Here is a 41,687-nt window from a genome sequence, read left to right on the forward strand (position 1 = left end):
GCGGTCCCCGCCCGGACGTCCTGGCCTGCGTCCCGGAGGGCGCCCGCAGGCTCGGCGCCACCCCGCACGCCAACGGCGGACTGCTGCTGCGCGAACTCCCCCTGCCCGCCCTGGAGACGTACGCGGTCCCCGTCGACAAGCCCGGCCTGACCCTGCACGAACCCACCCGGGTCCTGGGCGAGGTGCTCCGGGACGTCATGGGGGCCACCGCCGGGCGGCGCGACTTCCGCCTGGTCGGCCCCGACGAGACCGCCTCCAACCGTCTCGACGCCGTCTACGCCGCCAGCGGCAAGGCCTGGCAGGCACAGACCCTCCAGGTCGACGAACACCTCGACCGGCACGGCCGGGTGATGGAGATCCTGTCCGAACACACCTGTCAGGGCTGGCTGGAGGGCTATCTGCTGACCGGTCGGCACGGCCTGTTCTCCTGCTACGAGGCGTTCGCACACATCGTCGACTCGATGGTGAACCAGCACATCAAGTGGTTGCGCGTCACCCGCCAGTTGCCCTGGCGCGCGCCGATCGCCTCCCTCAACTACCTGCTCACCTCGCATGTGTGGCGCCAGGACCACAACGGCTTCTCCCACCAGGACCCCGGTTTCGTCGACCACATCCTCAACAAGAGCCCGGAGGCGGTGCGGGTCTACTTCCCGCCGGACGCCAACACCCTGCTGTCGGTGGCGGACCACGCGCTGCGCAGCCGCGACTACGTCAACGTGATCGTGGCCGGCAAACAGCCCTGCTTCGACTGGCTGTCGATGGAGCAGGCCCGCGACCACTGCGCCCGCGGCGCCGGCATCTGGGGCTGGGCAGGCACCGAGGACGGGTCCCGCGAACCCGACGTGGTGCTCGGCTGCGCCGGCGACGTCCCCACCCAGGAGGTGCTGGCGGCCGCGCAACTGCTGCGCCACCACCTGCCGGAACTGGCGGTGCGCCTGGTGAACGTCGTCGACATCGCCCGGCTGCTGCCGAGCGAGGAACACCCCCACGGCATGGCCGACTTCGAGTACGACGGCCTGTTCACCGCCGACCGGCCCGTGGTGTTCGCCTACCACGGCTACCCGTGGCTGATCCACCGGCTCGCCTACCGCCGCAGCGGCCACCGGCATCTGCACGTACGCGGATACAAGGAGATCGGCACCACGACCACACCGTTCGACATGGTCGTCCGCAACGACCTCGACCGCTACCGCCTGGTCATGGACGTCATCGACCGCGTCCCGGGACTCGCGGTGCGGGGGGCACCGGTACGCCAGCGGATGGTGGACGCGCGCCGGCGCCACCACGACTGGATCCGTGAACACGGCACCGACCTTCCGGAGGTCGCCGACTGGACGTGGGACGGCTGAGACGCCCGGGCCGGGAGCGGTGGCCGTCGCTCCCGGCCCGTCATCGCGGCAGGGCAGGGCGCACGAGCGGGTGCGGACGGCGCAGGGGCAGGAGCAGGGGGCGGTAATCCCGTGCGCCCTGGTACGGCCTCTCGCCGGACGCCTACAGTGTCGCCCCACGGCTCTGCTACGGGGATGCGGCAGAGCCCAGCCCCACCACGTGGTCACCGGCCGTCCCGCCGCGGCGCCGACCGGGCCGGGCTCCGTCCCGCACACCGGCACGCGGCGGCCCTTCGGAGCGGAGGGTGGCCAGGACCCCCCGCGCGACAGGCACCACCCCCGTGAATCCGCTCGTGCCGCGCAGGCGGGTGTCCCGCGGTACGAGCGCGCGTCGAGAGTCCCTGGAGGCCGCTGTGTCCCGACCGTGCATCGCCCTGATCGCCGACCCCACGTCCACCGAAGGCTGCCGGGAGTACCTGGCACAGGCCGTGGAACTGCTCACCGGCGCCCCGCCGGTCCGGATCGACGCCCGACACTTCGGGACCGGTGGAACGGGCCGCGGCACCCTCGACGGCGGCCGCTTACGGCTGCACGTCCCCGAGGAGGCCATGGACGTCCTGCCCGACGTGGTCGTGCTCTACGAGATCCAGCCCCACCGCCGCCACGAACTCGCCGCGTTCCAGGACCTGCTGGAGGCCCATGACGTGGTGACCCTCGGCACCGGCCCGGCCGCCTGGCGGACGGCGACGGAGAAGAACCTCACCGTGGCACGCTTCGCCCGTGACGGGGTCGCCCAGATGGAGACCGTCGTCCTGTCCCGGCCCGGCCGCTCCGAGGCGGCGGCCGCGTTCGACCGGCTCGGCGGCGATGTCTGGGCCCGGCCGGTCGTCGGCACGGGCGGTAACGACACCTTCCACATCACCACCGACTCCCAACTGGAGAGCGCCGCCGACTTCTACGCCCGGCGCGGCTCCGACTGGCTGCTGTCCCGTGACGCGGGGAACATCACCGCCGACGGCATGCGGCACCAGTTCCGCGTGTTCGTCCTCGACGGCCGGATCGTGCACGCCCGCGAGCACCTCCAGCCCGAGCCCGACACGCCCTGCAACACCTGCCGGGGCGCCACCCCCGTCCACCTGACTCCGCAGGAGCTTCCGCCACGCCTCGCGGAACTGGCCGTCGCCGCCACCGAGTCGGTCGGGCTGCCCTTCGCGGGCGTCGACCTGGCGGTGGAGAACGGCGGAGTCGTCTTCGAGGTGAACGTCCAGCCCGCGTTCGTGGACGGTGAGCTGGAGACCGTGGCCGTGCCGTACGTCCAGGCCCATCTCGACGCCCTGGCCGTGGCCCGCGGGGAACGCCAGGTCCTGCCGCACCCGGCGCGAGGAGTCCTGGACCGGGGGAGTCAGCTCTCCGCCTGACCGCGCCGGGGCCCCTGCCTCACAGCTTCAGCGTGAACCAGGTCGTCTTGCCCTGGTCGGTGGGCCGGACGCCCCAGTTGTCCGCGAGCGTGCGGACGAGGATCAGGCCCCGGCCGGACTCCTCGTCCTCGGCGGCCAGCCGGGGCTGGGGGAGTTGCGGGCTGCGGTCGCTGACCTCGACGGTGAGGTCGGTCGCGGTGCGGTGCAGATGCACCCCGAGGGGACCCTCCGCGTGCTGGACGGCGTTGGTGAGGGTCTCCGACAGCAGCAGCAGGGCATCGTCGGCGTTCGTCGCACAGTTCCACGAGGTGAGCGCCTTGTGCAGGAACGCACGGCCCTCGGGCACCGAGGCCGCCTCGGCCGGGAGGTCGGTGGCGAGGGCCGCGAGCGGCGCGGCCGGCAACTGCGCGAACAGCAGGGTGACGTCGTCGTTGTGGCTCTCGGCGTCCGGCAGCAGACTCGCGAGCACATGGTCCGCGGCGGCCTCCAGGCACGGCGTCCCGTCGAAGAACTTGTCGAGCACGACGGTCAGTTCGCCCACCCGGACCTCGATGTCGCTGCCGGGCGTCTCGATCAGGCCGTCCGTGTAGAGCACCAGGGTGGCCCCGGGCGGTATCTCGCTGCTGGACTGTTCGTAGAGGATGCCGCCCACCCCGAGCGGCGCGTTGACCGGCGAGGGGAGTTCGCGGATCCCGTCCCCCGCTCCGGCGACCAGGACCGGCAGATGGCCGGCCGAGCAGACGGTGACGGTGCCCGCGTCCGGGGCGATGACGAGGTAGCAGCAGGTGACCAGTTGGTCGGGCACGTCCAGGTCGGCCACACAGGTGTCCAGGGCCTGCATGAGCTGACGGGGCTGCATACCGGTCTTGGCCAGCGCATGCGCCGCCGAGCGCAACTGGCCCATGACCGCGGCCGCTTCCAGACCGCGGCCCATCACGTCGCCGATCAGCACGCCGACCCGGTCGGCGCCCAGCGGGATGAGGTCGAACCAGTCACCGCCTACGCCGGCGCCCTGGGTGGCCGGCCGGTAGCGGCTCGCCGTGGCCAGCCCGGGGAGAGCGGGCGGGGTGCCCATGAGGCTGCGCTGCAAGGTGAGGGCGATGTGCCGCTGCTGCTCGTACAGGGCGGTCAGCTCGGCCTCGGCGCGCTTGCGGTCGCTGATGTCGCGCACGATGGCGCAGGCGCCGACCACCGTGCCGTGCGTGTCCCGGGTGGGCCAGAGCGTGACGTCGACGTCCAGCAGCCCGCCGGTCCTGGTCACCCGCAGCGTCTCGAAGTGCTCGACCTTCTCACCGTGCCGCAGCCGCTCCAGCAGCGCGCTGATCTCGTCCTCCCGCTCGGCCGGGGCCAGCAGCGACACATGCCGGCCGATCGCTTCCTCGGCCGTGTACCCGTACAGCCGTTGGGCGGCCGCGTTCCAGTAGGTGATGTACCCGTCGAGGGTCTTGGCGAGGATCGCGTCCTGGGACGACTCGACGAGCGCGGCGAGCTCGTTGATGCGGGCCTCGGCGGCCTTGCGGTCGCTGACGTCGCGCACCGCCGCGGACACCAGCAGTCCCTCCTCGGTCTCCAGCGGGCTCAGACTGATCTCGACGGGGAACTCGGTGCCGTCCTTGCGGACCCCGTGCAGTTCGAGTCCGGCTCCCATCGGACGCACCTGCCGGTTGGCCGTGTAGCCGCCACGGTGCCGCGTGTGCTGGGCCCTGAAGCGCCGCGGGATCAGCAACTCGACCGGGTGGTCGAGCAGTTCCCTGCGGTGGTAGCCGAACAGGGCCTCGGTCTGGGCGTTGACGAGCTTGATGACGCCGCTGTCGTCGACGATCACCATGGCGTCGGGCGCGGCCTCCAGCAGCCCCCGGAACCGCTCTTCGGCCCCGTCCTCACCCGCCGGTGTGCCGCAGTGGCACCGTTTCTGCCGCGTCGCGCCCGACGACCGTGCCGGTTCAGCCTCCACCAGGTCGGCCATGTCCCACCACCCCATCCTGCGCAACGGTTCAGGACATCTCAGCGCTTTCCGGCCGCGCCCGTACCGCGATGTCGCTTACTGTCCGTCCACTGTCGGAACCTGTCCGTAGTCGACGTCCCGGTGGGCCGGGGTCACAGGCTCGCCGCATGGTCCGGGACGTAGGTCTGCAGATCGCGCGGCGGCCGGGTGTAGCCGGTCGACGGCGGCCGTTCCGGGAGCTCCAGGACCGGCGGCGGAACGTCGCGGTACGGCAGGGAGCCCAGCAGATGGGCGATGGTGTTCAGGCGGGCCCGGCGCTTGTCGTCGCTCTCGACGACGTACCAGGGCGCCTCCCGGATGTCGGTGTGCACCAGCATCTCGTCCTTGGCCCGGGAGTAGGCCTCCCAGCGGCTGATCGACTCCAGGTCCATCGGGGACAGCTTCCAGCGCCGCAGCGGGTCCTCGAGCCGGCGCCGGAAGCGCTCCTGCTGCTCGGTGTCGCTCACCGAGAACCAGTACTTGCGCAGCAGGATCCCGTCGTCGACGAGCATCCGCTCGAAGATCGGGCACTGGCGCAGGAAGAGCTGGTGCTCAGCCTTGGTGCAGAACCCCATCACCTGCTCGACACCCGCCCGGTTGTACCAGGACCGGTCGAACAGCACGATCTCGCCGGCGGCCGGCAGGTGCTCGACGTACCGCTGGAAGTACCACTGGGTGCGCTCGCGCTCGGTCGGCTTCGGCAGCGCGGCGATCCGGGCGATGCGGGGGTTGAGGTGCTCCGAGACCCGCTTGATCGTGCCGCCCTTGCCCGCCGCGTCCCGCCCTTCGAAGACGACGACCAGCCGGGCGCCCTCCGCCCGCACCCACTCCTGGAGCTTCACCAACTCCGTCTGGAGCCGCAGCAGTTCTCGCTCGTACGTCTTGCGCGGCAGCTTCGCCGCTTCCTTGTCGGCCATGCCGCGACTTCCCCTCGACGAGCTGCGCACCACGAGGGCCGACCGACCCCTGGCGCCTCACCGCCGGACGGCCCCGGGGAATCCCGCCCCCGGTCCGCCGGACGCTCGAAGTCTAGGGAACACCCGGCGAAGATCCGCGTCTCGGGACGACACGCACGGCGCGGCGCACACGGACGGTCGTGGCGCGTACGCATCGGCGGCGCCCTTCCGTCGCCGATGCCGCGACGCGAAGAGGCCGACGCCGGTGCTGCCCCGGTCGTAGCCTGGGTCCGTGCGTATCCCCTCTCCTCACGTCTCCCGCGTCGGCCCCCACGTGGGCGCATGACGACCGGTCCCGGCGACGGTCCTCGCTCCGCGGCGGCCCGGTTCACCGGGCGCCGGGTGGCCGGAGCACGTCCGCGGGTGGGCGCGCCCACCGAAGTCGTTCTCGACGACGGGCGCGTGGTGATGGTCAAGCGGGGCGACGGCCCCGGCGCGGTGCGGGCCGAGGCGGCCGGACTGCGCTGGCTGGCGGACGCCGGAGCGGTCCGCGTCCCGGCCGTGCACGGTCATGACGGCCAGTGGCTGGTGACCGACCGGGTCCCGCCCGGCCGGCCGAGCGCCGCGAGTGCGGCCCGGTTCGGCCGCGGCCTGGCCGCGCTGCACGCGGCCGGTGCGCCCGCTTTCGGTGCCGCGCCGCCCGGCGGCCCCGAGGACGCGTACATCGGGCTCGCCCCGATGCGCAACGTCACCGGCGCCGACTGGCCGCAGTGGTACGCCGAGCACCGGGTGCTGCCCTATCTGCGGGCGGCGGTGGACGACGGGGCCGTGGACCGGGCCGAGGCGGGCGCGATCGAGCGGCTCTGCGCCCGCCTGCCCGGACTCTCGGGGCCCGCCGAGCCGCCGGCCCGGCTGCACGGGGACCTGTGGAACGGCAACGTGCTGTGGGGCGCCGACGGCGACGCCTGGCTGATCGACCCGGCCGCGCACGGCGGCCACCGGGAGACCGACCTGGCCATGCTGCACCTGTTCGGCTGCCCGCACCTGGACACGGTGCTGGGCGCCTACCAGGAGACCGCGCCCCTGGGCGCCGGGTGGGCCGACCGCGTGGGGCTCCACCAGCTGTTTCCGCTGCTGGTGCACACGGTGCTGTTCGGCCGTGGCTATGCCGAGCAGCTTCTTTCCGTGGTCGGGGCGGCCCGGCGCCTGCCCTGAGGACCCAGAAAACCCCAGAAGGCCGGAAGACCCCAGAAGGCCGGAAGACCCCAGAGGGGTTCTCCCGGCCTGTCTGGTCAGGGGTCAGTGGCCGCCCAGTCCGCCGCCGCCGAACGACCCGCTGGTACCCCTGCTCCAGCGCGGTCGCGTCTTGGACGGGCTGGGACGCGTCCCGAGATTGCCGTACCCGTGCAGGTCGTGCGGCAGTACCCGGTTGGGGCCCTGCGGCATCTCGTCCGGTTCGCGGTTCTCCTGGATCTCGCGGACCGCCCCGCCCGGCGGCAGGTGCGGCTGTTCCTCAGGGAGCGGCGGAGGCGACTCGCGACGGCGCACGACGGCGCCCCACCAGAATCCGCCGAGCAGCATGGCCACGACCACCAGGCCCGCCAGGAGCGGTCCGAGAGTCAGCCACCCGCTTTGTTCCGCTATCTGCATGGTTGCGGTACTCATGCCCCCCGAATACCCCCAGAAGTCTGTGTGAATCACGCATTCCGGTACGGCCGCCGAGTGCCGTGTTTGACGGCGGCCGGGGCGGCTACCCGCAGGGGGTGACATCGACGACATCCCAGCAGGAGCTGTTCCGGTTCCTGGAGGACCGGTTTGCGTGCGCGCAGGCGTGTGCGGAGTGCGCACGGGCCTGTGCCCTGAGCGCGAGTCTGGTCGATCCGGGCGGGAGTGTGGAGCGGGAGCTCGTGCGGCGTAAGGGGATCATGTGCGCGGAGGTGTGTGATGCCACCTGCCGCCTGCTGGCCGAGCAGAACGGCGACGTGGACGAGCCCGGCATCCGGATCCAGCTGGAGTGGTGCCGGTCCGTATGCCTGGAGGGCGCGCATCTGTTCGACGAGCAGCCGGGGGCGGAGGGGGCCGCGAAGGCGTGCCGCGCGTGTGCTCGGGCCTGCACGGATTTCATGTCCGCGCTGACGTGAGCTTCATGTCCGCGCTGACGTGAGCTTCACGGCCGCGCCGACGTGAGCCGCACGCGTGCCGACGTGAGCCTCTGTCGCGGGTCCCGCCGCCGCGCCGGCCTAGCCTCACGGCCGCGCCGCCCCGAGCTGACGGGGTGCCACGCGTGACGTGAGCACGGTTCCCAATTTCTGCAACACGTTCTACGGTGTGCGCCGTCAGGACCGGTCAAAGGGACCCTGGAGGCGCCGTGCACCTCGATCACACGCCCGAGCAGCAGCGGCTGCGCACCGAACTGCGTGCCTACTTCGCCGGACTGGTGCCGGACGACGCCTCCGCCCGGCACACCGATCCCGCCGCCCAGAAGCGGTTCTACCGCGAGACCGTCCGGCGGCTCGGCGCGGACGGCTGGCTCGGCGTGGGCTGGCCGAAGGAGTACGGCGGGCGCGGCCTGACGGCGATGGAGCAGTTCATCTTCTTCGACGAGGCGGCCCAGGCGGGTGTGCCGCTGCCGCTGATGGCCCTCAACACCGTCGGGCCGACGATCATGCAGTTCGGCACGGAGGAGCAGAAGGCCCACTTCCTGCCGCGCATCCTCTCCGGCGAGATCGACTTCGCCATCGGCTACAGCGAGCCCGACGCGGGCACGGACCTGGCCGCCCTGCGCACGCGCGCGGTGCGCGACGGCGACGAGTACGTCGTCGACGGCCAGAAGATCTGGACCACCAACGGCGACACCGCAGACTGGGTCTGGCTCGCCGTGCGCACCGACCCCGGCGCCCCGCCCCACAAGGGCATCACGATGCTGCTGGTGCCGACCACCGACCCCGGCTACTCCTGCACCCTCATCAACACCCTCGCCGGACACGACACCACGGCGAGCTACTACGAGAACGTCCGCGTCCCCGTCTCCCGCCGGGTCGGCGCCGAGAACCAGGGCTGGCGGCTGATCACCAACCAGCTCAACCACGAGCGCGTGACCCTCGCCGCGCACGGCACCATGGCCGTCCGCGCCCTGCACGACGTCCAGCGCTGGGCCACGGAGACCAAGCTCGCCGACGGCCGCCGGGTCGTCGACCTGCCGTGGGTGCGTCGCCTGCTCGCGCGGACCCACGTTCGGCTCGACGCCCTCAAGCTCCTGAACTGGCAGATGGTGACCGCCGTCCAGAACGGCACCCTCACCCCGCAGGACGCCTCCGCCGTCAAGGTCTACGGTTCCGAGGCCCGCCGGGACGCCTACGCCTGGCTCCTGGAGATCGTGGCGGCCCCGGGCGCGCTCCAGGACGGCTCGGCGGGCGCGGTCCTGCACGGCGAACTGGAACGCGGCTACCGCTCGGCGGTGATCTTCACCTTCGGCGGCGGCAACAACGAGATCCAGCGGGAGATCATCTCGTGGATAGGTCTGGGTATGCCCCGGGTGCGGCGTTAACCTGCGGGCATGGAGTCCCGATCCGTACCCGACCCCGGGCTGTTCGGCCCGGGATCCGTGACCTGGCAGCTGCACGGCGACCCCATGATGTGGGTCGCCGGCGTCCGCGCGCTGTACCTTCAGGCGCTGCATCCGCGCGCGGTGCGCGGGGTCATGCAGAACTCCGACTTCCGGCGGGACGCCTGGGGCCGGCTGATGCGCACCGCGAACTTCGTCGGCACGACGACGTACGGCACCACCGAGGCCGCCGAGCGGGCGGGCGCCCGGGTCCGCAAGATCCACACCATGCTGTCGGCGACCGACCCGGAGACCGGGGAACGCTACGGAGTCGACGAACCCGAGCTGCTGCTGTGGGTGCACTGCGCCGAGGTCGACTCCTATCTGCACGTCCTGCGCCGCTCCGGCTACCCGCTCACCGACGCCCAAGCCGACCGCTACCTCGCCGAACACCGGGTCGGCGCACGGCTGGTGGGCCTCGACCCGGACGCCGTCCCCGCGAACCGGGCCGAGATGGCGGCCTACTTCGAGAAGATGCGCCCCGAACTCGCCGCCGGGCCCGAGGCGCGCACGGTGGACGACTTCCTGCTCCGCCCGCCGACGCATCCCCTCCTCGTCCCGGCGCGCGAGGTGCTGTGGCGGCGCGTGGCGCAACTGGCGTACGCCGCTCTGCCGCCGTACGCCCACACGTTGTACGGCAGGCCGGCCCCGGCAGCCGCCACGGTCACCCGCCGGCTGCGCGCCACCGGCACCCTGTTGCGCTGCGTTCCCGCACGTGTGCGCTGGCAACTCCCGCCCAAACACATCCTCCGCGCGATGGCCCGCCTCGGCCCCGACGCTCGCCCGGCACCGTACAAAGTCGGGCGATAGGTCGTCATACTGGACGAGCCAGGGGAGGGCGGGGCGAACGGGGGCGACCGTACGACATGGCGGAGAGCAGGCTGATCCAGGGCCGTTACCGGCTGCTCGACCTGATCGGGCGCGGTGGCATGGGCGAGGTGTGGCGGGCGCGCGACGAGTCGCTCGGCCGGCACGTCGCAGTGAAGTGCCTCAAGCCGATCGGCCCGCCGCACGACCAGTCCTTCACCCGGGTGCTGCGCGAGCGGTTCCGGCGCGAGGCCCGGGTGGCCGCGGGCCTCCAGCACCGCGGGGTGACCGTGGTCCACGACTTCGGCGAGTCCGACGGCGTCCTGTTCCTGGTCATGGAGCTCCTGGAGGGCCGCAACCTCTGCCAGTTGCTGGAGGACAACAGGAATCACCCGCTGCCCGTCGCCGACGTCGTCGAGATCGCCGACCAGGTCGCCGCCGCGCTCGCCTACACGCACCGGCAGGGCATCGTGCACCGCGACCTCAAGCCCGCCAACATCGTCCGGCTCACCGACGGGACGGTGAAGATCTGCGACTTCGGCATAGCGCGCCTGGGCCACGACATCGGCTTCACCTCCCGGCTGACCGGCACCGGCATCGCGATGGGTACGCCGCACTACATGTCGCCGGAGCAGATCGGCGGTACCGAGGTCGACCAGCGCAGCGACCTCTACTCGCTCGGCTGCGTGCTGTACGAGATCGCCACCGGTGCCCCGCCGTTCGACCTCGACGACGCCTGGGCGGTCCTGCTCGGCCACCGCGACACCCCGCCCCGGCCGCCGCGCAGCCACCGCGCCGAACTGCCCGAGTACTTCGAGCGGATCATCCTGGACCTGCTCGCCAAGCAGCCCGAGCAACGACCGTACGACGCCCGCGAGCTGGGCCGCCGGATCAGCGCGGGCCGCACCACACCGACGTACGTGCCGACCGTGGTGACCCCCCGGCCCGAACTGCGCCCGCCCAAGCCGGCCGCCCGCGAGCCACGCCTGCCGTCCTGGACCCGGGGCATGACCACCGGTCACAAGGCGACCGAGGCCGGGCCGCGCACCCCGCCCCCGGACGCCGGAGCCGCACTCACCGGCGAGTGGATCGCGCGCCCGGTCGCCGGCCGGCCCGCGCGGCCCCGGCCGGACGCGGCGCCCGCCCCCGACCCGGGAACGCTCACCGCCCTCGCCGGCCGGCACAACGCCGGGCTCAGCCTGGGCCGCCTCGGCCGCTGGAGCGAGGCAGGCGAGGTGCACCGCGCGGTCGCCGCCGAACGCGAACACCTCCTCGGCGCCGACCACGCCGACACCCTCGCCAGCCGCTACGAGGTCGCCTTCACCCTCAGCCGGACCGGGCGCGCCGCCGACGCGCTGCGCGAGTACAAGCAGGTCGCCGCGGCCCGTACCCGCGCGCTCGGCGCCGACCACCCCGACTCGCTCGCCGTCCGCCAGGAGATGGCCTATGTGCTGGGGCAGCTGGGCCGCCACTTCGACGCGCACCAGGTCTACAGCGCGGTGCTCGCCGCCCGGGAGCACACCATGGGCCCCGACCACCCCGACACCCTGCGCTGCCGCCACAACCTCGCCTTCAACCTCAGCAGGCTCGGGCGCCTGGAGGACTCGTACCGCATGGCCTGCGAGGTGGCCGCCGCCCGCGCCCGGGTGCTCGGCCCCGACCATCCGGACACCCTGGTGACCCGTTACGAGGTCGCCTACGCGCTCGGTCAGCTGGGCCGCTGGCCGGAGGCGCTCCGGACGTACCGCGAGGTCGCCGAGGCCCGCGCCCAGGCCCTCGGCCCGGACCACCCCGACTCCCTCGCCGCCCGCCACGAGACCGGCATCAGCCTCGGCCGCCTGGGCCGCAGCGCGGAGGCACTCACCCTCTACCGCGACCTCGTCGACGACCGCACCCGCGTCCACGGCGCCGGCCACCCCGAGACGCTGCGCGCCCGGCACGGACTCGGCGTCAACCTCGGCCGCCTCGGCCGCTGGGAGGAGGCCCTCGCCGAGTCCCGTGACGTGTGCGCGATCCGCGAGCGGGTGCTGGGCGCGGACCATCCGGACACCCTGGTCAGCCGGCGCGAGGTCGCCGTAGGCCTGGGCTGGCTCGGCCGCTGGTCGGACGCGCTGGCCGAATACCGGCGGGTGGCGTCGGCCCGCGAGCGGGTGCTGGGCGCGGACCACCCCGACACCCTCGCCAGCCGCAACGACGAGGCCCACTGCCTGGAACAACTCGGCCGTGGCGCGGAGGCGGTCGAGCTGTACCGGCGGGTGGCGGCGCTGCGGCAGCAGCAGACCTCGGGCGGCCGCTGACCCGGGCGCCCGCCCTCTGGCCGACCTAGATCACTTCGTGTTACCAAGGACCATGCCTGCACACGAGGGAAACCGCAGCTACGACGCCGTCATCGTCGGCGGAGGGCACAACGGCCTGGTCGCCGCCGCCTATCTGGCCCGCGCCGGACGCTCCGTGCTGGTGCTGGAGCGGCTGGAGCGCACCGGCGGCGCCGCCGTCTCCACCCGCCCGTTCGTCGGCGTCGACGCACGGCTGTCGCGCTACTCGTACCTGGTCAGCCTGTTGCCGAAGAAGATCGTGCGCGATCTGGGCCTGGACTTCCGGGTGCGCGGGCGGACCATCTCCTCGTACACGCCCGTCGAACGCGACGGACGGTCCACCGGCCTGCTCGTCGGCAGCGGCGAACGGCGCAACCGGGAGGCCTTCGCGCGACTCACCGGCGGCCCGCGCGAGTACGAGGCATGGCAGCGCTTCTACGCCATGACGGGCCGGGTCGCCGAACGGGTGTTCCCGACCCTGACCGACCCGCTGCCCACCCGCGAGGAACTGCGCCGCCGGGTCGACGACGAGGACGCCTGGCGGATGCTGTTCGAGGAGCCCCTCGGAGTCGCCGTCGAGGAGAACTTCGCCGACGACCTGGTGCGCGGGGTCGTCCTGACCGATGGGCTGATCGGCACCTTCGCCGACGCCCACGACCCCTCGCTGAAGCAGAACCGCTGCTTCCTCTACCACGTGATCGGTGGCGGCACCGGCGCCTGGGACGTACCCGTCGGCGGCATGGGCGCCCTGACCGACGCCCTGGCCGCCGCCGCGCGCCAGGCCGGTGCCGTCCTCGCGACCGGGCACGAGGCGCTGCGGATCGACACGGACGGGCGCACCGCGCAGGTCACCTATCGCACGGCCGACGGAGAGGGCGTCGCCGAGGCCCGGCACGTCCTGGTCAACGCCTCCCCGCAGCAACTGGCCGCCCTCACCGGTGACACCCCGCCCGCTCCGGCGGAGGGCGCCCAGCTCAAGGTGAACATGCTGCTCAAGCGGCTGCCGAGGCTGCGCGACAGCTCCGTCGACCCGCGCGAGGCGTTCGCCGGGACCTTCCACATCGCCGAGGGCTACGGACAACTCGGTGCCGCGCACGCCCAGGCCGCCGCCGGTGATCTGCCGACCGCGCCGCCCTCCGAGATCTACTGCCACTCCCTCACCGACCCGACGATCCTCGGCCCGGACCTGGTCCGGCAGGGCTACCAGACCCTCACCCTGTTCGGTCTGCACACCCCGGCCCGACTGTTCGCCCGCGACAACGACGCCGTCCGCGCGGAGCTGTTGAAGTCGACGCTGGCTCAGCTCGACGCCCACCTCGACGAACCCCTCGCCGACTGCCTCGCCACCGACGCCGACGGCCGTCCGTGCCTGGAGGCGAAGACCCCGCTGGACCTGGAGCGCGACCTGCGGCTGCCCGGCGGCAACATCTTCCACCGCGACCTGTCCTGGCCGTACGCCCAGGAGGACACCGGCCGCTGGGGTGTGGAGACCCGGCACGCCAACGTGCTGCTGTGCGGGGCCGGCGCGGTGCGCGGCGGCGGGGTCAGCGGGGTGCCGGGGCACAACGCGGCGATGGCCGTGCTGGGTGAGGGCGACGGCTGACCGAGGCGATGGGGGTCGGCCGACCGGCGTGGTGAGGGTCGGCCGACCGGGGCGGCGCGGGCCCTGGCGCCGGGCACCTACCATCGGCCGATGGACATGACAGCCGTACGACTGGAGGCGCCCGCCACGCCCACGGCGCCCGCCCTCCTCCTGCGTCCCTGGACCCAGGCCGACGCCACCGCCCTGGTCGAGCTCCACCGGGACGCGATGCTGCGCCGCTGGACCAGCGCAGCCGTGGACGACGAGGAGGGTGCGGCGCACTGGGTGCGGGTGCAGCAACGGGGCTGGGCGGCGCGGGACCGCTTCGCGTTCGCCGTCCTGGAGACCCGAGCCGACGGCGCCGACGGGCTCCCGGCCGGACACGTGGTCCTGAAGAGACCCGTCGCCGGAGCCGCGTCCGCCGAGGTCGGCTACTGGACCGCCGCGCCCGCCCGCGGCCGGGCCGTGGCCCCGCGAGCCCTGCGCGCCCTCGTGGACTGGGCCTTCGCCGCGTTCGCCGCCGACGGACTGACCCGGCTCGGCCTTCTGCACCAGCAGGACAACACCGCGTCCTGCCGTGTCGCGCAGAAGGCCGGGTTCGCGTTCACCGCCCCGCGGCCCGCGGCCCCGCCCGCCTTCCCCCTCGACGGTCACCTGCACACCCTCGTCCGCGAGCAGCGGCCAAAAATCTGACGGAGCATCAGAAAAGGTCTTCCGTCGGCGGGACGGCTGCGGCATCCTGCGCCCATGCAGACGGAGCTGAGCAGGAAACTGGGCGTCGAGCACGCCGTCTTCGGCTTCACGCCGTTCCCCGCCGTCGCCGCGGCCATCAGCCGGGCTGGCGGCCTCGGCGTGCTCGGCGCGGTCCGCTACACCGCCCCGGACGACCTCAAGCGCGATCTCGACTGGATCGAGGCGCATCTCGACGGCAGGCCCTACGGCCTCGATGTCGTCATGCCCGCGAAGAAGGTCGAGGGCGTGACGGAGGCCGAAGTCGAGGCGATGATCCCCGAGGGGCACCGGCGGTTCGTCACCGACACCCTCGCCAAGTACGGCGTGCCCGAGCTGGCCGAGGGCGAGGCGTCCGGCTGGCGCATCACCGGCTGGATGGAGCAGGTCGCCCGCACCCAGCTCGACGTCGCCTTCGAGCACCCCATCCGGCTGCTCGCCAACGCCCTCGGCTCGCCGCCCGCGGACGTCGTGGCGCGTGCGCACGACCGGGGCGTGCTCGTGGCCGCGCTCGCCGGCAGTGCCCGGCACGCCCGCAAGCACCGGGACGCCGGCATCGACGTCGTCGTCGCCCAGGGCTACGAAGGCGGCGGTCACACCGGGGAGATCGCCTCCATGGTGCTGACCCCCGAGGTCGTCGAGGCCGTGGCCCCGCTGCCGGTACTCGCCGCCGGCGGCATCGGCAGCGGACAGCAGATCGCCGCCGCCCTCGCGCTCGGCGCCCAGGGTGTGTGGCTGGGCTCGCTGTGGCTCACCACCACCGAGGCCGACCTCTCCTCGGCCGCCCTGACCCGCAAACTGCTCGCCGCCGGCTCGGGGGACACCGTCCGCTCGCGGGCCCTGACCGGGAAGCCCGCGCGCCAGCTCCGCACCGAGTGGACCGACGCCTGGGACGCCCCGGACGGACCAGGCACCCTCCCCATGCCCCTCCAGGGCCTGCTGGTCGCCGATGCCGTCTCCCGCATCCAGAAGTACGAGATCGACCCCCTGCTCGGCACACCCGTCGGCCAGATCGTCGGCCGCATGAACAGCGAACGCCCGGTCCAGGCCGTCTTCGACGACCTCACCCGAGGCTTCGAGCAGGCCGTCGACCGCATCAACCGCATCGCCGGAAGGAGCGGCCAGTCGTGAGCACACCCCCCACCGGATTCTGGGCCCAGGCCACCGTCGAACCCGACCGCCCGGTCCTCGTCGCCCCCGACGGCGAACAGTGGACCGCCGGACGCCTGCGCGCCGCCGCCAACCGGCTCGTGCACGGGCTGCGCGCGGCCGGACTCGAACGCGGCGACTCCTTCGCGGTCGTCCTGCCCAATTCGGCCGAGTTCTTCACCGCCTACCTGGCCGCCACCCAGGCCGGGTTCTACCTCGTCCCCGTCAACCACCACTTCGTCGCCCCCGAGATCGCCTGGATCGTCGCCGACTCCGGCGCCAAGGTGCTGATCGCCCACGAGCGCTTCGCGGGCCCCGCCCGCCAGGCCGCCGACGAGGCCGGACTGCCGGCCGACAAGCGGTACGCCGTCGGCACCGTCGAGGGCTTCCGCCCGTACGCCGAACTCCTCGACGGACAACCGGAGTCGGCGCCCGCCGACCGCACCCTCGGCTGGGTCATGAACTACACCTCGGGCACCACCGGCCGGCCCCGGGGCATCCGCCGCCCGCTGCCGGACAAACTCCCCGAGGAGTCCTACCTCGGCGGCTTCCTCGGCATCTTCGGCATCAGGCCCCACGACGACAACGTCCACCTCGTCTGCTCGCCGCTCTACCACACGGCCGTCCTCCAGTTCGCGGGCTCCTCCCTGCACATCGGCCACCGCCTGGTGCTGATGGACAAGTGGACACCGGAGGACATGCTCCGGCTCATCGACACCCACCGGTGCACACACACGCACATGGTCCCGACCCAGTTCCACCGGCTGCTCGCCCTGCCCGAGGACATCAGGCGGTCCTACGACGTCTCCTCCATGCGGCACGCCATCCACGGCGCAGCGCCCTGCCCCGACCACGTCAAACGTGCCATGATCGACTGGTGGGGCCACTGCGTGGAGGAGTACTACGCGGCCAGCGAGGGCGGCGGCGCCTTCGCCACCGCCGAGGACTGGCTGAAGAAGCCGGGCACCGTCGGCAAGGCCTGGCCCATCAGCGAACTCGCCGTCTTCGACGACGACGGCAACCGGCTCCCGCCCGGCGAACTCGGCACCGTCTACCTGAAGATGAACACCGGCGGATTCTCCTACCACAAGGACGAGGCCAAGACGCGCAAGAACCGCATCGGTGACTTCTTCACCGTCGGCGACCTGGGCCTGCTCGACGAGGACGGCTACCTCTACCTCCGCGACCGCAAGATCGACATGATCATCTCCGGTGGGGTCAACATCTACCCGGCCGAGGTCGAGTCCGCGCTGCTCGCCCACCCCGCCGTCGCCGACGCCGCCGCCTTCGGCATCCCGCACGACGACTGGGGCGAGGAGGTCAAGGCGGTCGTCGAACCGGCCCCCGGCCATGAACCCGGCCCGGACCTGGCCGCCGCGATCCTCGACCACTGCGCCGGACGGCTCGCCGGCTACAAACGCCCGAAGACGGTCGACTTCGTCACGGAGATGCCCCGCGACCCCAACGGCAAGCTCTACAAGCGACGGCTGCGCGAGCCGTACTGGGAGGGCCGGACCCGGGCGGTGTGACGAGCCGCTTGACCTCCCTCTTGCGCGCACGCAGGATCAGGTCCCATGACGCCTGGACACGGGAGCACGGTCGACGGGGTGCTGCGGCGCAGCGCCCGTCGCACCCCGGCGCGCGTCGCGGTGGGCTACCGCGACCGCACCTGGACCTACGACGAACTCGACACGGCCGTCTCCCGCGCGGCGAGCGTCCTGCTCGACGAGGGTCTCGCCCCCGGCGACCGGGTCGGCGCCTACGGTCACAACTCCGACGCCTACCTGATCGCCTTCCTCGCCTGCGCCCGCGCGGGCCTGGTGCACGTACCGGTCAACCAGAACCTGACCGGCGACGACCTCGCCTACATCGTCGGCCAGTCGGGCAGCGCGCTGGTCCTGACGGACCCGGACCTGGCCGGGCGGCTGCCCGCCGGAGTCCCCACGCTGCCGCTGCGCGACAGCGACGACTCCCTGCTGGCACGGCAGGCGGCGGCACCCGCGTACGACGGCCCCGAGCCACGCGCCGAGGACCTGGTCCAGCTCCTGTACACCTCGGGGACGACGGCCCTGCCCAAGGGCGCGATGATGACCCACCGCGCCCTGGTCCACGAGTACCTGAGCGCGATCACGGCCCTCGACCTGAGCGCGGGCGACCGCCCGGTGCACTCCCTCCCGCTGTACCACTCGGCGCAGATGCACGTGTTCCTGCTCCCCTACCTGGCGGTCGGCGCGACGAACGTCATCGTCGACGGGCCGGACGGCGACACGCTGTTCGACCTGATAGAGGCGGGGAGCGTGGACAGCCTGTTCGCGCCGCCGACGGTGTGGATCGGCCTGGCGAACCGCCCCGACTTCACCACCCGCGACCTCGGCGGCCTGCGCAAGGCCTACTACGGGGCGTCGATCATGCCGGTCCCGGTGCTGGAACGGCTGCGCGAACGCCTGCCGAAGCTGGGCTTCTACAACTGCTTCGGCCAGAGCGAGATCGGCCCGCTGGCCACGGTCCTCGCCCCCGGCGAGCACAAGGGCCGGATGGACTCCTGCGGCCGTACGGTCCTGTTCGTGGACGCCCGGGTCGTCGACGAGGACGGCAAGGACGTCCCCGACGGCACTCCCGGTGAAATCGTCTACCGCTCACCGCAGTTGTGCGAGGGCTACTGGGGCAAGCCCGAGGAGACCGCCGAAGCCTTCCGCGACGGCTGGTTCCACTCCGGCGACCTCGCGGTGCGTGACGCCCACGGCTACTTCACCATCGTCGACCGGGTCAAGGACGTCATCAACTCCGGTGGCGTCCTGGTCGCCTCCCGCCAGGTCGAGGACGCGCTGTACACCCACGAGGGCGTCGCCGAGGTCGCCGTCGTCGGCCTGCCCGACGAGCGCTGGATCGAGGCGGTCACCGCGGTCGTCGTCCCGCGCGGCGAGGTCACCGAGGCCGAACTCATCGCTCACGCCCGCGAGAAGCTCGCCCCCTTCAAAGCGCCCAAGCGGGTGCTGTTCGTGGAGGGACTGCCGCGCAACGCCAGCGGGAAGATCCTCAAGCGGGAGCTGCGGGAGCGGTTCGACGGCCACGCGTGAGCGGCCTCGGGTCGGGCCTCGGATCCAGCCCCGGATCTGGGTCCCCCGCGGCGCGGCAGCCGGTGGCGTCAGCGGTCCTGGGCCACCGCCACCTCCCGCGCCCATCGGTAGTCCGCCTTGCCGCTCGGTGAGCGCCGGATGGTGTCGGCGATCACCAGCTGGCGCGGGATCTTGTACCCGGCGAGGTGGGTGCGGCAGTGGGCCTGGATGTCCTCCAGGGACGGCCGCGCCGCGCCCGTGCGCAGCTCCACCACGGCCGCCACATGGTTGCCCCACTGGACGTCCGGCACCCCGGCCACCAGCGCGTCGTACACGTCCGGATGGGACTTGAGCGCCTGCTCGACCTCCTCCGGATACACCTTCTCGCCACCGGTGTTGATGCACTGCGAGCCGCGGCCGAGGACGGTGACCACGCCCTCCTCGTCGACGGTCGCCATGTCACCTAGCAGCACCCACCGCTCGCCGTCCTTCTCGAAGAATGTCTCGGCGGTTTTCCTCGGGTCGTTGTAGTAGCCGAGCGGCACGTGTCCGCACTGGGCGACCCGGCCGGTCTCACCGACGGCGACGGGCTCGTACGTCCCCGGATCGACGACCTGCGTACGGGAGTTGACCCGGATGCGGAAGCCGCGTTCGGGGCCCGAGTCCGCGGTCGCGGTGCCGTTGAAGCCGGACTCGGAGGAGCCGAAGTTGTTCAGGAGCATCACGTTCGGGACGAGGGCGAGGAACTGCCGCCGCACGGTCTCCGACATGATCGCGCCCGAGGACGACACGCTGAACATCGAGGAGCAGTCCGTGCCCTTCATGGGGCCGCTCAGCGCGTCGATGAGCGGGCGCAGCATGGCGTCACCGACCAGCGACATGCTGGTGACCCGCTCCCTCTCGACCGTGCGCAGCACTTCCTCGGGCACGAACTTGCGGTGCAGCACGACGCGTTGACCGAAATTGAAGCCGATGAACGCCGTGAGGGTGGAGGTGCCGTGCATGAGCGGGGGAGTGGGGAAGAAGGTGATTCCCGACCCGCCGGCCGCGACGCGCTCGGCCAGCTCCTCCGGCTTGCGCACCGGCTCGCCCGTCGGCGCACCGCCGCCGAGCCCGGAGAAGAACAGATCCTCCTGACGCCACATCACACCCTTGGGCATCCCGGTGGTCCCGCCGGTGTAGATGATGAACTGGTCGTCGCCCGAGCGTGCCGGGAACCCGCGCCCGGGCGACCCCGCGGCCTCCGCCTCCGCGAACGGCACGGCGTGCAGCGAGGGTTCGGAGGCCCCGGCTCCCGGCGCCCCCACCCGCAGCAGATGCCGCAGCCTCGGTGCCCGGGGCAGCGCCGCCGCCACCCGGTCCGTGAACTCCGCGTCGAAGACCAGCGCCACCAGATCGGCGTCCCGGTAGAGGTAGATCAACTCCTCTTCCACATACCGGTAGTTGACGTTCACCGGAACGATCCGCGCCTTCAGGCACGCCAGCACGGTCTGGAGGTACTCGACGCCGTTGTACAGGTGCAGCCCGAGGTGCTCGCCGGGGCGTATCCCGGCGGCGGTGAGGTGGTGGGCGACGCGGTTGGCCGCCGCGTCGAGCTCCGCGTACGTCAGACGCCGCTGCGCGCCCGTGCCGGGGTGGTCGACGTACACCAGCGCCTCGCGGTCCGGCACCACGTCGACGACCGACTCGAACAGGTCGGCAAGGTTGTACTCCACCGTTCCTCCTGACCCCGGGCGTGCCTGGCATCCGACGGTTCGCCGGTCATCAGAGCAAACGGCGCGACAACTGGGAAGGGTCCGCGCGAATAAATCTGACTGTCTGTCAGAAAACCCTTGAAGTGCCTCCCCGCCTACTGCAACCTGTTCTCGTTCTTCGAGAGGGGAGATGGGCGATGGGTGGAACCGAACACCTCACCGTGCGGCGCGAAGGCGCCACACTGGTGCTCACGCTCAACCGGCCGGAGGCCAGGAACGCGCTCTCGCTGGGGATGCTCGTCGGCCTGTACGACGGCTGGATCGAGGCCGACGCGGACGACTCCGTCCGCTCGGTCGTGCTCACCGGCGCCGGCGGTGCCTTCTGCGCCGGCATGGACCTGAAGGCCCTGGCCGGTCAGGGCATGGACGGCGAGCGTCACCGCGACCGGCTCCGGGCCGACCCCGACCTGCACTGGAAGGCGATGCTGCGCCACCACCGCCCGCGCAAGCCGGTGATCGCCGCCGTCGAGGGGTACTGCGTCGCGGGCGGCACGGAGATCCTCCAGGGCACCGACATCCGGGTGGCCGGCGAGTCCGCGACCTTCGGACTCTTCGAGGTCAGAAGGGGCCTGTTCCCCATCGGCGGCTCCACCGTCCGGCTGCAACGCCAGATCCCCCGCACCCACGCCCTGGAGATGCTGCTCACCGGCCGCCCCTACAGCGCCCGGGAGGCGGCCGGAGTCGGTCTGATCGGCCACGTCGTCCCCGACGGCACGGCGCTGACGAAGGCCCTGGAGATCGCCGAACTCGTCAACTCCTGCGGCCCGCTGGCCGTCGAGGCCGTCAAGGCGTCGGTGTACGAGACGGCCGAGCTGTCGGAGACCGACGGTCTCGCGGCCGAACTGAAGCGCGGCTGGCCGGTGTTCGACACCGCCGACGCCAAGGAGGGCGCCCGCGCCTTCGCGGAGAAGCGGCCGCCCGTCTACAGGCGCGCCTGACCCGCGCCCGACCCGCCCCGAGGAGAGAGAGCCGCCATGCCCGAAGTCCTCAAAGCCCCGCTCGTCGTCGAGTTCCCCTTCACCCGCTCCCTCGGCCCGGTCCAGAGCGCCTTCCTGACCGGCCTGCGCGAACGCGTCGTCCTCGGGGTGCGCACCGGCGACGGCCGCGTCCTCGTGCCGCCCGTCGAGTACGACCCCGTCACCGCCGACGAGATCCGCGACCTCGTCGAAGTCGCCGCCACCGGCACGGTCACCACCTGGGCCTGGAACCACGCCCCCCGCCGCGGCCAGCCCCTCGACACCCCCTTCGCCTGGGCCCTGGTCCGCCTCGACGGCGCCGACACCGCCCTTCTGCACGCCCTGGACGCCCCCGGCCCCGACGCCGTCCGCACCGGCCTGCGGGTCCGGATCCGCTGGGCCGCCGAACGCACCGGCACCATCACGGACATCGCCTGCTTCGAACCGTACGACGGCGAGGCGCACCGGCCGAGCGGAAACAGCGGCGCGTTCGAGGACGCGGTCACCCGCGTCGTCGCCCCCGCCCGCCTCGACTACACCTACTCGCCCGGCCGCGCCCAGTCCGCCCACCTCGGCGCGCTCGCCCGGCAGCGGACCGTCGGCGAGCGCTGCCCGTCCTGCCGGAAGGTGTACGTCCCGCCCCGGGGCGCCTGCCCCACCTGCGGTGTCGCCACCACCGAACAGGTGGAGGTCGGCCCGCGCGGCACCGTCACCACCTTCTGCATCGTCAACATAAAGGCGAAGAATCTCGACATCGAGGTCCCTTACGTCTACGCCCACATCGCCCTCGACGGCGCCGGCCTCGCGCTGCACGGCCGTATCGGCGGCATCCCCTACGACCAGGTGCGCATGGGCCTGCGCGTCGAACCCGTATGGACCCCCGGCGCCCTCCACCCCGACCACTACCGTCCCACCGGCGAACCCGACGCGGACTACGACACGTACAAGGAGCTGCTGTGACGCGCGCACAAGCCCCGGCGGCCCGCGAGACAGCCGTCGTCGCCTTCGCCCAGACCGACCACCGGCGCACCACCGACGAGCTCTCCGAGGTCGAGATGCTCATGCCGGTCCTGCACGAGGTACTCGACCGGACCGGTCTGAAGACCGCCGACATCGACTTCACCTGCTCCGGTTCCAGCGACTATCTGGCCGGCCGCGCCTTCTCCTTCACGCTCGCCCTCGACGGGGTCGGCGCCTGGCCCCCCATCTCCGAGTCGCACGTCGAGATGGACGGCGCGTGGGCGCTGTACGAGGCGTGGACCAAGCTGCTCAGCGGCGACGCGGACACGGCCCTGGTCTACGCGTACGGCAAATCCTCGCCCGGTTCCCTGCGCGACGTGCTGACCCGGCAGCTCGACCCCTATTACGTCGCCCCCCTGTGGCCCGACGCCGTGGCCCTGGCCGCGCTCCAGGCGCAGGCGCTCATCGACGCGGGGGACACCGACGAGCCCGCCCTCGCCGCCGTGGCCGCCCGCAACAGAACGGCCGCCACCGCCAACCCCCACGCCCAGCTGCGGGGTTCGGTACCGCACGGGGACTACGCCGTACGGCCGCTGCACACCGGCGACTGCCCGCCCGTCGGAGACGGCGCCGCCGCCGTGATCCTGGCGGCGGGGGAGCGGGCCAGGCGGCTGTGCCCGCGGCCCGCCTGGATCCGCGGCATCGACCACCGCATCGAGGCGCACGGTCTGGGGGTGCGCGACCTGACCGACTCCCCGTCCGCCCGGCTGGCCGCCGAGCGGGCCGGCGCCTTCGAACGGCCCGTGGACACAGCCGAGTTGCATGCGCCGTTCACCGCACAGGAGGTCGTGCTGCGCAAGGCGCTGCGACTCGGCGACGACGTGCGCGTCAACCCCTCCGGCGGAGCGCTCGCCGCCAACCCGATGATGGCCGCCGGGCTCATCCGCATCGGCGAGGCCGCCGCCCGGATCCACCGGGGCGACTCCGACCGGGCCCTCGCCCACGCCACCTCCGGCCCCTGTCTGCAACAGAACCTGGTCGCCGTACTCGAAGGGGATCCACGATGAGCAAGGAACCCGTGGCCGTCGTGGGGATCGGCCAGACCAAGCACGTGGCGGCCCGACGGGACGTGTCGATCGCCGGGCTCGTCCGCGAGGCCGCCCGACGCGCCCTCGACGACGCGGAGTTGACCTGGGCCGACATCGACGCCGTCGTCATCGGCAAGGCGCCCGACTTCTTCGAGGGCGTCATGATGCCCGAGCTGTACCTCGCCGACGCGCTCGGCGCGGTCGGCAAGCCCATGTTGCGCGTGCACACGGCCGGTTCGGTCGGCGGGTCCACCGCGCTCGTCGCCGCCAACCTGGTCGCGGCCCGGGTGCACGGCACCGTACTGACCCTCGCCTTCGAGAAGCAGTCCGAGTCGAACGCCATGTGGGGCCTGTCCTTGCCGATCCCGTTCCAGCAGCCGTTGCTGGCCGGGGCGGGCGGCTTCTTCGCCCCGCACGTACGGGCCTACATGCGGCGCAGCGGAGCACCCGACACGGTCGGCTCCCTGGTCGCCTACAAGGACCGGCGCAACGCGCTGAAGAACCCCTACGCCCATCTGCACGAGCACGACATCACCCTGGAGAAGGTCCAGGCCTCGCCGATGCTGTGGGACCCGATCCGCTACTCGGAGACCTGCCCGTCCTCCGACGGCGCCTGCGCGATGGTCCTCACCGACCGGGCGGGTGCGGCGCGCGCGCCGCACCCGCCGGCCTGGATGCTAGGCGGTGCGATGCGCAGCGAACCGACCCTCTTCGCCGGCAAGGACGCGGTCTCGCCGAGGGCCGGACGCGACTGCGCCGCGGACGTCTACCGGCAGGCCGGGATCGCCGACCCGCGGCGGGACATCGACGCCGTCGAGATGTACGTGCCGTTCTCCTGGTACGAACCCATGTGGCTGGAGAACCTCGGCTTCGCCGAGGAGGGCGGGGGCTGGAAGCTCACCGAGTCGGGGGTCACCGAACTGGACGGGGACCTGCCGGTGAACATGTCCGGCGGGGTGCTGTCGTCCAACCCCATCGGCGCCTCCGGCATGATCCGCTTCGCCGAGGCGGCGCTCCAGGTGCGCGGACAGGCCGGGGAACACCAGGTGGAACGGGCTCGCCGGGTGCTCGGGCACGCCTACGGGGGAGGCTCCCAGTTCTTCTCCATGTGGCTCGTGGGAGCACAGCCCCCGGACGCCTGAGAGCGCGTGCGGACGCACCCCGTGACGGCCTCCCGAAAGGTCCCCCTCACGTGGCCTGTCGGCGGTAGGAACCGATCGCTAGGCTGGCCCGCGGACGACGAATCGGGAGGAGCACGGACGTGGCCGAGAGCACCATCCAGCAGCAGCCGCTCACGAGCTGGGACAAGCCGGAGCTGGACCTCAGCAACGCCGAGTGGCAGTCCAGCAGCCGAGGCCGGGGGGATGTTCAGATCGCTTTTGTCGAGGGATTCATCGCGATGCGCAACAGCGGCCGCCCTCAGAGCCCGTCCCTGATCTTCACACCGGCGGAATGGGGCGCGTTCGTGTCGGGCGCACGGGAAGGGGAGTTCGACCTCACGTGAGCCGCCGGCGGTGAACCGCGGGCCGATCCGGGCGTGTCACGCCCGTCTTTTCCGGACACGCGACCTCGAACACGGTCCTGGGGCCGATGCCTGAGCCAGGCTGACCCCAGGAACGGGAAGGTCGTATTCCGGAGGTGAGGAACCATGAGCGCCCTGCCGGTCATCACGGCGGTGGACGGCTAAGACGACAGCCTGCGCGCCCTGGAGTGGGCCGTCGACGCCGCCCGCAGGCGTACGGCGCCGCTGCGGGTGGTCCATGTGCGGCAGTACGCCGCATGGGTGCCGCCCGCGGTCCCGGCGCCCGCACCACCGCCCGCGGCCGACGACCCGGTGCTCGGCCGGGTCCGGGAGCGGCCGGCCGGACGCGCCGACCTGGTGACGGCGGAGTTCGTCGCCGTCGACGGCGCCCCGGGCGCCACGCTGCCCGAACTCGGCGCCGCCGCGCAGCTCCTGGTGCTCGGCTCCCGGGGGCGCGGCGGCTTCGCCCGTCTGCTGCTCGGCTCCAACGGCACGGCCGCCGCCCGGGACGCCGAGTGCCCGGTCGTCGTGGTGCCCCGGCCCGGCCGCGAGGTCGACGACGCGCCGCCCGCCGCACCCGGGCCCCGCGTGGTCGTCGGCCTCAACGTGGACGGCCCCGACGACGCCACCCTCGAACTCGCCTTCACCGAGGCGGCGCTGCGCGGCGCGCGCCTGCAAGTCGTCGCCGCCTACCCGTGGCCCATCCAGACCTGGGCGGGCCCCGGCGAGTTCGTGCCCACGGCGATCGACCAGGACGCCCTCGAGAACGAGACCCGCGCCCTCGCCGAGGGCTTCCTCGCCCCGTTCCGTGAACGGCACCCCGGCGTCCACGCCGAGCCCTATGTGCCCCCGGGCACGCGGCCGGCCACCTCGTCGCGGCCTCGAAGGACGCCGACCTCGTCGTCGTGGGGCGCCATCCCCGCCGGCTGCTCGCTCCCGCCCGCATGCCGGGCTCCGTCGCCCACGCCGTGCTGCTGCACGCGGCGAGCCCGATCGCGGTGGTGCCGCCCACGCCCGCGGACGGATGACGCCCGCCCGTCCCGCGACGAGCTTCCCCGCCGTTCCGAGGGACAGCTGGTGGCTTCCCCGCCGTTCCGAGGGACAGTCGGTGGCTTCCCCGCCGTTCCGAGGGACAGTCGGTGGCTTCCCCGCCGTTCCGAGGGACAGCCGGCGAGCTTCTCGGCGTCCTAATGGAAAGAAGGTGGACATATCATTAGCCGTATGCAGGACTCGCCCAACGGGGACACCGCGCTCGCCCTCGATCTCGCGCTCACCATCAGGCACGACGGCAAGGGCGGGATCGCCGACGACCTGACCGACCCCGCCGGTCTCACCACCTGGGTCCGTGCCCACCCCGGCGCCGTCCCGGACACCGCCGGCTTCGTCGCCGACGCGCCCGCCCTGGCCGCCGTACGCGACCTGCGCGCCGCCGTCCGCGCGCTCTTCGCCCACGCCGTGCGGCCGGGCGAGCCGAGCCCCGCCGACGCCGCCCGGCTCCTGCCCGTGCCCGAGGCGCTGGAACGCCTGAACACCGCCGCCGCGCGGATGCCCACCGTGCCCGTCCTGCACTGGCCCGAGGACACCGACCCCTTCGTGCGCCGCCCGGCCGCGGTGGCGCGGGGGGACCTCACTGCGGCGCTCGCCGGAGCCGCGATCGCCTTCCTCGCAGGTCCCGACCGGCAACGGCTGCGCGCCTGTCACGCGCCGCGCTGTGTGCGCTACTTCCTCAAGGAGCACCCGCGCCAGGAATGGTGCAAGCCGTCCTGCGGCAACCGCGCCCGCGTAGCCCGCCACCACGAACGGCACCGGCCGGACGACCGAACGCCTTCGACCGGTAACGCCCAAGGCTGGGTCGCACACCCCTCGCAAGGCGTACGCTGAGCTGCCTGTAGGTCATGGTGCCCGTCCGCTCCCCGCGCGAGTGGGTCACCGTGACAGGGGGTGCACCATGGGGCAGTACCACGCACGCGGCAGAAGGACCCTCTTCGAGCGTGAGAGCGAACTCGCCGCCGCCGACGAGGCGTTGAGCGAACTGACCGGCCTGCGCGCGGACGGCGCCGAACCGTCCGACCGGCCGCGCGGCGCCCTGCTCGCCTTCGCCGGACACGCCGGCATAGGCAAGACCACCCTCCTGGGCGAGGTACGCCGCCGCGCCGACGCCCGCGGCTGCACCGTGCTCTCCGCCCGCGGCGGCGACCAGGAACAGCGTGTCGCCTTCCACGTCGCCCGCCAGCTCCTCCAGCCCCAGTTCGCGGGCGCTTCGGAGTCCGAACTACGCTCCTCGCTGGGCAGTTGGTACGACATCGTCGGCCCCGCACTCGGCATCTGCGCCCCGACCGAGGGCGCCCCGCCCGACCAGCAGGGCCTGCGCGACGGGCTGGACTGGGTGCTCACCCACCTCGTGGTCCGGCGCGCCCCCATGGTCCTGCTTCTCGACGACGCGCACTGGGCCGACCCTGAATCCCTGGGCTGGCTGGCCGCGTTCGCCCCCCGCGCCGAGGAACTCCCGCTGCTGGTCGTCGTCGCCTACCGGCCCGACGAACTCCCCGACCACGCCGAGTCGTTCCGACGGCTGCCGGGCCGGGCCGGCTCACGCCCCATCGACCTGGAGCCGTTGAGCGCCGGCGCCGTCGCCCGGCTGGTGCGCGAGGCGGTCGGCGGCCACGCCGACGACGCGTTCTGCCGCGAGTGCTGGGCCGTCACCGCGGGCAACCCGTTCGAGACCGTCGAGCTGACGGCCAAGGTGCGCGACCGCGGACTCACCCCGACCGAGGACGGCGCCCACCTGCTGCGCGACCTCGCCGCGGCCGCCAAGGGCAGCGGCCTGATCGCCCGGATCGAACGCCTCGGCACCTCCACCGTACGTTTCGCCTGGGCCTGCGCCGTCCTCGGCACCGAGATCCCCATCGCCCTCGCCGCCGCCGTCGCCGGACTCGGCCACGAAGAGGCCGCCGACGCCGCCGACGCCCTGCGCGGCGCCCGCATCCTCACCGGCGAGAGCACCCTGGAGTTCGTCCACCCGCTGATCGCCACCGCCGTCTACCGCAACATCCCCGCCGGGTTCCGCGTCGCCCTGCACGGCCAGGCCGCCTGGTGCGTCGTCGATGCCGGACTCGGCGCCGCGGCCGCCGCCCGCCACCTCCTGGAGACCCACCCCGACGGCGACCCCTGGGTCGTCCACCAACTGCGCGCCGCCGCCGGCGAGACCCTCCGGGCCGGCGCCCCCGACGCCGCCCGCAGCTACCTCGCCCGCGCTCTGCGCGAACCCCCGACCGCCGAGGACCGCGCCGCCATCCTCTACGAACTCGGCTGCGCCTCCCTGCTCACCGAACCGGCGACCACCGTCAACCATCTGCGCGCCGCGCTGGAGGAGCCGATCGCCGACCCGGAGCTGCGCCACCACATCGTCTACCGCCTCTCCCAGGTCCTCGCCCACAGCGACCGCCTCGCCGAGGCCACCGAGACCCTGGCCCGCGAGATCCGCGTCACCGACGACGCCCGGGTCAGGCTGCGGATGGTCGCGGAGGAGTTCATGTGGGACGCCTTCCGCGCCGACGAACCCGACCACCCGGCGCGCTCCCGCCGCCTCAGCCGGCTCGCCGACCGGCTCAAGGGCCGCGACCTCACCGAGCGCTACATCATCGGGCTGCGCACCTGGGACGCGATCCAGCGCGGCGAACCCGCCCACGTCGCTCTCCAGCACGCCGAACGCGCCCTGGACGGCGGCCTCCGCTGGGCCGAACCCGACCGCGGCTTCGAGGTGCCCGTCCTGGTCGCCCTCGCCTTCATGTACGCGGACCGGCCGGGCCGCACCGAGGAACTCTTCGCCGCCGGCATCGCCGACTACGAACGCCAGGGCTGGCGCGGCGCCCACCTCTCCTTCGCCTACACCCTCCTCGCCTACGTCCGCTACCGGCGCGGCCGGCTCGCCGAGGCCGAGGACTTCGTCCGCGCCGGCCTGCGGCTCGCCCAGCGCGTCGGCCCCGACACCCCCGCCCACTGGTACGCGGTCGGTATCCTCATCGAGGTCCTGATCGCCCGCGGCCGGGTCGCCGAGGCCGCGCAGACCGCCGACGAGCACTGTTTCTCGGCGCCCTTCCCGGCCGCCGTCGTCTTCCCCGACTCCCAGACCGTGCACGGCGAACTGCTGCTCGCGCGCGGCCTGGCCAAGGAGGCCGCGGCCGAACTGTCCGCGGCGGGCCGCCGCCTGGAACCGCGCGGCATCCGCAACCCCGCCTGGTGCCCCTGGCAGCTCCACCTCGCCCGGGCCGAGAGCCACGACGCCCCCGAGCGCGCCGTCGCCACCGCCCTCGAAGCACTCACCCGCGCCCGCCAGTTCGGCGCTCCGTCCACGATCGGCCAGGCGCTGCGCATCGCCGCCGAGGTCTCCTCGGGTTCCGCCCGGGTCAAGTACCTCGAGGAGTCCGTGGCCCACCTGGAGCGCTCCCCGGCCGCCTACGAGCTCGCCTGCGCGCTGGTCGCCCTCGGCACCGAGCTCTACCGCGCCGGCCGCGCCGAAGAAGCCGCCGAGCACCTCTACCGCGGCCTCGACACGGCCGTGCAGTGCGGTGCCGACGGCCTCGCCGCGGAGGCCCGCGACGTGCTCGCCGCCAACGGACTGCGCCCCCGCCCGCTGCACACCGCCGAGACCGACACCCTCACCGCCCGTGAACGCGCCGCGGCGACACTGGCCGCCCACGGCGGCGAGGACCACGAGATCGCCAGGGAGCTGCACACCGACGAGCAGACCGTCGTACGTCTGCTCTCGGCCGTCTGCCGCAAGATCGGCACCGACCGTACGGGACTGCCCGCCGCGCTGGCCGACCACCTGCCGGAGTGAGGACCGGCCGCGCCGGACCCGGCGGCACCCGAACGGATCACGGTGCCCCGGGACGTACCCGCCGGTCCCGGCGGCGAACGCCGCCGGCCGATCGGCCCGGTCCGGCCGGGGACGGCAGGCCGCCGAGCGGCTCGGCCGCCACCTGGAACACGGCGCCCGCACGTCGCCGAACACCCCCGGGCACGTACCATGGCCGCATGTCGTTCCTCCGCCGCCGTAGCGCCACTCCCGCCGGGCCCGACTTCGACGTCCTGGCCATGGATCCGGGCGACTGGCCCGGCAATCTGGGCGCGGGCCTGCTGCCCGCCCCCGACGGCAGCTGCCAGGGCGTCTTCCTGCGCTACGACCTTTTCGGCGGTCGCGGCCCCGCGATGATCATCGGCAACCTGCCCGAGGGCTCCCCGGCCCGTGAGATCGCCGAGGGAGAGGTCCCCTTCGAGGTCGCCCAGCTGCTGCTCGCACTGGAGAACGACGAGGAGGTGACCGTGGTCGGCACCGAGGACATGCCCGTGATGCAGGGTGACAACCTGCTGATCGTGCGCCGTCTGAAGCTGTCGGAGGGCCGGATCGCCTGCGTCCAGTTCGACCGCAGCGACAACGTGCTGGTGACCATCGCCGCCTGGGACCGCCCCATCACGGACGACCTCTACGCCCTGCTGAAGCCGCTCCCGGCGGAGCTTTTCCAGCAGGGCTGAGGCGGCCGGCCCGCTAGCGGGCCGAGCGCACCACCCGGACATCGGCGGCGCGCACGAACTCCACCCGGTGGCCGTACTGGATCTCGTAGTACAGATCCGTGCCCACGACCACCTTGTGCGAGTCGGTGGTGAAGGTGACCGCGTAGTAGTACTCGCCCGGCACCTTGTCGCCGACCGCGTACCGCTGGCCGGCGAGCACCTTGTACGGCAGCGGCGACACCGCCTGGGCGGGCACACCCGCCGGATAGGCCGTCGCCTCCGGGTAGGCCCGTCCGTACACGGGGATGCTGTCCAGACCGTCCTTCGGCGTGATCACCAGGCCGGCCGCGTTCACCGCGGTCGGCTGCTTCTTCGGGTTCTGGAACCAGGCCTTCTGGCCCAGGTACCAGATCGCCGTCCAGTCACCCCAGCGGTCGGCGACCGCGTACCGCTGGCCGGTGGACACCCGTGAGGACAGATCGTTCACCCCGGTGGTCGGGGTCGTCCCCAGACCGATGTCCTTGATCAGCGGCGAGCCGGTGTCGTGGTCGGAGTACAGCCGGACCTCACTGGAGCCATGGGGCGCGCACGGCTCCCCCGAGGTGACGCACCCCGTGTACACCGGCTGGTTCGCCGCGTAGCGGGGGAGGATCGTCACCAGGCCGCCGTTCTTCCCGGCGGTGCGCTCGAAGGGGTGGTCGAGCAGCTCGAAGTAGTGGCGCCAGTCCCAGTAGGGGCCCGGGTCGGTGTGCATGCCGGGGATGGTCGACGTGGTCGGACCGGGCACGTTTTCGTGCCCGAGGATGTGCTGCCGGTCCAGCGGGATGTCGTACTTCCTGGCGAGGTACTTCACCAGACGCGCCGACGAGCGGTACATCGCCTCCGTGTACCAGGCGTCCGGCGAGGCGAGGAAGCCCTCGTGCTCCAGGCCGACCGACTTGGCGTTGACGTACCAGTTGCCCGCGTGCCAGGCCACGTCCTTCGCCTTCACATGCTGGGCGATGTGGCCGTCGGTGGAGCGCAGCGTGTAGTTCCACGACACGTAGGTCGGGTCCTGGACCAGGTTGAGGACCCCGTCCCAGGCGCCCTCGGTGTCGTGGATGACGATGTACCGGATGCCCTGCGACGCCGGCCTGTCACCCAGGTCGTGGTTGCCGTAGTCGTTGTCCCCGAACTCCTCGTACGGAGCCGGGATCCACTCGCAGGACACCGACTTCGGGCACTCCGTGCCGTCGGCGGCCGCCTTGCGCAGTCCGGTCCGCCCCAGCTGCGCGGTGTCCGGGGCGAGCGCGGGCTGCGCCGCCAGGGAGACCACCTGCCCGGCGTCCGTGGTGCGCTGCTCGCCGCCGCGCAGCACGTCGAACACGTCGTTCGCGTACGCCGCAGCCGTCGAGGTGTCGTCCGCGCCCGAGAAGCGGGCCACCGCCCCGTACCAGGCGGCCGGATCGGCACTCAGCGGTTCGCCCAGGTCCTGCTGGGCGGCGACGAGCAGCGCCGCGCCGCCCGCCACGTTGGCGGCGGGGTCGGTGCGCAGCTTCTCGGCGCTCAGCCCGGTCAGCCCCGCGGCCTTCGACAGCGTCTTGAGCCGATCGGGGAGTTCCGCGGTGCTGGGCACCTCCGTCTTCGGGACCAGGGCCGGACGGGTGCTGTCGCCGCGCGCGTCCTCCGTGCCCTCGCTGTGGTGCGGTGTGCGCGCGAGCGCGGTGCGGGCGTCGGTGAGATGCATCGGGCCGTACCCGCCGGTGACGCTCGGCGCCCCCGCGTGCGCGTCCCAGCGGGACTGGAGGTAGGAGACGCCGAGCAGGACGCTCTGCGGCACGTGGTACTCGGCGGACGCGTCGGCGAACGCCTGCTGAAGGCTCCCCATGGGGTCGGTGGAGCCGGCGGACGGGGCCGCGCCGAGCAGCGGCAGCAGCAGTGCCGCGGAGGCCACGGCACCCGCGGTCCTGCGTGCGCGTCTGTGCCCGGAGGCTCGGTTGGGGTCGGTGGATCCTCGCAATGCAGCCTCCTGGGACAGTCGAGCGCGATGAGCCGTGCGGGGCCGGGCGTGTCAGTGCTACCGGCTCGACGACGATCCGTCAATCATGCCCAGTGGGAGGCTATTTCCCATGTCAGCGTGGGGAGCGGGGAGTTTCGTGGCGGCGGCCCGCGGGCCTGCGGGGCGTCAGTGGCGTACACCAATGGCCGTGCTGCGCACGGGCGGAGACGACGAGGGTCCGTGGTGCCGTGTGGCCGGAGTGGCGAGGGTCCGTGGTGTGCGCGGCTGGAGGTGGCGAGGGTCCGTGGTGTGCGCGGCTGGAGGTGGTGAAGGTCCGTGGTGTGCGCGGCTGGAGGTGGCGAGGGTCCGTGGTGTGCGCGGCTGGAGGTGGCGAGGGTCCGTGGTGTGCGCGGCTGGAGGTGGCGAGGGTCCGTGGTGTGCGCGGCTGGAGGTGGTGAAGGTCCGTGGTGTGCGCGGCCGGAGGTGGTGGAGGTCCGTGGTCCCTGCCGCCGGGGACGACGAAGTCCGAGGTGTGCGCCGGTCGGCCTGGCGCGCACCTCGGACCGTCGTCCGTGTCAGCGGGTGCCGACCGCCGCGCGTACGGCCCGCCGGGCCAACTGGCAGTCGTCGTGCAGTCGCCGCAGCAGCAGCCGCTGTTCCTCGCCGGACGGCGGGGCGCCCTGGGAGGACGCTCCCGGTGCCGCCGGGGCCGCCTCGTGCAGCGAACGCTGCACGGCCGTCTCGTAGGTACGGATCTCACGGGTCAGGACGAGCATCAGGTTCACCAGGAACGCGTCCCGTGACGCCGGTCCCGCGGTCTGGGCGATCTGGCTGATCTGCCGACGGGCCACCGGCGCGTCCCCGAGCACCGACCACAGCGTCGCCAGGTCGTAGCCCGGCAGGTACCAGCCCGCGTGCTCCCAGTCCACCAGCACTGGACCGGCCGGTGAGAGCAGGATGTTGGAGAGCAGCGCGTCACCGTGGCAGAACTGACCCATGCCCTGGCGTCCCGCGGCGAGCGAGATGCCGTGCAGCAGCTTCTGGAGGTCTCCCATGTCCCGGTCGGTGAGCAGTCCCAGCTCGTGGTACCGGGAGATGCGGGCCGCGTAGTCGAGCGGCGCGTCGAACGTGCCGGCCGGCGGACGCCAGGCGTTGAGCCGGCAGATCGCGCCGAGCGCCGTGCGGATGTCGGTCCGCGGCGGGGCCTCGACCGGGTGCCGCTGGAGGGCCGCCACCCGTCCGGGCATCCGCTCGATCACGAGGGTGCAGTTGTCCGGGTCCGCCGCGATCAGCCTCGGCGCCCGCACCGGGGGGCGGTGCCGGACGAACGTGCGGTACGCCGCTATTTCGTGCCGGTACCGCTCGGCCCACACGGGGGATTGATCCAGTAAGCACTTGGCGACGGCCGTGCTGCGTCCCGTCGTGCCGACGAGGAGCACCGAGCGCCCGCTGCGGCGCAGCACCTGCACCGGGGCGAACTCCGGGCAGATCCGGTGCACCGACGCGATCGCCGCGCGCAGCTGGGCGCCCTGAGGGCCGGACAAGTCGATTCTCCCGCTGAGCGGTTGGGGCGCGACACCCGGGGCGCGCCGCGGCCGGGCCGTCCCGATGACGGGGGCCGCCGTCGACCGCGCGGGGTCGAGGTAGGGGCCGCTGCCGCCCGGGCGGGAGTGCAGAGGCCGGGGCGGAGCGGACACGGAGGACGATGCTGTGTACATGGGCGAAACAGATCCCTTCGTGTGCCTGCGACGTCAATGCGCTGCCCCGCCCGGCTGCCCGGGTGCACCCTGGGGAATGTCCCTCGGCGACCGGGTCGGGGTGGCGCTTTCCTACCTGACACCCGTCGCCCAGTGGCACACCATCTGGCGCACCCTGGCGAAGCCTGGCGAATAGTCGCCCGGCAACTCTCACCGGGCTACTGTCAACTCAGCCGAGAACCTGGGGGCTTGACGTGAGCGGAGAACCCAACACCCGCCTTTCCGACCTGTTCGGCCTGGCCGGCTGGTCCAAGGGTGAACTCGCGAGGCTGGTCAACCGGCAGGCGGCGGCCATGGGCCACCCCCAACTGTCGACCGACACCTCCCGGGTGCGGCGGTGGATCGACGTGGGAGAGATCCCGCGCGATCCGGTGCCGCGGGTGCTGGCAGCCCTGTTCACCGAGCGTCTCGGCCGTGTCGTGACCATCGAGGACCTAGGTCTGGTCCGGCACGGGCGTGCGGGGAAACGGCAGGGCGCCGCCGGGAGTGTGGAGCATCCCGACGGTGTGCCGTGGGCGCCCGAGCGGACTGCCGCGGTCCTCACCGAATTCACGGGAATGGACCTCATGCTCAACCGACGCGGCTTGGTGGGCGCGGGTGCCGCGCTCGCCGCCGGATCCGCCCTCAGCAGCGCCATGCACGACTGGCTGCACACCGATCCGACCCTCTCCGCCGACGCTCCCCACTTCGACAACCCCCTGCACGCCGACCCCGCCGGGTTCGACCGCTACGAGGCCGCCCCCGTCGGGGCGCAGGAGGTGGAGGAGCTGGAGCGCTCCGTCGAGGTGTTCCGGGCCTGGGACGCGGCCCGCGGTGGCGGCCTGCAACGCAAGGCCGTGGTGGGCCAGCTCAACGAGGTGGGCGGCATGCTCGCCTACCACCACCCGTCCCACCTCCAGCGGCGCCTGTGGGGCGTCGCCGCCAACCTCGCCGTACTCGCGGGCTGGATGTCGCACGACGTCGGCCTGGAGCCCACGGCCCAGAAGTACTTCCTGATCGCCGCCCACGCCGCACGCGAGGGTGGTGACCGGCCGCGCGCCGGGGAGGCGCTCTCCCGGGCGGCCCGCCAGATGGTGCACCTCGGCCGGCCCGACGACGCCCTGGACCTGATGAAGCTCGCCAAGTCCGGGGCAGGCGAGCAGGTGCTGCCGCGTACCAGGGCGATGCTCTGCACCGTGGAGGCCTGGGCGCAGGCCTCGATGGGCAAGGGCCAGGCGATGCGCCGCACCCTCGGACGGGCGGAGGACCTCTTCGTCTCCGACAAGGCCGACGTGGAACCGCCGGACTGGATGCAGATGTTCAAGGAGGAGGATCTGTACGGCATGCAGGCCCTGGCCTACCGCACGCTGGCCGAGCACGACCCGGGAGCGGCCGCGCACGCCCAGCACTACGCGGAGAAAGCCCTGGCCCTGCGCGTCGACGGACGGCAGCGGTCGAAGATCTTCGACTTCCTCTCCATGGCCTCCGCCTGCTTCATCGCGGACGACCCCGAACAGGCGGACCGCTATGCCCGGCTCGCGCTGGTGTCGATGGGCTCGAACTCCTCGCACCGCACCTGGGACCGGCTGCGCGAGATGTACCGGCTCACCGCCGAGTACGCCAGCTACCCGAAGATCCACGAATTGCGGGAGGAGATCCGACTGGCGCTGCCGAAACCGGCGAAGCGCGTCGACAGCACCCGGGTCTAGGGGTCTACGAGGCCACCCTGGCCAGCAGAACGCACCCGTCGCCCTGCCGTTCGGTCAGGCCGAACTCCTCCACGACCGTGCGTACGCAGTCCTGTGCGGTGCGCGCCCGGCCGAAACGCGGGGCCAGGTCGAGGAGTCGGTCCACGGCGCTCGTCCGGCTGTGACCGGGTACCAGTCCCTCGGTGTGCAGCAGGAGCAGGTCGCCGACCTCGAGGGTCTCTTCGGCCTGTCCGTAGGCGGCACCCGAGGCGGCGCCGAGCAGCATGCCGTCGGGGGTGTCGAGCCTGCGCCCCGTTCCGCCGCGGTACAGCAGCGGGGCGGGGTGTCCGGCCTGGGCCCAGCACAGGGTGCGGGTCGCGGGCCGGTAGCGGCAGCAGATCGCGCTGCCCAGGGCGGGCTGCACGGAGGCGTCGAGCAACCGGTTGAGCAGGGTCATCAGTCGGGCGGGCTCGGTGCCGGCCATCGCCATTCCGCGCAGGGCGCCCAGCAGCATCGCCATGCCGGAGGTGACGGCCGGCCCGTGTCCGGTGAGGTCGCCGACGCTCAGCAGGGTCTCGCCGTCGCGCAGTTCGAGGGCGTCGTACCAGTCGCCGCCGATCTGGGTGCCGGCCGACGCGGGCAGGTAGTGGGCCGCCAGGTCCAGCGACCGGGGACCCTGGCGCGGGAGCCGCAGGGAGCCGCGCCACGGTGGCAGCACGGCCTCCTGGAGCTCGACCGCGAGCCGGTGCTCGGTCTGCGCGCGGTGCCGGTGGCGCTGGAGCGAGTCACGGGTCTCGCTCACCGCCCGTTGACTGCGCCGCAGTTCGCTGACGTCGCGCAGCACGGCCCACATCGAGACGGTGCCGCCGTCGGCGTCGAGCACGGGTTCGCCCATCATGTGTACGGTCCGGACGTCGCCGTCCGGGCGCACGACCCGGAACTCCCCGTCGATGGGTTTGGCGTCGACGAGGCAGTCCGTGACCATCGCCGTCAGCATCGGCCGGTCCTCGTCGAGGACCAGGGACGGCAGTTCGTCGAGGGTGAGTGGGGCGGCGCCGGGGTCCCGGCCGAGGATCTGGTACAGCTCGCCGGACCAACTGGCCTCGTCCGTCAGCAGGTTCCACTCCGCGCTGCCGACCCGGCTGAGCAGCGCGTCGGGTGTGGGCGTGGCCGGGGCGGGTGCGGGGAGGGGCACGGTCTCGGGCGTCACCGGTGCGGGCGGCGGACCGTCCCGCAGTTGCGCCAAGTGTTCGTCGAGATCGTTGAGTTGGTGCAGCGCCAGGTCGTACAGTGCGCGCTGCCAGCGTCCCTCCGGGTGGGAGCCGTCGGCCGGTGCGTCCCGTCGTACGGCGTCGACTTCGCCCTTGAGCCGCCGCGTCTGCGATATCAGCGCGTCGACCGAGCCGCGTCCGGGCGGCTGGGCGGCGGGGCGGTCCGCAGAGAGATGGGACGGCATGACGCACTCCGATGCGGGGACGGTACGACCAAGGCTGACGGAAGGACCGTTACGACTGTTGCACAGCCCGCGACTCCGTGTAAGGGATTCGGCAACACCCGATCCGGTGGTGCTTCTGGCATATGCCACAGTCTTTCTGTCGGGGTGGGGTGGGGGGAATGACGTACGTCACGCGGGTAGCAAGTCGTAGGCGACGTACGCGATATGACGGAGTGTCGGATGCCGGGAGTCGCATGCATTCATCTGTTCGACGCCTTTCTGTTCTACGGGTGCGCGGACCGTGCCCCTAGTGATGCAGATCACATCAAATTGTTACCGGTTCCGCGTAATGCAGAGGCCCCTTGCGGGGTCGTAAAGACAACACGGCAATCCGGCCGACCGGCCGGCCGATCATCCGGGGGAGACCGACCATGGACGTCACCGTCGAACAGCCCAGCCACGGCCGCCTGATCACCGCCGAGCAGCGGGAGCTGCCCGTCCCCGCGGTCTTCCGCTACACCGCCACCGACCCGCTCGCCGTGCACGTCGACTTCCCGCCCGAGGTCTCCCTCGACGGTGAGGGGGCCACCTGGACCTTCGGCCGTACGCTGCTGGAAGCCGGGCTGCGGGGCCCGGCCGGGGGCGGTGACGTGCACATCTGGCCGTGCGGCCGGGCCCGTACGGTCCTGGAGTTCCACTCGCCGCACGGGATGGCCCTGCTCCAGTTCGACACCCCGGCGCTGCACCGCTTCCTGATCCGCACCTACGCGGTCGTCGCGCCCGGCGAGGAGGACCTCGGCGCCGCCGTCGACGACGGCCTGAGCGAGCTCTTCCGCACCGCCTGAGCGCGCGGCGCCACGGCGCGGCAACGCTTTTCGCTTCTGTTCACCTCCGCCTCACCGCGGAGGCATGAGCCATGACGAACGCCCCGTGCACCCTTGCGCGCGGTGTGCCGCACGGGCACTCCGGCGACGAGGGCGGGGCGAATGACACCGATCAGCCGAAGGGGCTTCGTGGGGCTCGGCGCCTCCATGGCGGCGGGCATGGCGATGGGGCCGGGGACCGGCACGGCCGCCGCGGCCCGGGCGGCGGCCACCGGCACGGTCTCCGACGTGCGGCACGTGGTGATCCTCATGCAGGAGAACCGCAGTTTCGACCACTACTTCGGGCGGTTGAGGGGAGTGCGCGGCTTCGACGACCGCAGCGGTGTCACGCTCGCCGGCGGCCATGCCGTCTTCGACCAGCCGAACGGCGCCGGCCGCCAGTACCCGTGGAAGCTCAGCGCCACCCCGGCGGCGGGCGGCGTGGACGGCGAGACCCTCGCGCAGTGCAACGGCGATCTGCCGCACTCGTGGTCCTCGCAGCACGCCGCCTGGAACAAGGGGCGCCTGGACAAGTGGGTGTCGGGCGTGGGCAACGTCCGCTCCCTCGGCTACCTGGACCGCTCCGACATCCCCTTCCACTACGCGCTCGCCGACAACTACACCGTCTGCGACGCCTACTTCTGCTCCACACTCAGCGCGACCGGTCCCAACCGCACCTACCTGTGGAGCGGCAAGGTCGACGCCGCGAGCTACGACGGCGGCGACGAGTCCGGACTGACCTGGCAGAACTACGCCGAGGCGCTCCAGAACGCCGGGGTGACCTGGAAGGTCTACCAGAACGCCCAGGACAACTACGGGGACAACGGCTGCGCCTACTTCAAGGCGTTCACGAGCGCCCCGGCGGGCAACCCGCTCCACGACCGCGGCATGTCCTCCGTCCCCCGCGTCACGGGCTCGACCCCCGACGACATCGCCGCCGCCATCAAGGCCGACGTCGTCGCGGGCACGCTCCCGCAGGTCTCCTGGGTGGTCCCCAACCAGGCCTTCTCCGAACACCCCTATGCTCCGCCCGGCGACGGCGCCCACTTCGTCCACCTCGTCTACCAGGCCCTCGCCGCGGACCCCGACGTCCTCGACTCCACCGTCCTGTTCCTCAACTACGACGAGAACGACGGGTTCTTCGACCACGTGCCGCCGCCGGCCCCGCCCGCCGGAACCGCGGGGGAGTTCCTCAACGGCGTCCCGTACGGCTTCGGCTTCCGGGTCCCCATGATCGTGATCTCGCCCTGGACCCGCGGCGGCTGGGTGTCCTCCGAGGTCTTCGAACACACCTCGGTCCTGCGGTTCCTGGAGACCTGGACGACCGCCCTCGGCAAGCCCGCCGCCTGCCCCAACATCAGCGCCTGGCGCCGCAAGGTGAGCGGCGACCTCACCGGCGTCTTCGACTTCGCCCACCCGGTGTACGGCGCCGTCGCCCTGCCCGCCACGAGCGTCATCGGCTTCGCCACCTGCGGCCCGCTGCCCAACCCGGTCCCCACCACCAACGCCCTGCCCGCGCAGGAGCCGGGCACCCGGCCCGCCCGCGCGCTGCCCTATCAGCCCGGCGGCCACCTGGAGCGCCTGGAGTTCGGTGCGAGCGGCAGGATCGTCGCCTGGTTCACCATGACCAACCAGGGCGCCCCGGCCACCCGGGCGGCCCACTTCTCGATCCATCCCAACGCCTACCGCGACACCACGCCCTGGCAGTACACGGTCGACGCGGGCGGCACCGCGTCCGACTCCTTCAACATCGGCACGGGCTACGGCGACGGCAAGTACGACCTGACCATGACCGGCCCCAACCGCTTCCTGCGCCGCTTCCGCGGCGACGCGACGAAGGCGGGCAGGTCCGCCGAGGTGAGCGCGCGCTACGCCGTCGAGTCCGGCACCGGCAAGCAGGCCCTCTGGCTGAAGATGACCAACTCATCCGCCGCCGCGATGACGTTCACGATCACCGCGAACCACTACCGCGGCGACGGGCCGTGGACCTACCCGGTCGCGGCGGGTGCCTCGACGGAGGACTTCTTCAACGTGGTCGCGTACCAGAACGGCTGGTACGACCTCACGGTCACCGTCGATTCCGACGCCACCTGGTCGCGCCGGTTCACCGGCCACCTGGAGACGGGAGCCGCGAGCGTCAGCGGCTGACGCCGGCGTACAGGTCCGGGCGCGGGGCCGGCTCGACGGTCTCCCGGCCGCCGCTCTCCAGCGCCCGGACCCCGGCCTCGGCGACGAGCGAGGCCGCGTAGCCGTCCCAGGCGCTCGCGCCGGTGGCCTGTCCGCGCCGGGTCGCGTCGACCCATGCCTGCACCTCCCGGTCGTAAGCGTCCGCGAACCGTACGAGGTAGTCCAGCGGCACGTCCCGGGCGACGGCGCCCCCGGCCGTCACCGCCATCGTGTGCTCCTCGCCGATCCGGGCGCTTCCCGCCTCGCAGACCGCCTCGCAGCGCACCTGGTAGCCGAAGCCGCAGTTGACGAAGACCTCCACGTCGACCAGCGCGCCCCCGTCGGTCTCGAAGAGCACGAACTGCGGGTCCAGCAGGCCCTGCGGAGCGTCCGAGGCGGGCCGGGGCCGGAAGACGCTGACCGCGGTCAGCTCCTGGCCCAGCAGCCAACGGGCCGCGTCGATCTCGTGCGACACGGAGCTGTCGATCAGCATGGCGCTCGTGAAGCCGGGCGGCGAGGCGACGTTGCGGTGGGTGCAGTGCAGCATCAGCGGCCGTCCCAGCCGCCCGCCGTCCAGCAGGGACTTGAGCCGTCCGTACTCGGCGTCGTAGCGCCGCATGAACCCGATCTGCGCCAGCCGGCGGCCCAGCCGCGCCTCCGCCTCCACCACGCGCAGCGCTCCGGCGGACTCGGGGACCATCGGCTTCTCGCACAGCACCGGCAGCCCACGGGCGAACGCGGCGAGCAGGGCCTCCTCGTGTGCCGGACCCGGCGAGGCGATGAGCACGGCGTCGACCCCGGGCGCGGCGAGCGCGGCCCCCACCTCCGTGTGCACCGAGACGCCGTCGAGGCCCGCGACCGCCTCCTTCGCCCGTCCCGAGTCGGGATCGGCCACGGCGGCCACCCGCGCCCCGCTCACCACCTGATCGAGGCGTCGTATGTGGTCGGCCCCCATGTGGCCGGCACCCAGGACGGCTACTCCCAGCGGTTCGGACACGATGCGTCGACTCCTTTCCGAGCCCCACGCCCGCACCCGTCGGAACGGGCCGGCGCCGGGCTTCACGTACGTCGATCAAGTAGCCCTCGTGGGCACCGGCCGGGCACGGCGAGCGGGCCTCCCGGCCGGCGCACCACGCGGCCCTGCCCGGCGCGTCGAAGC

31 protein-coding genes and 1 pseudogene (1 of these 32 only partly in view) are annotated in these 41,687 nt (G+C 72.7%); 24 read left to right on the forward strand and 8 right to left on the reverse strand.

Annotated features, from left to right (window positions below; translation table 11 throughout):
- Nucleotides 1–1,349, forward strand: partial view of a phosphoketolase gene (locus tag ACFV0T_RS29135; protein ID WP_385785309.1) — the 3' portion only. It extends 1,036 nt beyond the left edge of the window; the window shows 1,349 of its 2,385 coding nt (coding positions 1,037–2,385); its start codon lies off the left edge, out of view; the stop codon is at nt 1,347–1,349.
- Between the two features lie 392 nt (nt 1,350–1,741).
- Nucleotides 1,742–2,746 (forward strand): RimK family alpha-L-glutamate ligase, encoded by a 1,005-nt coding sequence (locus ACFV0T_RS29140; RefSeq protein ID WP_385785312.1) that lies wholly within the window; start codon nt 1,742–1,744, stop codon nt 2,744–2,746.
- A gap of 19 nt (nt 2,747–2,765) precedes the next feature.
- On the opposite strand, the gene ACFV0T_RS29145 is transcribed toward ACFV0T_RS29140, so the two are convergent.
- Nucleotides 2,766–4,712, reverse strand: a complete 1,947-nt coding sequence (locus tag ACFV0T_RS29145; protein ID WP_385785315.1) for a PAS domain S-box protein — start codon at nt 4,710–4,712, stop codon at nt 2,766–2,768.
- A 131-nt stretch (nt 4,713–4,843) separates the two neighbouring features.
- Nucleotides 4,844–5,647 (reverse strand): polyphosphate kinase 2, encoded by an 804-nt coding sequence (gene ppk2 / locus ACFV0T_RS29150; protein ID WP_385785318.1) that lies wholly within the window; start codon nt 5,645–5,647, stop codon nt 4,844–4,846.
- Between the two features lie 321 nt (nt 5,648–5,968).
- On the opposite strand from ppk2, the gene ACFV0T_RS29155 reads away from it, so the two are divergent.
- The gene (locus ACFV0T_RS29155) at nt 5,969–6,841 is read left to right on the forward strand and encodes a fructosamine kinase family protein (RefSeq protein WP_385785321.1); all 873 of its coding nucleotides are present in this window, start codon (nt 5,969–5,971) and stop codon (nt 6,839–6,841) included.
- 84 nt (nt 6,842–6,925) lie between these two features.
- Here ACFV0T_RS29155 and ACFV0T_RS29160 read toward each other — a convergent pair whose 3' ends face one another.
- Nucleotides 6,926–7,291, reverse strand: coding sequence for a DUF6479 family protein (locus ACFV0T_RS29160; protein WP_385785324.1), 366 nt, complete (start codon nt 7,289–7,291; stop codon nt 6,926–6,928).
- A gap of 98 nt (nt 7,292–7,389) precedes the next feature.
- Between ACFV0T_RS29160 and ACFV0T_RS29165 the strand changes: the two genes are divergently transcribed.
- The 9 genes from ACFV0T_RS29165 to ACFV0T_RS29205 all read left to right on the forward strand — a co-directional run bounded on the left by ACFV0T_RS29165 (nt 7,390) and on the right by ACFV0T_RS29205 (nt 18,889).
- Nucleotides 7,390–7,767 carry a ferredoxin gene (locus ACFV0T_RS29165; RefSeq protein WP_385785327.1) on the forward strand — a complete coding sequence of 126 codons (378 nt, stop codon included), beginning with the start codon at nt 7,390–7,392 and terminating at the stop codon, nt 7,765–7,767.
- Nucleotides 7,768–7,994: 227 nt separating this feature from the next.
- A complete protein-coding gene (locus tag ACFV0T_RS29170; protein WP_385785330.1) occupies nt 7,995–9,173 on the forward strand; it encodes an acyl-CoA dehydrogenase family protein in 1,179 nt (392 codons plus the stop codon).
- 9 nt (nt 9,174–9,182) lie between these two features.
- Nucleotides 9,183–10,040 carry an oxygenase MpaB family protein gene (locus ACFV0T_RS29175; protein WP_385785333.1) on the forward strand — a complete coding sequence of 286 codons (858 nt, stop codon included), beginning with the start codon at nt 9,183–9,185 and terminating at the stop codon, nt 10,038–10,040.
- A 56-nt stretch (nt 10,041–10,096) separates the two neighbouring features.
- Nucleotides 10,097–12,334, forward strand: coding sequence for a tetratricopeptide repeat protein (locus tag ACFV0T_RS29180; RefSeq protein WP_385785335.1), 2,238 nt, complete (start codon nt 10,097–10,099; stop codon nt 12,332–12,334).
- 52 nt (nt 12,335–12,386) lie between these two features.
- The gene (locus tag ACFV0T_RS29185) at nt 12,387–13,955 is read left to right on the forward strand and encodes a phytoene desaturase family protein (protein ID WP_385785337.1); all 1,569 of its coding nucleotides are present in this window, start codon (nt 12,387–12,389) and stop codon (nt 13,953–13,955) included.
- 90 nt (nt 13,956–14,045) lie between these two features.
- Nucleotides 14,046–14,627 carry a GNAT family N-acetyltransferase gene (locus ACFV0T_RS29190; RefSeq protein ID WP_385785340.1) on the forward strand — a complete coding sequence of 194 codons (582 nt, stop codon included), beginning with the start codon at nt 14,046–14,048 and terminating at the stop codon, nt 14,625–14,627.
- A gap of 54 nt (nt 14,628–14,681) precedes the next feature.
- Nucleotides 14,682–15,794 (forward strand): nitronate monooxygenase, encoded by a 1,113-nt coding sequence (locus tag ACFV0T_RS29195; protein ID WP_385785342.1) that lies wholly within the window; start codon nt 14,682–14,684, stop codon nt 15,792–15,794.
- Nucleotides 15,791–17,341: an acyl-CoA synthetase gene (locus ACFV0T_RS29200; protein ID WP_385785344.1), complete on the forward strand. Its 1,551-nt coding sequence runs from the start codon at nt 15,791–15,793 to the stop codon at nt 17,339–17,341. Before ACFV0T_RS29195 ends, ACFV0T_RS29200 begins: the two co-directional genes overlap by 4 nt.
- Nucleotides 17,342–17,386: 45 nt before the next feature.
- Nucleotides 17,387–18,889 carry an acyl-CoA synthetase gene (locus ACFV0T_RS29205; RefSeq protein ID WP_385785347.1) on the forward strand — a complete coding sequence of 501 codons (1,503 nt, stop codon included), beginning with the start codon at nt 17,387–17,389 and terminating at the stop codon, nt 18,887–18,889.
- Between the two features lie 68 nt (nt 18,890–18,957).
- Here the strand turns inward: ACFV0T_RS29205 and ACFV0T_RS29210 are convergent, their stop codons facing one another.
- Nucleotides 18,958–20,583 (reverse strand): acyl-CoA synthetase, encoded by a 1,626-nt coding sequence (locus tag ACFV0T_RS29210; RefSeq protein WP_385785350.1) that lies wholly within the window; start codon nt 20,581–20,583, stop codon nt 18,958–18,960.
- A gap of 176 nt (nt 20,584–20,759) precedes the next feature.
- On the opposite strand from ACFV0T_RS29210, the gene ACFV0T_RS29215 reads away from it, so the two are divergent.
- The 9 genes and pseudogenes from ACFV0T_RS29215 to ACFV0T_RS29255 all read left to right on the forward strand — a co-directional run bounded on the left by ACFV0T_RS29215 (nt 20,760) and on the right by ACFV0T_RS29255 (nt 30,683).
- Nucleotides 20,760–21,560 carry a crotonase/enoyl-CoA hydratase family protein gene (locus ACFV0T_RS29215; RefSeq protein WP_385785353.1) on the forward strand — a complete coding sequence of 267 codons (801 nt, stop codon included), beginning with the start codon at nt 20,760–20,762 and terminating at the stop codon, nt 21,558–21,560.
- A 36-nt stretch (nt 21,561–21,596) separates the two neighbouring features.
- The gene (locus tag ACFV0T_RS29220; RefSeq protein ID WP_385785355.1) at nt 21,597–22,538 is read left to right on the forward strand and encodes a Zn-ribbon domain-containing OB-fold protein; all 942 of its coding nucleotides are present in this window, start codon (nt 21,597–21,599) and stop codon (nt 22,536–22,538) included.
- Nucleotides 22,535–23,605, forward strand: coding sequence for a thiolase domain-containing protein (locus tag ACFV0T_RS29225; protein WP_385785358.1), 1,071 nt, complete (start codon nt 22,535–22,537; stop codon nt 23,603–23,605). Before ACFV0T_RS29220 ends, ACFV0T_RS29225 begins: the two co-directional genes overlap by 4 nt.
- Nucleotides 23,602–24,768 carry a thiolase domain-containing protein gene (locus ACFV0T_RS29230; protein WP_385785361.1) on the forward strand — a complete coding sequence of 389 codons (1,167 nt, stop codon included), beginning with the start codon at nt 23,602–23,604 and terminating at the stop codon, nt 24,766–24,768. The genes ACFV0T_RS29225 and ACFV0T_RS29230 overlap by 4 nt, the downstream gene beginning before the upstream one ends.
- 119 nt (nt 24,769–24,887) lie before the next feature.
- Nucleotides 24,888–25,130: a DUF397 domain-containing protein gene (locus tag ACFV0T_RS29235; protein WP_385785364.1), complete on the forward strand. Its 243-nt coding sequence runs from the start codon at nt 24,888–24,890 to the stop codon at nt 25,128–25,130.
- A gap of 192 nt (nt 25,131–25,322) precedes the next feature.
- Nucleotides 25,323–26,176 (forward strand): annotated as a pseudogene (locus tag ACFV0T_RS29240) (universal stress protein).
- A gap of 193 nt (nt 26,177–26,369) precedes the next feature.
- Nucleotides 26,370–27,029, forward strand: coding sequence for a CGNR zinc finger domain-containing protein (locus ACFV0T_RS29245; RefSeq protein ID WP_385785367.1), 660 nt, complete (start codon nt 26,370–26,372; stop codon nt 27,027–27,029).
- A 67-nt stretch (nt 27,030–27,096) separates the two neighbouring features.
- Complete coding sequence (locus ACFV0T_RS29250; protein ID WP_385785370.1) at nt 27,097–29,988, forward strand: ATP-binding protein; 2,892 nt, start codon at nt 27,097–27,099, stop codon at nt 29,986–29,988.
- A gap of 197 nt (nt 29,989–30,185) precedes the next feature.
- A complete protein-coding gene (locus ACFV0T_RS29255) occupies nt 30,186–30,683 on the forward strand; it encodes a hypothetical protein (protein WP_385785373.1) in 498 nt (165 codons plus the stop codon).
- Nucleotides 30,684–30,696: 13 nt separating this feature from the next.
- Here ACFV0T_RS29255 and ACFV0T_RS29260 read toward each other — a convergent pair whose 3' ends face one another.
- Complete coding sequence (locus ACFV0T_RS29260; RefSeq protein ID WP_385785376.1) at nt 30,697–32,661, reverse strand: N-acetylmuramoyl-L-alanine amidase; 1,965 nt, start codon at nt 32,659–32,661, stop codon at nt 30,697–30,699.
- A gap of 554 nt (nt 32,662–33,215) precedes the next feature.
- Complete coding sequence (locus ACFV0T_RS29265; RefSeq protein ID WP_385785379.1) at nt 33,216–34,358, reverse strand: phosphotransferase; 1,143 nt, start codon at nt 34,356–34,358, stop codon at nt 33,216–33,218.
- A gap of 233 nt (nt 34,359–34,591) precedes the next feature.
- On the opposite strand from ACFV0T_RS29265, the gene ACFV0T_RS29270 reads away from it, so the two are divergent.
- A complete protein-coding gene (locus ACFV0T_RS29270; RefSeq protein ID WP_385785381.1) occupies nt 34,592–36,085 on the forward strand; it encodes a hypothetical protein in 1,494 nt (497 codons plus the stop codon).
- A 4-nt stretch (nt 36,086–36,089) separates the two neighbouring features.
- Here ACFV0T_RS29270 and ACFV0T_RS29275 read toward each other — a convergent pair whose 3' ends face one another.
- Nucleotides 36,090–37,520 (reverse strand): PP2C family protein-serine/threonine phosphatase, encoded by a 1,431-nt coding sequence (locus tag ACFV0T_RS29275; RefSeq protein ID WP_385785384.1) that lies wholly within the window; start codon nt 37,518–37,520, stop codon nt 36,090–36,092.
- 410 nt (nt 37,521–37,930) lie between these two features.
- Here ACFV0T_RS29275 and ACFV0T_RS29280 point away from each other — a divergent pair, with 410 nt between their 5' ends.
- Together ACFV0T_RS29280 and ACFV0T_RS29285 are read left to right on the forward strand one after the other, a co-directional pair.
- Nucleotides 37,931–38,344, forward strand: coding sequence for an SsgA family sporulation/cell division regulator (locus ACFV0T_RS29280; RefSeq protein ID WP_385785387.1), 414 nt, complete (start codon nt 37,931–37,933; stop codon nt 38,342–38,344).
- Between the two features lie 141 nt (nt 38,345–38,485).
- Complete coding sequence (locus ACFV0T_RS29285) at nt 38,486–40,510, forward strand: phosphocholine-specific phospholipase C (protein ID WP_385785390.1); 2,025 nt, start codon at nt 38,486–38,488, stop codon at nt 40,508–40,510.
- Here ACFV0T_RS29285 and ACFV0T_RS29290 read toward each other — a convergent pair.
- Nucleotides 40,500–41,525 (reverse strand): Gfo/Idh/MocA family protein, encoded by a 1,026-nt coding sequence (locus tag ACFV0T_RS29290; RefSeq protein WP_385785393.1) that lies wholly within the window; start codon nt 41,523–41,525, stop codon nt 40,500–40,502. The genes ACFV0T_RS29285 and ACFV0T_RS29290 overlap by 11 nt on opposite strands.
- Nucleotides 41,526–41,687 lie beyond the last annotated feature (162 nt).

Source organism: Streptomyces sp. NPDC059582 (genome assembly GCF_042735715.1).
Classification (GTDB): Bacteria; Actinomycetota; Actinomycetes; order Streptomycetales; family Streptomycetaceae; genus Streptomyces.

Bases quoted from the DNA above. Each gene is read 5' to 3' on its own strand.
- ACFV0T_RS29145 (WP_385785315.1), bottom strand. From the start codon at position 4,712: ATGGCCGACCTGGTGGAGGCTGAACCGGCACGGTCGTCGGGCGCGACG.
- ppk2 (WP_385785318.1), bottom strand. From the start codon at position 5,647: ATGGCCGACAAGGAAGCGGCGAAGCTGCCGCGCAAGACGTACGAGCGA.
- ACFV0T_RS29155 (WP_385785321.1), top strand. From the start codon at position 5,969: ATGACGACCGGTCCCGGCGACGGTCCTCGCTCCGCGGCGGCCCGGTTC.
- ACFV0T_RS29160 (WP_385785324.1), bottom strand. From the start codon at position 7,291: ATGAGTACCGCAACCATGCAGATAGCGGAACAAAGCGGGTGGCTGACT.
- ACFV0T_RS29175 (WP_385785333.1), top strand. From the start codon at position 9,183: ATGGAGTCCCGATCCGTACCCGACCCCGGGCTGTTCGGCCCGGGATCC.
- ACFV0T_RS29180 (WP_385785335.1), top strand. From the start codon at position 10,097: ATGGCGGAGAGCAGGCTGATCCAGGGCCGTTACCGGCTGCTCGACCTG.
- ACFV0T_RS29185 (WP_385785337.1), top strand. From the start codon at position 12,387: ATGCCTGCACACGAGGGAAACCGCAGCTACGACGCCGTCATCGTCGGC.
- ACFV0T_RS29190 (WP_385785340.1), top strand. From the start codon at position 14,046: ATGGACATGACAGCCGTACGACTGGAGGCGCCCGCCACGCCCACGGCG.
- ACFV0T_RS29195 (WP_385785342.1), top strand. From the start codon at position 14,682: ATGCAGACGGAGCTGAGCAGGAAACTGGGCGTCGAGCACGCCGTCTTC.
- ACFV0T_RS29205 (WP_385785347.1), top strand. From the start codon at position 17,387: ATGACGCCTGGACACGGGAGCACGGTCGACGGGGTGCTGCGGCGCAGC.
- ACFV0T_RS29215 (WP_385785353.1), top strand. From the start codon at position 20,760: ATGGGTGGAACCGAACACCTCACCGTGCGGCGCGAAGGCGCCACACTG.
- ACFV0T_RS29220 (WP_385785355.1), top strand. From the start codon at position 21,597: ATGCCCGAAGTCCTCAAAGCCCCGCTCGTCGTCGAGTTCCCCTTCACC.
- ACFV0T_RS29230 (WP_385785361.1), top strand. From the start codon at position 23,602: ATGAGCAAGGAACCCGTGGCCGTCGTGGGGATCGGCCAGACCAAGCAC.
- ACFV0T_RS29245 (WP_385785367.1), top strand. From the start codon at position 26,370: ATGCAGGACTCGCCCAACGGGGACACCGCGCTCGCCCTCGATCTCGCG.
- ACFV0T_RS29250 (WP_385785370.1), top strand. From the start codon at position 27,097: ATGGGGCAGTACCACGCACGCGGCAGAAGGACCCTCTTCGAGCGTGAG.
- ACFV0T_RS29255 (WP_385785373.1), top strand. From the start codon at position 30,186: ATGTCGTTCCTCCGCCGCCGTAGCGCCACTCCCGCCGGGCCCGACTTC.
- ACFV0T_RS29265 (WP_385785379.1), bottom strand. From the start codon at position 34,358: ATGTACACAGCATCGTCCTCCGTGTCCGCTCCGCCCCGGCCTCTGCAC.
- ACFV0T_RS29275 (WP_385785384.1), bottom strand. From the start codon at position 37,520: ATGCCGTCCCATCTCTCTGCGGACCGCCCCGCCGCCCAGCCGCCCGGA.
- ACFV0T_RS29280 (WP_385785387.1), top strand. From the start codon at position 37,931: ATGGACGTCACCGTCGAACAGCCCAGCCACGGCCGCCTGATCACCGCC.
- ACFV0T_RS29285 (WP_385785390.1), top strand. From the start codon at position 38,486: ATGACACCGATCAGCCGAAGGGGCTTCGTGGGGCTCGGCGCCTCCATG.